Annotated in this window: 45 protein-coding genes and 1 pseudogene; 17 read left to right on the forward strand and 29 right to left on the reverse strand. The window is 42.7% G+C overall.

Annotated features, from left to right (window positions below):
* Positions 1–227: 227 nt before the first annotated feature.
* The 8 genes from I2I33_RS11540 to I2I33_RS11575 all read right to left on the reverse strand — a co-directional run bounded on the left by I2I33_RS11540 (position 228) and on the right by I2I33_RS11575 (position 13,008).
* Complete coding sequence (locus I2I33_RS11540) at positions 228–1,421, reverse strand: TlpA family protein disulfide reductase (protein ID WP_087421972.1); 1,194 nt, start codon at positions 1,419–1,421, stop codon at positions 228–230.
* A gap of 94 nt (positions 1,422–1,515) precedes the next feature.
* Positions 1,516–3,180, reverse strand: coding sequence for a metallopeptidase TldD-related protein (locus I2I33_RS11545; RefSeq protein ID WP_087421973.1), 1,665 nt, complete (start codon positions 3,178–3,180; stop codon positions 1,516–1,518).
* A gap of 37 nt (positions 3,181–3,217) precedes the next feature.
* Positions 3,218–4,900 carry a metallopeptidase TldD-related protein gene (locus tag I2I33_RS11550; RefSeq protein WP_087421974.1) on the reverse strand — a complete coding sequence of 561 codons (1,683 nt, stop codon included), beginning with the start codon at positions 4,898–4,900 and terminating at the stop codon, positions 3,218–3,220.
* A gap of 88 nt (positions 4,901–4,988) precedes the next feature.
* Positions 4,989–5,957: a hypothetical protein gene (locus I2I33_RS11555; protein ID WP_140402612.1), complete on the reverse strand. Its 969-nt coding sequence runs from the start codon at positions 5,955–5,957 to the stop codon at positions 4,989–4,991.
* A 26-nt stretch (positions 5,958–5,983) separates the two neighbouring features.
* Positions 5,984–7,444, reverse strand: a complete 1,461-nt coding sequence (locus I2I33_RS11560) for a RagB/SusD family nutrient uptake outer membrane protein (RefSeq protein ID WP_087421976.1) — start codon at positions 7,442–7,444, stop codon at positions 5,984–5,986.
* Positions 7,445–7,455: 11 nt separating this feature from the next.
* Complete coding sequence (locus tag I2I33_RS11565; protein WP_087421977.1) at positions 7,456–11,148, reverse strand: SusC/RagA family TonB-linked outer membrane protein; 3,693 nt, start codon at positions 11,146–11,148, stop codon at positions 7,456–7,458.
* 98 nt (positions 11,149–11,246) lie between these two features.
* Positions 11,247–12,356 carry a FecR family protein gene (locus tag I2I33_RS11570; protein WP_087421978.1) on the reverse strand — a complete coding sequence of 370 codons (1,110 nt, stop codon included), beginning with the start codon at positions 12,354–12,356 and terminating at the stop codon, positions 11,247–11,249.
* A gap of 73 nt (positions 12,357–12,429) precedes the next feature.
* On the reverse strand, positions 12,430–13,008 hold the full coding sequence (locus I2I33_RS11575) for an RNA polymerase sigma-70 factor (RefSeq protein ID WP_162613841.1): 579 nt from the start codon (positions 13,006–13,008) through the stop codon (positions 12,430–12,432).
* Between the two features lie 744 nt (positions 13,009–13,752).
* Between I2I33_RS11575 and I2I33_RS11580 the strand changes: the two genes are divergently transcribed.
* Entirely contained in the window at positions 13,753–14,391 is a 639-nt protein-coding gene (locus I2I33_RS11580; protein WP_087421980.1) for a copper resistance protein NlpE N-terminal domain-containing protein, read from the forward strand.
* Positions 14,392–14,468: 77 nt separating this feature from the next.
* On the opposite strand, the gene I2I33_RS11585 is transcribed toward I2I33_RS11580, so the two are convergent.
* The 7 genes from I2I33_RS11585 to I2I33_RS11615 all read right to left on the reverse strand — a co-directional run bounded on the left by I2I33_RS11585 (position 14,469) and on the right by I2I33_RS11615 (position 25,676).
* A complete protein-coding gene (locus I2I33_RS11585; protein ID WP_087421981.1) occupies positions 14,469–16,796 on the reverse strand; it encodes a Gldg family protein in 2,328 nt (775 codons plus the stop codon).
* A gap of 17 nt (positions 16,797–16,813) precedes the next feature.
* Positions 16,814–17,734, reverse strand: a complete 921-nt coding sequence (locus tag I2I33_RS11590; RefSeq protein ID WP_087421982.1) for an ABC transporter ATP-binding protein — start codon at positions 17,732–17,734, stop codon at positions 16,814–16,816.
* 22 nt (positions 17,735–17,756) lie between these two features.
* A complete protein-coding gene (locus I2I33_RS11595; protein WP_087421983.1) occupies positions 17,757–18,851 on the reverse strand; it encodes a hypothetical protein in 1,095 nt (364 codons plus the stop codon).
* Between the two features lie 27 nt (positions 18,852–18,878).
* Complete coding sequence (locus I2I33_RS11600) at positions 18,879–20,327, reverse strand: RagB/SusD family nutrient uptake outer membrane protein (protein ID WP_087421984.1); 1,449 nt, start codon at positions 20,325–20,327, stop codon at positions 18,879–18,881.
* A gap of 19 nt (positions 20,328–20,346) precedes the next feature.
* Entirely contained in the window at positions 20,347–23,850 is a 3,504-nt protein-coding gene (locus tag I2I33_RS11605) for a SusC/RagA family TonB-linked outer membrane protein (protein ID WP_162613842.1), read from the reverse strand.
* An 84-nt stretch (positions 23,851–23,934) separates the two neighbouring features.
* Positions 23,935–25,071 carry a FecR family protein gene (locus I2I33_RS11610; protein WP_162613843.1) on the reverse strand — a complete coding sequence of 379 codons (1,137 nt, stop codon included), beginning with the start codon at positions 25,069–25,071 and terminating at the stop codon, positions 23,935–23,937.
* Between the two features lie 68 nt (positions 25,072–25,139).
* Positions 25,140–25,676 (reverse strand): sigma-70 family RNA polymerase sigma factor, encoded by a 537-nt coding sequence (locus I2I33_RS11615; protein ID WP_087421987.1) that lies wholly within the window; start codon positions 25,674–25,676, stop codon positions 25,140–25,142.
* Positions 25,677–25,831: 155 nt separating this feature from the next.
* Here I2I33_RS11615 and I2I33_RS11620 point away from each other — a divergent pair, with 155 nt between their 5' ends.
* From I2I33_RS11620 to I2I33_RS11630, 3 genes are all read left to right on the forward strand, one after another.
* A complete protein-coding gene (locus tag I2I33_RS11620; RefSeq protein ID WP_087421988.1) occupies positions 25,832–26,212 on the forward strand; it encodes an MmcQ/YjbR family DNA-binding protein in 381 nt (126 codons plus the stop codon).
* 166 nt (positions 26,213–26,378) lie between these two features.
* Positions 26,379–26,918 (forward strand): flavodoxin family protein, encoded by a 540-nt coding sequence (locus I2I33_RS11625; protein WP_087421989.1) that lies wholly within the window; start codon positions 26,379–26,381, stop codon positions 26,916–26,918.
* 12 nt (positions 26,919–26,930) lie between these two features.
* Entirely contained in the window at positions 26,931–28,703 is a 1,773-nt protein-coding gene (locus I2I33_RS11630) for a 1-deoxy-D-xylulose-5-phosphate synthase (RefSeq protein WP_087421990.1), read from the forward strand.
* A gap of 66 nt (positions 28,704–28,769) precedes the next feature.
* Here I2I33_RS11630 and I2I33_RS11635 read toward each other — a convergent pair whose 3' ends face one another.
* The 6 genes from I2I33_RS11635 to I2I33_RS11660 form a co-directional block, all read right to left on the reverse strand.
* The gene (locus I2I33_RS11635; protein ID WP_087421991.1) at positions 28,770–29,543 is read right to left on the reverse strand and encodes a Cof-type HAD-IIB family hydrolase; all 774 of its coding nucleotides are present in this window, start codon (positions 29,541–29,543) and stop codon (positions 28,770–28,772) included.
* Between the two features lie 307 nt (positions 29,544–29,850).
* Positions 29,851–30,258, reverse strand: coding sequence for a DUF2721 domain-containing protein (locus I2I33_RS11640; RefSeq protein WP_027202061.1), 408 nt, complete (start codon positions 30,256–30,258; stop codon positions 29,851–29,853).
* 10 nt (positions 30,259–30,268) lie between these two features.
* Positions 30,269–31,105 carry a patatin family protein gene (locus I2I33_RS11645; RefSeq protein ID WP_087421992.1) on the reverse strand — a complete coding sequence of 279 codons (837 nt, stop codon included), beginning with the start codon at positions 31,103–31,105 and terminating at the stop codon, positions 30,269–30,271.
* Complete coding sequence (gene zwf / locus I2I33_RS11650) at positions 31,102–32,604, reverse strand: glucose-6-phosphate dehydrogenase (RefSeq protein WP_087421993.1); 1,503 nt, start codon at positions 32,602–32,604, stop codon at positions 31,102–31,104. Before zwf ends, I2I33_RS11645 begins: the two co-directional genes overlap by 4 nt.
* A gap of 2 nt (positions 32,605–32,606) precedes the next feature.
* The gene (gene gnd / locus I2I33_RS11655; protein ID WP_087421994.1) at positions 32,607–34,082 is read right to left on the reverse strand and encodes a decarboxylating NADP(+)-dependent phosphogluconate dehydrogenase; all 1,476 of its coding nucleotides are present in this window, start codon (positions 34,080–34,082) and stop codon (positions 32,607–32,609) included.
* Positions 34,083–34,223: 141 nt separating this feature from the next.
* Complete coding sequence (locus tag I2I33_RS11660) at positions 34,224–35,132, reverse strand: PLP-dependent cysteine synthase family protein (RefSeq protein WP_087422230.1); 909 nt, start codon at positions 35,130–35,132, stop codon at positions 34,224–34,226.
* 375 nt (positions 35,133–35,507) lie between these two features.
* On the opposite strand from I2I33_RS11660, the gene I2I33_RS11665 reads away from it, so the two are divergent.
* The gene (locus I2I33_RS11665) at positions 35,508–37,142 is read left to right on the forward strand and encodes an ABC-F family ATP-binding cassette domain-containing protein (protein WP_087421995.1); all 1,635 of its coding nucleotides are present in this window, start codon (positions 35,508–35,510) and stop codon (positions 37,140–37,142) included.
* Between the two features lie 114 nt (positions 37,143–37,256).
* Here I2I33_RS11665 and nagB read toward each other — a convergent pair whose 3' ends face one another.
* Together nagB and I2I33_RS11675 are read right to left on the reverse strand one after the other, a co-directional pair.
* Complete coding sequence (gene nagB, locus I2I33_RS11670; protein ID WP_195666812.1) at positions 37,257–39,179, reverse strand: glucosamine-6-phosphate deaminase; 1,923 nt, start codon at positions 39,177–39,179, stop codon at positions 37,257–37,259.
* A gap of 27 nt (positions 39,180–39,206) precedes the next feature.
* Positions 39,207–40,391 carry an ROK family transcriptional regulator gene (locus I2I33_RS11675; RefSeq protein ID WP_087421997.1) on the reverse strand — a complete coding sequence of 395 codons (1,185 nt, stop codon included), beginning with the start codon at positions 40,389–40,391 and terminating at the stop codon, positions 39,207–39,209.
* A gap of 205 nt (positions 40,392–40,596) precedes the next feature.
* Here I2I33_RS11675 and I2I33_RS11680 point away from each other — a divergent pair, with 205 nt between their 5' ends.
* On the forward strand, positions 40,597–41,544 hold the full coding sequence (locus I2I33_RS11680) for an NUDIX domain-containing protein (RefSeq protein ID WP_087421998.1): 948 nt from the start codon (positions 40,597–40,599) through the stop codon (positions 41,542–41,544).
* Here the strand turns inward: I2I33_RS11680 and I2I33_RS11685 are convergent.
* Positions 41,523–42,428, reverse strand: coding sequence for a cation diffusion facilitator family transporter (locus I2I33_RS11685; RefSeq protein WP_087421999.1), 906 nt, complete (start codon positions 42,426–42,428; stop codon positions 41,523–41,525). The two genes, I2I33_RS11680 and I2I33_RS11685, sit on opposite strands and share 22 nt — an antisense overlap.
* Before the next feature lie 308 nt (positions 42,429–42,736).
* On the opposite strand from I2I33_RS11685, the gene metK reads away from it, so the two are divergent.
* Complete coding sequence (gene metK, locus I2I33_RS11690; protein ID WP_087422000.1) at positions 42,737–44,023, forward strand: methionine adenosyltransferase; 1,287 nt, start codon at positions 42,737–42,739, stop codon at positions 44,021–44,023.
* Positions 44,024–44,451: 428 nt separating this feature from the next.
* On the opposite strand, the gene I2I33_RS11695 is transcribed toward metK, so the two are convergent.
* Complete coding sequence (locus I2I33_RS11695; protein WP_087422001.1) at positions 44,452–45,141, reverse strand: zinc metallopeptidase; 690 nt, start codon at positions 45,139–45,141, stop codon at positions 44,452–44,454.
* 217 nt (positions 45,142–45,358) lie between these two features.
* Between I2I33_RS11695 and I2I33_RS11700 the strand changes: the two genes are divergently transcribed.
* Entirely contained in the window at positions 45,359–47,518 is a 2,160-nt protein-coding gene (locus I2I33_RS11700) for an elongation factor G (RefSeq protein WP_087422002.1), read from the forward strand.
* A gap of 114 nt (positions 47,519–47,632) precedes the next feature.
* Here the strand turns inward: I2I33_RS11700 and I2I33_RS11705 are convergent, their stop codons facing one another.
* The 3 genes from I2I33_RS11705 to I2I33_RS11715 are packed head-to-tail and all read right to left on the reverse strand — an operon-like array spanning position 47,633 to position 52,561.
* Entirely contained in the window at positions 47,633–48,760 is a 1,128-nt protein-coding gene (locus I2I33_RS11705; RefSeq protein ID WP_087422003.1) for a FimB/Mfa2 family fimbrial subunit, read from the reverse strand.
* A 37-nt stretch (positions 48,761–48,797) separates the two neighbouring features.
* The gene (locus I2I33_RS11710) at positions 48,798–51,734 is read right to left on the reverse strand and encodes a FimB/Mfa2 family fimbrial subunit (protein WP_087422004.1); all 2,937 of its coding nucleotides are present in this window, start codon (positions 51,732–51,734) and stop codon (positions 48,798–48,800) included.
* A gap of 17 nt (positions 51,735–51,751) precedes the next feature.
* Positions 51,752–52,561: a FimB/Mfa2 family fimbrial subunit gene (locus I2I33_RS11715; protein WP_087422005.1), complete on the reverse strand. Its 810-nt coding sequence runs from the start codon at positions 52,559–52,561 to the stop codon at positions 51,752–51,754.
* 322 nt (positions 52,562–52,883) lie between these two features.
* On the opposite strand from I2I33_RS11715, the gene I2I33_RS11720 reads away from it, so the two are divergent.
* Entirely contained in the window at positions 52,884–53,594 is a 711-nt protein-coding gene (locus tag I2I33_RS11720; RefSeq protein WP_087422006.1) for a 16S rRNA (uracil(1498)-N(3))-methyltransferase, read from the forward strand.
* A gap of 236 nt (positions 53,595–53,830) precedes the next feature.
* Here I2I33_RS11720 and I2I33_RS20540 read toward each other — a convergent pair.
* Positions 53,831–54,020 (reverse strand): annotated as a pseudogene (locus I2I33_RS20540) (hypothetical protein).
* 125 nt (positions 54,021–54,145) lie between these two features.
* Between I2I33_RS20540 and I2I33_RS11725 the strand changes: the two are divergent.
* The 8 genes from I2I33_RS11725 (at position 54,146) to I2I33_RS11760 (ending at position 57,667) form a co-directional block, all read left to right on the forward strand.
* Positions 54,146–54,298 carry a hypothetical protein gene (locus I2I33_RS11725; protein ID WP_195666810.1) on the forward strand — a complete coding sequence of 51 codons (153 nt, stop codon included), beginning with the start codon at positions 54,146–54,148 and terminating at the stop codon, positions 54,296–54,298.
* Between the two features lie 388 nt (positions 54,299–54,686).
* A complete protein-coding gene (locus tag I2I33_RS11730) occupies positions 54,687–54,902 on the forward strand; it encodes a hypothetical protein (RefSeq protein ID WP_002560959.1) in 216 nt (71 codons plus the stop codon).
* Positions 54,903–54,913: 11 nt separating this feature from the next.
* A complete protein-coding gene (locus tag I2I33_RS11735; protein ID WP_002560960.1) occupies positions 54,914–55,135 on the forward strand; it encodes a hypothetical protein in 222 nt (73 codons plus the stop codon).
* Between the two features lie 13 nt (positions 55,136–55,148).
* Entirely contained in the window at positions 55,149–55,565 is a 417-nt protein-coding gene (locus tag I2I33_RS11740) for a PcfK-like family protein (RefSeq protein WP_002560961.1), read from the forward strand.
* Positions 55,562–56,893, forward strand: coding sequence for a PcfJ domain-containing protein (locus I2I33_RS11745; RefSeq protein ID WP_002560962.1), 1,332 nt, complete (start codon positions 55,562–55,564; stop codon positions 56,891–56,893). Before I2I33_RS11740 ends, I2I33_RS11745 begins: the two co-directional genes overlap by 4 nt.
* 24 nt (positions 56,894–56,917) lie before the next feature.
* Positions 56,918–57,175: a hypothetical protein gene (locus I2I33_RS11750; protein ID WP_002560963.1), complete on the forward strand. Its 258-nt coding sequence runs from the start codon at positions 56,918–56,920 to the stop codon at positions 57,173–57,175.
* A gap of 19 nt (positions 57,176–57,194) precedes the next feature.
* Positions 57,195–57,425, forward strand: a complete 231-nt coding sequence (locus tag I2I33_RS11755; RefSeq protein WP_002560964.1) for a DUF3873 domain-containing protein — start codon at positions 57,195–57,197, stop codon at positions 57,423–57,425.
* Entirely contained in the window at positions 57,422–57,667 is a 246-nt protein-coding gene (locus I2I33_RS11760) for a DUF6956 domain-containing protein (protein ID WP_002560965.1), read from the forward strand. Before I2I33_RS11755 ends, I2I33_RS11760 begins: the two co-directional genes overlap by 4 nt.
* The last annotated feature ends 4 nt before the right edge of the window (positions 57,668–57,671 follow it).

Here is a 57,671-nt window from a genome sequence, read left to right on the forward strand (position 1 = left end):
AGATTATTTTATTGAACTATTTATAATTTTGCATGCATGAGAAAAGAAGGAAAATACACACTTTTTGAAACACTATCGAGAGGATTCAAATATATTATCTTCGCATATTTAATCAAAATAACGACGACGAAAGAACTTCTAGATTTAATCTTACCCCGGGCGATCCTCGATTCATTCGAGGTGGTGAAGATGACGAGTACTAGCGGTCAATCACTTCAACATCCATCTCATTTCAAATTTTCACGAATTGCTTCCCGTAATTCTTGTCCATGAAGATTTTTTCCAATAATATTGTTATGTTCATCTAACAAATAAGTCGCCGGAAGAGCTGCCACCCCATAAAGATAACTTAGCAGGCTACGATTAAAAAGCCCATGATATTTAAAATCCAATTTATCCATTTTAATTGCCTCCTTCCAACTTTTTTCTATATAATCAACAGAAACAGCAAGCACTTCAAATCCCTGATCTCGAAACTCGTTATAATATTGCATCACTTCAGGCATATCCGCCCGACATTTTCCACACCAAGATGACCAGAAATCAAGAAATTTCACCTTCGCTTTTATATCATGCATCTTAAACACATTGCCATTCAAATCAGTCATTGAAAAATTAGGTGCCAAATGTCCAATATCCATCATGCGATTTACCTGCATCACTTGCATATCCGCACTCATCTTTCCCAAACGGACAAAAAAATACCTCTCTTTTAACCAATTTTTTAGCGAATCATTAAGCATATATCTATAATAACTCATCAACCATTCCCACTCTTGAAGGGAATATTTATCCCGATCCATACTTCGTTGCAAACTAAAGTGTTTCACGTGCCCCCCTGATATAAAATAATTTAATTTCCCCTGTAATACCATTGCAGAAACATAGGATGCCGCATTACGCTTCATCAGATTCTGCTCATTAGCCATATAACTTTCTATCTCCTTTACAAGTTCCTTTGCCAATGAATCATGTGTTTGCTTATTAGTTTTAGCACTAGCATTCCGTAAATTTCGAGAAATAGTATCCAACCGTAAATGATTCTGATAATAGGAATCCATATCCTCGTATAACAAATCTCCTTCTTGTTGCCAGTTCAATCGGGAATCCTGATTTAAGTATACTAAATAACTTCCTTCTCCCCTTGGAAGTTCTAGACGTCCCATATTACGTCCTGTTTTTTTTTGACATATCTCCACAGAAACAGGATGTTTCGAACCCATTTTTGCTGAAAGAGAAAAAAATCCATCCAAAACCTCCCCTTTACTCAAAGTATCTTTATTTACACCATCTCGTGCTACAAGATAGACATCCAATTGAGTACCCTTATCATATAGACCTGCCACCCGAAGAGCATCTTGCTTCACAGAACAAGCACTGAAACAAAAAAATACTAAGAATAAAAAAATAATTAATCTCATAAAAATAAACTTACATTTTTAGACAACTCATATAAAAACGGATTGCCGGCCATTATTACCGGCAAATCCCGTATAAAAATAAATAATTATACACTCACCGATCCAGCGGACGCGTCAATATCATTGGTTTCTCTTTTTCTTTTATCTCGCTAATTTTCGCTTTCTTAAAAAGAACGCCATTGGGATAAATCAGAGAAACAGGTAATTCAAATGCCGGAATATTGACTATACCTTCCTCTTCAGAAAAAGCCATAGCACTTCCCATCCATCCCCAGCTCTCCCGGGGTGTTTGGGCGGCAAAAACCAACGTTTCCTCCCCTGTTTTCAAATTCACACGATAAATCTCTTCAAAATAGGCTCCAGAATTTCCTCTTACAATATAAGCACAATTTAACTTTTGTTTTTTAGCTTCTTTAATCAACATTTTTTTCAATTCCTCTTGAGAATATCCTTTATCTGCACTCACGTGTAATGTTCCCGGGCAAACGATTGAACTACCATTACCGGTCCAACGCATACTTCCCGTCGATTTCTCTGTATAAACAGAACGCGTCCGACTACTCAACGGTTGTTTTAAAACCCCTTTCTCTATCAAAGTCATTTCCTTTTCGGGTATAATACCTTCGGCATCAACCTCGTAAGCTCCCATAAGTTTAAAACCTTTATAATCATACATGGACGAATAGTTTTTCACCGTTAATGCCGTATGAGTCACAGACTGACCGATTTTATTTTCCAACGTCGGCTTGTATTGCGAGTACAAACCAGGATCTTCCGTTTTTCTTGCTGCCACATAACGAGAAGATACCCCAAATAAATCCCCTCCCAGTAGAAAAGTTTGACAAGCATCATCCAAATATAATACCGGCCCTGTATAATCACCTTCAAATTTCGGTGCATTCTTCATTTTCACCAAAGTCTCCGCCATATCGGTTACTTTTTTCTTCATCTCATCCAATGAAGGCATATCTTGAGGACAAATAGCAGATTCTGTCAACTGATAATTACTTGATACCCCCTCGGCATCACGTATTGAAGCATTACAAAAAAGATAGACAAACCTCACTGGCTGTTTTACCTTTATCCCCTCCGTATTCATTTGGTAAATCTCCAAATCCTTCCCCATGACATAAATAGAAGAAAATATAACATCTTTATAATTTTTAAATATACCACTCAACTCCTTGATATAGTTTTCCCAATAAGCCTGATCTATACTATACTCATCACGAGGTTCTACAATACGGCTAACAGGTTCAATCTTCGGGAACGGTATAATCTTTTTCTCTTCCTCCGGTATAATGATATTATCAAAATATGCCTGCTTACGGTAAATTTGCTTTTGCGCATTTTTATATGTTGCATCCATTGCTCCCCAGATCCCACGGCGAATCTGTTCATAATCTGGAACAACAGGCAAGCTGAATAGTTGATGCCGTTCCAACTCATTCGGGTACTTGATCTGACTGGTAAAGTTATAATCCCCGGCTAATACATTCACGGAACCGTAAGACACTGGAATTATATCCGATTGAATAATTCCCCCTAAAATACCACGTACCATAAAAGTGCGACCATATACCGCATTTACTCCTATACAACAGATAGGCTTACTATCCGCCTGTTTCAACTCCTTCATTCCACGATTCATCTCATCTTCCATAGCCTTGAAGATAACCGCATCATCATCTCCTTGTGCCCACACATTTATACTGCCCATCAACAGCAGTACCAATAAACTCCAAATATATGCTTTCATAATATTTCTTTATTTTATTTATACACGTCATACCTTATCACGGTCTTTCCAAAATAGGAGGAATTGCCTTGTAATTCATTACACGCTGTACCTCAATCCGGTTCACTAAAATACATGGGGAAACTGCCGTCACGGGGATTGAGCCCGATTCAGCACCACACATACCAGTAAACACCTCTACCTGACCTCCCGCAGCCACGATATTTGAAAACATCGCCAAAGGTGTGCCAATCATATCTAATCCGCGCACTAGCTCGTCAGGACGACCGTCTGCATACACGCGATACACCTCCAACGGGGTAACATTAAACGAATTTATCGCCATCCTTCCTGTTTGAGTAAATCCTCCAGATACTTCTTTGAAATAAAAACCGAACTCCTTGTCCTGTTTTTTGATTTCTTCAATCAAAAGAGCACGTAACTCTTTCTCTGTCCTTGGATCTTTTATCGAGATAATCAGGTTCGACTGACGAGAGACCGGATCAAAACCACCCACGGCGCGACCGTGCCCATTACTTCTAGCATGTCCTTCCAAAGCAGTACGTGTCATCAAAAAATCATTCATCTTACCATCAATTACCACATCTACTCGTTCTGCTTTGACTCCCTGTTCATCATATTTATAATAACCATTCAATTCTGTTCCCGCACAATATCTCAATGTCGGATCATCTGCAACACTCATTCCTTCTGGTAACACAAGTTTTCCTATCATATCCTTGAAAGTCTGCCCGTCCACATCCTTCTTCATCCGCTGCCCTTCCGTACGATGCCCGAAAATTTCATGGAAGAAAACGCCACTAGCTGCTCCAGACATTAAAGCTGGCCCCGAAAATGGATCCACCGTCGGTGCCGTACGCAAAGCGATCAACTTCTTCGCAATAACATTCACATCCTTCATAATCGAATCATTACTCGGTAAATTATCCGGGTCATAAGCAAAATAAGAAAGATGCAAAGGCAAACGCATCCCGTCATCAGCCATCGTCGAAGCCTGTACCATAATTCGGGCATATGGCAAATTATGCACGATCTCTGCTCCTTCTGTACTGATAAAATAAGTACGCAAAACATTATACTCGATATGTGCCGACCCCTCTATAATCTCCGGGTATTTCTTAAATTCAGAGGAAATCTCATTCAAACGTTTTCCCCAAGCCTCTCGGTCTATCGTTAACTTTTCTGCCGGTAACTGAGGCTCATAATATTTTTCAATTTTTGTTTTAGAAAGACTCGGAGATTTATCACTAATCTGCAAAAACATTTGCTCGTTCCCCAACGCCTGCTGCAAAGCACTTACAGCAACCTTATAACGACTTTCTGTCTCATACCAGATAGCATTTCGATCAGCCGCCTCGCCAGACTCTCCATTCAAAGAAAGTTGAGCTACGGATGGACCTCCACGTCCAGCCCCCGATCCCATTTCACGTGTCGTAAAATTATCATATTCGGGACTTCCGATACGTACCTGGGGCACAAGATAGCGGCGATGATTTTTCACGGATTGCATAATAGCTCCAAAGGTAGACATTACAAATGTCCGCCGTTCATCCACGGCCCGAAAATTCATATAATAAGGTGCATGTTTCTCTTTTTGCAATTCTGCAAATTCCTTATTCATCTCATCCTTTATCATCTCTAAAAATTTCTCCTGGGCCCTTACCGGAGTACATAACCCGATAAGCCCAAAAACAAATACAATTAATTTAATTTTCCTCATAATTTTCTTGATTTTGATTTTTTTTACAACAATAACATCCCAAGAGACAATAAAATACTGTCTCTAAAAACGATTCCATCACTTTCAATTACAATTTCTCTACTATTTTTTTTATCACATCATACTTAGCTAGAATCACCTCATAATCTGTATACAATGCCTTGAACTCCTCCTCCGTATACTGATAATAAGCGGTCACAAACGCCCGAAGATCATCCGTCTGTAGTGGAGCTGTATATCCTTTCCGATCCGCATCTTGATTATCCGGATTATACACCTCCGAAAAATTCAAAAAACCATACAAATTCCAATGCTGGAAAGGGTAATCTCTATTACTTCGGTTCATCCGTTGGCCATATATCGTTTTCTTGCTAGATCCAGATAATACTTCTGGCACATGAACATTTTCTGATAAATCATAAAACTCCTGCAATTCAAAAGCATAATGATTCACCAGTTTCAATGTTACATCTGCAGCTAAAATCTCGCCCGCATATTTTGCCCATACGGAGGGTAACTCATTCTCCATACGTCCCACGCGTCCGATCATCGTTGTAGCCAACGCTCTCCAAGCAAAATCATCACAACCTTCTATAATTTTTCCAGCAACTCTGGTAATATACGTTTTCCGGTAAGTAATACACGAATCTGTCAAAAAATAACACCTCGGTTGTACAGATTCCGGTAGACGAGGTAATACATCAGTTTTAAGAAACTCCACTGTTTTCATCAATGCTTCGCGATCCCTACTCTCTGTATAAGAGTTCTGATCATTCTTCGTGGTAATCATGTAATTGACATCTAATACCTCGTAATGCATACGAGGTGTCCCATCAAAGCTCGTGCCTGTTTGTACACGACCAATTGTATCCTCGTAAAATATGGCAACTCCATATTCATCATAACACGTGTAAATCAAATGATCCAACGGGTCATCGGAATCCTCAATCGCATACCAATCCACATCGGCATAACTAACTTTCCCCTCCTCATTTTCATCCTTGTTGCACGCCATCAATATCAGGCAAACAAAACTCATGTATAAAAATCTTTTCATCATCTTCTTATTTTTAAGACAAACACTTACAGCTCAAAAAATGTGCGATCCTCCCGTTCATTATTTTCTAAAGCTCCGTCATTAAACTCTATTGCATAATCCGGAATAGGCAATACCCAACCGTTATCTTTATCATAGGTATCAAGAATATAATATCCCAACAAAACCTGCTCACTAGCGGAAGCACCCTCCCCATAGATATTATGACGAATCATTTTACTTTCCGGGTATTTCGGAGACACTGCATAACGTCGCAAATCAAACCAGCGATGTCCTTCAAAACAAAGTTCTCGACGACGTTCCTGCCGGATAAAATCAACCAATTCCTTTCCTGTCAACCCTTTAAAAGAATCCATAATTTCCAAACTCGTCCCTTCTACATAACGCTTGGAACGTAAGGCTCTCAAATTCTCAACAGCCTTCTCCTCTTGTCCCTCTAACATAGCATAAGCCTCCGCCCGATTTAGGAAAAGCTCTGCCACCCGCAAAGCTCCCACGGAAGGAACTGATTTTCCACATATACGATTTCCATAATATGCCGAAGAGAAGAAAAATTTTCCTCTTTGATCTTCAGGATCATACATATCGTAATATAACTCTTCGGATACCTGAAAATCAACTGACAATTTTGACACCAAACCACCATCTACCATCTGAGAGTGAATAACCTCCATCTCCATACTAGAAGAAGAAAGTGAAGCACTTGATAAATCAACTAAAGCATAAGAAGTAAAAACAGGATCCTCCAAATGTACAAGAGCCAATTCATACTCTCCCATATACAGATAGATCCGTCCTAACAGCGCATGCACGGCAGCTTCACTCGCTTGATAGATCGTCTCTTCCACCCCCCCATCCAACAATACTACAGCCTTTTCTAAATCCGACACAATCAACGAATAAACGCTATCTACCGATTGACGAGAAAAAAAGACATCCTCAATCATTGGATCGAGCTTCACGGGTACCCCGGGATCCATCGAGGCCGTTGTCTTCGAATACGGCTTAGCATAAAGATTAATCAAGTAATAATAGTTCCATGCCCGAATAAAAAGAGCCTCCCCTTCAATCCGTTCACGTAACTCAAGCGATTCATTCGAAAACTCCGGTAGCTTATCAAGCACCACATTTGCTACACTAATCGTATGATAAAAATGTTTCCAAGCTTCATCCGGAAAAGGATTACCTTTTTCATTAAAAGGTAGTCTTTCCCAACTATAAATAGCTTGAAGCTTCTCGTAATAACTATGAGCATTACCGAGTAAACACATCTCTGTATCGTCATCCATCAAGTGCAGGAAAGGCAAATTTTTCATATCCAACACATCTTGTTGATTCTCCCAATTCCAATAACCCTCTCCCACCAGTAGCTCTTCCAAATCAGCACAAGAAGTGACATAGGCCTTTCCCTCTGAACGTTCTTCCAAAAAATCACCACAACTAGAAAGCACCATAAATATCAAAAACAAATAGAAGCAATTTTTCATCTTAATACATTTTAGAATGAAACATTTAAAGTCAACGAGTAGGTAGGACGTAACGACAAATTAATACGCGGAGAAGTTCCGGACTGATTCGGATCCTGTCCCTTCAAATCCTTATGGCAAAGTGTAAAGAGATTTACTCCCGTCAAACTCACATAAGCAGACTTCATATAACATTTCTTTAACCATTGCACCGGAATATTATATCGCAAAGAAATGTTCGTCAGTTTTAAGTAATTTCCACTTACCACCCGCATATCGGAATCGTCATACATCTGCCAGATATTATCAGCAAAAGCATATGATTGTCCCTTCCACCATGGTATCATAGTTCTCGCAAACTCCGAACCACTCACGATCCCCGGCATATTCGTGTATCGCTCATCTCCCGGGTTTCGCCAGCGATTGGCAAATTCCTTACGTACATTCACGTGCGGCTGCGGGGCAATCGTACCATATCGCTTTACCACATTGTCGTAAAGACGTAACAACCGTACTTTAGACCCAATACTATAATCCAACTTAAAATTAAGCACGAACCCTTTGTACGAAAACGTATTCACAACAGATCCTTGAAGAAAAGGTTCACGCCGTCCTGACTTCACCATGATTTCGCGGAAAACCTCTTCTTTACCCATCCCCTCGAAACGTATTTTATTATCCACGCCATTGGCTGTAAACTCATCACAATTCGCAAACATTGGCAAACCGTTTTCCGGGCTCAAACCGGTAAACTTGTACGAGTAAAACGTATTTAACGGCTCTCCCGGAATCTCAACAGTTCCTTTCAAATAGTCACTATACTTGACATCATCCTTCAACACTTTCTCCCGGTTGTTTTTCAATTTATTCACTAATTTATTTACAACGGATCCCAACTGAGGATCAATACTCCAGCGGAAACCATCCGCCTGTCCATTTATTGATACCTTGGGAACAATCGGATTAAGATTAAAGCTAAACTCTAATCCCGAATTCGTCAATTCTCCTTGATTCACCGTATAAGTCGAAACACCATTCACCTCCGAGACACTCTTACTTATATAAGCATCCGTCGTATGCTTGTAAAAATAACTTACCGACCCAACCAGACGATTGCGGAAAAAGGCGAAATCCACCTGCCCATTCACAGACAACGTTTTCTCCCACTTCAAGTTGGGATTCGGATAATTGAAAACAGTAGAGCCATATTTATTATGGTTAGGATTCAATTCTCCCTTCTCAATTACTAATTCTGGACCTATCCCCAGCATATTCCCCTGATAACCGAAAGAAGCCCTCATGTTCAAATCGTTGACCCATGCAACATTCGAGAATAAATCTTCAGCAATATTCCATCTACCAGACACAGACCACACGGGCAGCATCTTGTCATTACTCTGCTCTCCGAATTTATTGGAAGCATCCATACGAGTATTGAAATTGAAAGAATACAAATTCTTATAATTATAGAAAGCCGAGAAATACACTCCTGCAGTATTCGTCAATTCATCTGTACGCACCCCCAATGCCGATGGGTCTGTCGTAAGCCAAGTTACGTAAGCCGTGTATTTTTTATAATCCACGGGATTGATCAGCAATCCACGTTCAGGCACGTATCCCCGAATAGTTCGGGAATTACCCCGTCGGTGACTGGAATTAATCTCCGCCCCAAAACTAGCGCCAATATTATGTTTCTGTTCTTTATCCAAGATTTTATTATAATCCAACTGTCCTCTCAACATATAATTATTCCCTCGTTCTCGGATCTCTTTCAATTCGCCCCCAGAAGGCAATTTACTTTTGTAAGCCACTTCCTGCCCTATTTCAGCTCCTCGTAAAGTGGAAGCATAAAATGAATTTCCACTATAATAATTTTCTTGCTCGGAATAGGAAAGTGAATAAGAGAAAGTGACATTCGCTTTTAACGAACGGGTAAAATTGTAATTCAAGTTGGCATTAAACCCCATTTGGCTTGACTCGTGATTATAATCCGAATTATTAATCTCATTCAACACATTATATCGGTAAAAATTTTTCCCGTCTTCAGAATTAACATCTGATTTTTGGTAAAAAAGTAACGACCCGTCTTCATTGTAAAGAGGTACAGCGCGGCTCATTTCGTAAGCATAATTCAACACTCCTATCTCCGAGGGAATATACTTCCGGATACCAAAATTCCCATTTAACCCAAACTGCATCGAAAAGCGTTCATGATTGATATTCAATTTAATATTAGCCGTGTAGCGCTGATTACTTTCTCCTTTAATCACTCCTCCCATATCACTATATCCCACGGAAGTATAGTAACGCATATTCTGACTTCCCCCGGAAATACTCAATGTATGATTATGAGAAAAAGTATTACGCGTAAGAATTCCGAACCAATCCGTATTCATTTTTTCATAATTACTCACCTCTTTCTGATACTCTGTGAAAGAAAGATCCCCATTATAATAATCTCGGGTAGCCGCTTCGTATCCCACCCAAGTATCAATCATCGGGTAATCCACCAAATTACGCATCAACTCCCGGGAAAACTCAATTCGTTCTGCAGAATTCATCACGTTCACATCCCGGTCGGAATAATAAGGACGACGTTGAAAAGAAGTTGTCAATGAATATCCCACAGACGGAGGTCCCACCCGTCCTTTTTTCGTCGTAATCACAATCACACCATTAGCCGCTTTCACCCCATAAAGCGCAGTAGCCGAAGCATCCTTCAACACATCAATCTGCTCAATGTCCTCCGGATTCAATCCTGAAATAGCGTTACCCAACAAATTTACGAAATCTGGGTCATTCAATTGCGAAGGATCAACAGCCACAGGGTCATACTGAACAACCCCGTCAATTACCCACAACGGTTCACGATTACCCAATACCGTGGACGAACCACGAATACGTAACTTGGGTACAGCCCCCACTTGACCGGAATTTTGCATAAAAATCATTCCCGGTACATTACCTTCCAACATCTGGTCTATCGAATTCATTCCGGAAACTTTAATATTCTCCGCTTTCAAAGAAGTTACGGCACTTGTCAAATGCCTTTTATCAATAGTTTGATAACCAGTAATAACCACCTCATCCATCTCCATAAGATCTTCACGCAAAATAACTCGCATCGTATCTTGCCCCGTGTACTTCACCTCTTGAGTCTTCATCCCGATAAAAGAAAAGATCAAAACAATATCTTTACTCTGCTTATAGATGAACAAAAACTTTCCATCCTTATCTGTAGCCGTACCCGCACTTGCTCCTTTCAAACGCACGGTAACACCCGGAATGGGAACCTTTTTTTCATCCATAACAACACCATGAATACGAACCCGTTCTGGAATTTTACTCGTGTTAATCGCTTTCTCTCGAATAACAACCACATGCCCGTCATACGTGTGATACAAATCATAAGCTGGTAACAACTCTTTTAAAATACTCCCTAGTTCCCGATTTTCTGCCTTCAAAGTCACTTTTTGCCCTTTCGACTGCACTAACTCAAATCCATAAAAGATATCACACTTCGACACCCTACTCAATGTCACCAACACTTCATTCAAAGTCTTATCTTTGAAATCTACTGAAACCTTTACAGTCTGAGCTTGCACGTTCACTTGTAACATCATGCATAAACCCAAAAGAAAAAACGGCAATAGGTTTACAAACATTAACCTTTCATGCCACAAAATACCCTTTAAAAACAAGCGTAGCTTCTCATTTTTTTTCATAATTTTGTAATAAATATTAGACACTTTATACTATTCATTCGAGGTCAACGCAATGAAAAGTATATTCTAAAACAACAGGTTGGAGATTTGCAGTATCTTCAATCTGTTTTATTTTTAACCTCTACAACATTTCCATTAATTACAAATTCCACATTTTGAGTATCTGCCATACGTTTTAACAAATAATCAATTCGTTCATAACGATGCAAACGCCCAACAAACTCGATCTTCCGCAATTCTTCATTTTGATAAGAAACCTCCACTCCATACCAATGAACTAAACGTTCCATGATATTTTCCAACGTCTCTTTATAAAACACATAATAACCATCTTTCCAAGAAGTAAACTGTTCCGTATCAACCTCACGCATTTCGATCTCATTAGTACTCTGCTTACAAATCAACTGCTTTCCCGGTGTTAATATATTTTCCGTTCCACCATAAACAACTTGCACCTTCCCCTCCTCCAGCGTGGTTGTCATCTTTTCGCTATCCGGATAAGCATTCACATTAAAAGACGTTCCTAACACGCGCACAGTTACATTACTAGCTTGAACAACAAAAGGATGTAAGCTATCCTTAGTAACCTCAAAATACGCTTCTCCTTCAAGATACACCTTTCTTTCCTCTCCATAGAAAGCGACAGGATAATGCAATCGACTTTTCGCATTCATATAAACAATTGTTCCGTCTGATAATTGTATCTGATAATCAGCCATTGCTGGAACTTCCAAGGTATTATAACGCACCACAGTATCACTAACACTTCGTTCCTTATAAACCAATCTTGTTCCCCTGTCCTGCCGTACATTCATGCGCTCATCATCAACAATCTCAAAATGTTGTCTAGCCTGTAAACTAACAACCGAGCTATCAGAAAGTATCAACCGAACTCCCTCAGGAGCATTTTCAGCTAAGCGCACAGAGGTTAATGAAGGTTCTTCATTCCTCCATAGATAAGACACAGACAACACTAATACAGGCAAAATCACGGCAGCACTCCAACGAACAAACAATTTTAATCTACGCCTTTGCTGCTCGACCTGCAACTTTTTCCACATACTCTTATAATCAGGTTCCGTGGTTGTCAAAGTTCTTTTCATCCACCTGATTATCCCTCTAATTTCAGGATCAGAACAATCAACCTGATCCTTTTTATCAGAGAAAAGTGTCTTCCATACCTTTTCAAATAATTCATCTCTATACATAGCTTAACTAACTTTTCGCTACATATACACACGATACTCCCCAAAGGGTGAAAAGATTTTTCAAAAAAAATAATTAAAATAATTTTTCATCTAAAAGAGAGAGCAATATCAATAAATTCATTGCACTCATACGATGTCCAACACCTTCTTTTATCTTACGATAAGCAATTTTAACTTGAGATTTTACCGTATTTACAGATACATCCAATGCACGTGCTGTATCAACATAGCTCATTCCCTCCACCACAGCCATCACAAAAATTTTTCGGCAATTCTCTGGTAATACCTCTATCTGACAACGAATTTCCTCCAACAGAGGCGCAAAATCCTCTTCGTCCTCATTTAAAAATTCCAATTCTCGGATAATACCCTCCTGATTCGCAACCTTTATTTTTTCATGGCGCAAATAATTCAATGCATAATGCTTCAGCCTTATATGCAGGAATCCCACTAATGACCCATTTTCATCAAGTCTCTTCCTATGTTCCCAAAGATATAAAAAAGTGTCTTGAACGGCATTCTCCGCAACTTCTTTATCCCCGACCAATCCCATTGCGGTAAAGAACATCACCTGGGAATATTCCTCGAAAACCTGCTCGAAAACTTGTTTGTTTCCAACACGCAATGCCCGTATTACATCTTTCATTTCCATTCTAAAACATACATAACCACGTACAAAAGTAAAAAAAATCAGATACCTACATATCAGATTGGACCAAATAAAAAATATCTCCTTCCTATGATTGAAATAGTTGCCCAAAATAATGCATGAATTAAATTCTTTTTTTTGAGGATAGAACATCATACATTCTAAATTCATTGAGAAATCAATTCTCTACTCTATCATTTTTCCAAGTAGCAACCAAAGTTCTTCTCCTCTCTTTGAAACAAATTATTCTAATGGAATTTTCTTCTCAAAAACAATTGTAAAATCACTTATTTTAATATCAAAGGAAAGACTATTCCTACAGTTACCCAGTTTATACCGAAATTAAGAATGAATAATTGATGAATTCCGGAGCAATAGGTAATATAGCATTTAATATACATTTTTATTATCTTGTATGAACCTTATTGTATATAAGGTTCATATAAGGTTTCTATAAGGTATCTATAAGGTTCATGATGGTATTCATCAAGTAGTAATCAACTAAAAATGATGCACTTTGGTTATTATTCTTATTATTTTCTTACAAATCTAGCCTCTATCATTTAATTCATTCGGAATTGCTATAAATCTAATTTATACGAAGTAAAACAAAATATATAAGAAACTCATAGATAAATTAAACGTATATATATCAGTGTATATAGCCATCTTCTCGGTCATACATTCTAATTGTTCACATGACATCATTGGTATAAAATTTGCTCGATTGAATCAAAAACAACATACATGAAAAATACATCCATCATTCTGGCAGCCCTGACAATGGCCTGTTGCTCTCCTGCCTCAAAAGAACACCAGACAAAAGGCATCGTGTGTGATGCCACAATGAACACGATTTCCATCGTAACAGCAAACAAGGACACCTTATCTTTCAGCACACTAGATGCCGATAAAAGTCAAGTCAACGGGTTGCTGTTAAACGACACCGCCGAGATTTTTTATAAAGGGAAATACACGACAGGAATGTCCGCAACAAAGCTCATCGTGTACAAAAATCAAGCATTGGGAGCATTACAAACAAGAACTTACGAGGGGATCTTGCCCGCAGCTTCTTGTCCAGGCATTCGTTATTCCTTAACGATACAAAATCAAGAACATAGTGGCGATGGGACATTCACGTTAACGATGACTTATATCGAAGCGGAAAACGGGAAAGATGCCATTTTTAATTACAAGGGGAAAAGATTCACACAACGTGGAGATGCTACTAATAACGATGCTATTGTATGGCAATTGGTTGCAGATAACGGGAAAGACATTTTCAACTTCTTGCGTGAAGACGAAAAGACCCTCACTCTATTAAACAACAAATTCGAAAAGAGCGAGACGGGTTTAAATTATAGCTTGAAACTTGTAGAAAAATGAGTTCGGTACAATACCGAACTCATTCATTACAATCTATCAATCAATCTAGCACCAAGGAAATTATTATTTATCCAGTTCTATTTTCCTTTTCTCCTAAACAAAACGATAACACCCAAAATGAGTAACAACGATGGGAGTATCCATTGCAACACCGTTTTTATCGTAGCTCCACCAGCCATACTTAAAGCCAATTTATTATCTATATTTCTAGGACGGGAAACATCTACCGGCAATTCCCCGTTAGACAACCAATCGAACATTGACATGACGAGATGACCATTTCCTGATTGTACTCCCCGACGGGTCGTAGCCAACTCACCCATACTGAAACAATCTGCATCTCCTAACACGATAATTCTTTGCTGATTTCCGGCTTTTTCCCGTTCCAAACCAACCATCGTCATTCGCTTTCCTGCCACCTCTCCGATAGAAGAATTCAAACGAACCGTATCATTGAGAAAATCAATCGTCTCTAATTCATTCCAACCGGAAGAGTCTCTAGTTTCCAATAACGGAATTAACTGGAATCCCTTGTCACTCTCTTGTGCAATTGCAGCGGCTCCCGGCATAACCAAGGACAAGGGGCGGAACGCACGGCTCGTGTATCCATAGAGGATCTCCCAATAACGAGATATATCTTTAGCGGATTCGGTGACCCGACTCAATACCAAATTAGACGGGTATTCTTCTATTTGCCGTTGAACTAACACTCCCGGTTCAAAACGCAATCCTAGCAAATCCATTAAAGGATCTAAATAGGTGTATGTCTTGGGCTTTCCGGCTAAAACCAAATTTTTACCCTCTTCAATGTAACGAGACAACATCTCAATTTCTTCCGTCGTAAACGGTTCCAATGGTTCTGAAACAACCAATATATCCAAACTATCCAGTACTCCTCTATCACGTCCCAAGTTCACATCCACCACATCAAACCCTTGATTAATCAATGAATTTCTAAAAGTTTTGGCCGCTACCATATAAGAGTGATCCCTATTTCGAGACCCCACGATTGAACGAGCGTCATGGTCAGACAAGAAACCCACACGAGGTAATTTCATCGCAAAGCGTTTTAATGCTGCCGATATTTCAGCTTCGCTCGGTAAACGCCACATATCATTATAAACCCGGATGAACGCTTTCTTTCCATCTTCTCGTTCCAATAAAGTCACAAAACGATATCCTTCATCACTCAAATCGATTTTAGCATCAATTTCTTCCGGAGTTAAGTACTTGCTTAATCGGGTATTTTGCAATTTAGCTTCATCCTTCGCGGCTTGTTTCAATGTTTTCCCCGGATAGCGCTTTTTGAAAATATCAGTAGTCGTGTCTACATGATAATAGAACACGTAATCCATCTTCGTTTCCGGTTTAAAACGCACATAACGATCATAACGGGCAAGATCATCCTTAATTTCTTTCGTCGTCATGTTATGAATACTACCAAACAAGTTCACATAAGTCGTCATTTTCAAACCACCATCCAATTTTGAAACGATGTCCTGACTCGCTTGGGTTAATGTATTATCTTTCGTGTATGTGGCATCATAATACCATTTCATCATCGGACGGGAAGTAATATACCCCAATAACAATGCCACGATGAAAATTCCCATGTAACGTCCCAATTTTCCCATGAAAGAACAGCTCTCCCGACACAATTGCAATTTCAATATTGCAAATCCCAAGAACATGGCACTCATGATAACAAAATAGAAGACATCCTCGCTACAAATCATACCCGCGATAAAAGTATTCGTCCGTCCACCAAGGGAAAGCCAGTAAGTTATTTCACGTACAAAAGCATATTCTTGCCATATCCCAGAAATCAACTCCAACACGGTCAACAAAGCAAACATTCCGATTGCAGCCACAATAGGATAGGCCGTTAAACTAGACATGAAGAGACCGATAGCAGCGTAAAGACCGAACAACAGGTACAGCCCTAACAATCCGGTCAGCACGGTAGCCCATTCAAAAGATTCCACCATACTCCCGGCAATGATCACATAGACCAACAAGATCCCCGTCATGATCAATCCATAGAGCATAACTCCCAAATATTTACCCAACACGATATGTCGACCCGTAATCGGTGCCGAGAATAATAATTTTATTGACCCGCGGTTAAACTCCTGGCTAACCAATCCCATGGTTAACAAAGGCATCAATAAATAGAAGAATTTCGTGACTTTAAGCCAAAGGCCCCCTGAGGTAAAATAAAATAATTTTTTGGAGATCGCATACAAACCGTTACTACTAAGTTCTTGCTGTCGGGCCAATCTTTCCAACACTTCGGCAAAGCCCATACCGGTCACAAACACGAAAAGAATAAGTAAAAGCCAAGCTACTGGCGAATAAAAAAGGTTCGATAACTCCAAACGAGCTATCTTGTATATTGCTCTCATACTATATCTGATTTAAATTACTTTCCTGACAATTTTGCAAATATCGCTTCCATTGAAGTTTTTTCTGTTTTAACTTCCGTCATCTCCCAACCTCTAGACACACTCTCCCGAATCATATTTTTAATCGTATCGCGGTCTCCATCATATGATAAACGCACCCCGTGGTCATCCGAGAACTCGGCTCTTCTTATCCCGGGAAGAGCAACTAACTCATCAATCGTCGGGGGAAGATCAAATCTCGCATAAACGGTATTAGGTTCGATATAATTATCAAACTCCTCCACGGTCCCAGAAAAAACAACATGCCCATGTTCGATCATTTTAATAGATGAACAAGCTGCTTGCACCTCGGACAGAATATGAGTCGAAAGCAACACGGTACGATCCTCTGCAATATTCTGGATTAACTGACGAACCTCTAGTATCTGATTCGGATCCAATCCATTCGTCGGTTCATCCAATACCACAAATTTCGGATCATGTAAAATGGCTTGTGCAATACCAACCCGCTGCTGGTATCCCCCGGAAAGGTTACGTAACAACCTATCTTTCATGTGGTAAACGCCACAACGTTCTTCCACTCTTTTAACAGCGGCCTTAATGCTTTTACGCTCCATCCAGTGGATTTCCGCACAAAAGTTTAAATACTCGTTCACCGTTAAGTCCGGATACAAAGGGGGTTTTTGTGGTAAGAAACCAATATACCCACGTGCTACTTCCGGATTTTTTAACGTGTCCACGCCATTAATATACACTTTACCTTTTGTCTGTTTCAACACACCACAAATAATGTTCATCGTTGTTGATTTCCCCGCTCCGTTAGATCCCAACAAACCGACAACTCCCGCACCCTCAATTTCAAGATTAATATCTTCAATCGCCCATTGTGTCGAATAACGATGATATAAATGTTCTACTTTTACAACTGGATTTTCCATACTACGTTATTTATTTACTATCTTAATTCTTTACTACCCTATTCCCGATTGCCTGTAAGTCTACACCCAACCGTTTAAATTCTTGGATTAAAATATCATACCTCTCTTTGATTTTCTCGTTCACATCTTTCTTGAGATGAAGTATCCCCGTGTAGTCATTGGCATTATAATCTCCATTCTCAGGTTCTGCCGTCAACGTTTCGTACGAATTCCCAATAATCATTTCTAAATACGCGCTCAAATCCTCATCTTGAACAATGTCAAGATTTATATAACTGCTCGGCCAAACGACAAAACCAAGTCCATAGCACTCATTTTTAGCGGGTCGATCAGAATAAGAACCTCCTACCCACGAATAATCTGCAGCCTCAAAAAATTCATCAAAAGAAAGTTTCTCCTTTAACCGTTCATTAATGAACCACATATGCAGATCAACCTTCAATTCTTTTTTCTTTTCTACCGTTAACGTCGTGATTGATTCATCCCCATGGCTCAAAATCAAATTATTAAAAACGCTTGTATAGGATAAATCTGTACCCGCAGACCTTTTCAATTCACGTCCCAAAAGCACTTTCAGCGGCATATAATTATGCAGGATGCTGTCCGGATAAAAATTCAGGAACAATTCCTCGAGTAATGCCAATTGATCCCCCACGTATGCCTCATCAGCTTCTTGCACACTAAAAGTCCCGCTATTCTTAAAGCTAGCCTCTACCTCCAGCAACTTCCCATCCACAATTGAATATTCGAACCAAGAACCATCCGTCTTAAAAGAGATTCCCAATTCATAAGCCACGCCATCCACGTAGGCCGTGTTATTTTCCACGTAATCCCCCTCTCCAAACGTATACCAAGTATACACGAGACTTGTATCCCTGTATGCTTCTGCCCATGTCTGATCTACATTAAAATAGGCATCTGCCGGATTGAATTTATAAAGGAGATACACGCCTGTACGATCAAACCAATTTACAATACGATCATCATATTCATGTTCTCCTTGAGGCAAAGTTATCTCGTATTCAGGCACATCAGACGGACTTAAATTTTCATCATCACTACATCCCATCCAGAACACTAGTCCTAGAATAATGGATATCATATATTTCATTTTCATACAAATTCTGAATTAAAATTTCACGTCTTAGTTTTGTTTCAAGTTTGGATTCTGTTTTAACACATCTTCCGGTATCGGTAGAGCAAAAAGGCTCATATCTTGCTCGAATTCCTGCAATTCACTCTCCACCAACACGTGTTTCACCGTTTTCCCGTAACGCCGCAAGTCACACCAGCGATGGTTGGTTTCCCCACACAATTCCCGACGTCTCTCGGTCAAACAATAATCCAACAACTCTTCTTTATCAACCACATCTATTTCTTTGTAAAATTCTTTATTGAAACGATTTTTCCGTAGTGTATTCAAATCAGCTAACGCAGCCTCTCGATAGGCATCATTACCCTCAATGATAAACTTTTGAGCATAAGCTTCTGCCCGGTTCAAATATAATTCTGCCGTCCGTATTCCTTGGAACCCACCAAGATCACCTTTACCTTTCGTGATCCCGATACGTTTCCAAGCTCTATTTCCCATGATATCGATCTTCCAATAAAAATAAAGAGCCCGCAAATCTTCCACCGTACGGCCCACTAAATTTGCCCATTCGCCTTTCACATACAAGCCACCCAAGTCCGAAGAAATGCTGAATGGCGGTAAAGATGCACCAGGCACTTCAAAGCCACGGTCGTATTCCCGTCCCCAAATGATTTCATCCGGAGTTTCTGTTGAATACACGCTTGCAGTCGAAGAGTTAGGTCTACTCAATGAAATGGAATTCAAATCGAATAAATCCGGTTTAACCATCAACACGGAATCAGCATAGGCCAAGGCTTTGTCCCAGTTTTCCATATACAAATACATCCGTGATAGAATTGCCTTCGCGGCTAAATGATCTATTCTGAAAAAGTTGCGTTTATACGCGTAAGTGCTTAACAAACGATTTCCTTCCAACAAATCTTTTTCAATCTGTTCGTACACTTCTTTCACCGTGTTACGAGCAAAAAAATCTCCCGTTACCGTGGCATCCAATTTCAATGGAACTCCCAAGTCCACTTCCGGATTTCCCTGATTGTAGGCTATTCCGAAAAAGTTCACTAAATGAAGATAATACCATGCCCTTAAGGTCAAGGCCTCTCCCCTTATACTTTCCCGCATATCATCGTCCCCCTTCATATCATCCAGGTAATCCAATACTAAATTACACCCCAAGATGCTGGAATAAGGCGCTTCCCAAAATCTCGCATCATATCCTCCGCCATCTTCGTCAAACATATTATCACGCCACATATACAGCCATTTTTCCCTATCATGTTGTGATTTCTCTGCCGCACTCTGTGCCCCCACACTCTCCACGTTATCGGTAAAAATCTCCGTGGCATAATAAAAATTACTCTCCTGGTACCCGTCTCCCAATAGAATCTGCTCTAAATCATTTACCATAGAAGGGCGAACCTCATCCTGGCTTCTTTCCTCCAGAAAGTCACTACATCCTGTAAGAAACAAAACTGATATTAATGAACATATTTTTCCTTTCATAACAATTTCTTTTTCAGTATTAAAAACTCAATTTCACACCAAGCGAAAAATCTTGAGAACGAGGTTGTTGTCCCAAGGCAACTTCCGGATCCCGTCCTTTAAAATCTTTACTTTTAATTTGTAGGGGATTTGTGGCTGAAAAAGATAATGTCACGCTTTTCGCAAACCCTTTAATCCATTTATCCGGCAAGTTATAGGAAAATTGAAAATCATTGAAACGAATATACCACGCGTTCACCACCCGAACATTAGAATAGGCCCACGCTTCCAAAGGATAAATCGTATCATCAGAATTTACAAACGGACGTAACGGACGACAGTTATCTCCCACGGGAATCGACGGGATATCCGTGTGTTTCTCGTCTCCCGGTTTCCGCCAACGATCCTTTAATTGAGTAGAGGCATTCTGATATTCACTTAACATCATATACCCGTTTTCGTAAGGGGAATCCAAGAATTCATAATTTCCTCTACTGATATAGAAATTCAAGGGGAATGAGAAACGTTTCCAACGGAAAACCATGTTAATCCCCAAGGTAAATGTCGGTTCGCGTGTCCCCATGTAAACCATGTATTCCGAAGCATCCTTTTCAGCCGTCGTTGTATTTGCCCGAGAGAAATCAAACTGGGGAGCTCCATTGTTCGGGTTCAGACCCGTAAATTTAAACGCCCAGAAACTTCCCACCGGATAACCTTCTTTGTTCAAAGCCCCGGATACGGCATTCTCCCAAGAGCCATTGGTTTCCAAATTAGAGTTTACCTTATTATTATTTCCGGAAAAACTGGTTCCCAAACTCCACATAAAATCTTTCGTACGAACAGGCACCACGCTCAACGTCAAATCCCATCCCTCATTCTTCACGTGACCATCATTCAAATTCATACTCGTCGTTCCGTTTTCATAAGGAACTTTCGCTTGCGTGATGACATCTGTCGTTTTCTTATAATACCAGTTAAATGTACCATTCAATTTACTCTTAAACAAAGCGAAATTAGCACCCAAATTCACGGATAACGTTTTCTCAGGCTTTAAATCAGGATTAGGAAGCTGACTCCAACTCATGACATATTCTCCCGTATTTGAGTCGATGGCTTCGATTTTAGCTATAAAGTCCGGACTAATGTTCTCAATCACGTTTCCTTGATAACCGAAACTTGCCGTGAATGAAAGATTATTCACTAAATTCTGATTTTGCATCCAAGGTTCATCTGTCACGTTCCAACGAAGTCCAGCTGACCACACCGTCTGGAATTTTCCGGAGTCTCCAAAACGATTGGAAGCATCCCCACGGAGTGAAAGGTTTATTGAATAACGGTTATCATACATATAGCTACCCGTGACATAATACGACACGTAGTTCGCTATTTGATTCGTCACTTTAGGAACGGTCCGGGCATACTTTTTATTCTCTATATTAGAATTAATCCCGTAGTTTAAAGGTACATCCGTGAAACTCTCTCCACGATCAGGCATATATCCCCAGTTCGTTTGCGAAAATCCGTCATATTTATTACTCCGAGTCTCCAAACCGGCCACGAAATTAACGGAATGAACTCCATTGAATAATTTCACGTACTCGGCTTGCAATCTGGCGGTATAATTAAAATTACGACTTTCCGTAACCGTCAGCATACCTCCGTAAGGAAGGGGTGATTGTTTATACTCATCATCCAATACACTATATTCTCCATATTCATACCCACGAATAGATGAAATATTATGAGACTGCTCAGCGAACCAAGTTTTCCCAAAAGAGGAACTCGTAGCCCCTCCTAAAGTAGCTGATAAGGTTAAACTCTCGGTCAGCAACCATCGGGCACTCAAATTCAAGTTCAAACTTTTTGCCGTATTCTCGTTTCCTGAATTTGACAATTCGTTCAATATATTGTAATTGTACCCATTCTTGTCATAGTAAAATAAATCATCCCCATCATAACAGGCTATCACCCGACTCGTGTTAATCGCATAAGAATACGGATCCACCCCAGAAGCAAAAGCCTCTGTTTCCGTATGACTACCGGACAAAGAACCATTGATGGTGAGTTTATTCCAAAATATAGCACTCAAATTTAAATTTCCCGTATATCCAACTTGTCCATTTCCTTTGGCTGTATTCTGTTGATTACGATACCCGAAAGAAGCCCGGTAAGTCGTCCGATCATCTCCACCCGAAAAACTTACAGAATGGGATTGAGAAAAAGGCGTCCGGTAAAGAATATCAAACCAATCCGTATTTACGGTTTCCAACTTTTTTACTCCCGCATGAAATTCATCCAGGCTAATTTCCCGACGTGCATACGCCAAAGCCAGCCCCGTATATCCAACAGTTTCATCCGAAATTCTTGCTCCCCGCTCAAAAGCCTCACGGGAAAGTTCCACCCGCTCTTTTGAATTCATGATCTCCATCTTATCATAGTTCAAACGAGAACTCAAAGAAAAATTTCCGGAATAATTCACCGACATCCGTCCTCTTTCTCCCTTCTTCGTGGTAATCAAAATAACACCATTCGCAGCCTTTACTCCATAGATCGCAGTTGCAGAAGCATCTTTCAGCACGGTAATATCCTCAATATCATTGGGATTCAACCACGAAATCGCACCCCCGATAAAATCTTTCATCATATCCAAATTATCATCGCTAATCGCAGCCAAAGCACTCGCCTCAAAAGGTAGGTTATCTTCCTGAATAATACCATCCACTACCCATACCGGATCGGCATTACCCACCAATGTAGAAGTTCCACGCACTCGTACTTTCTGACGGGTTCCTGTCAACCCACTCGTGTTGGTAACCATTACACCCGGTAACTTTCCCTGCAACATCTGCTCCACCGTTTCATTCCCCGTCATGATTAAATCCTCCGCTTTCACCTTCGCGTAAGCCCCGGCCATCCCTTTTTCCTTTATTACCTGATAACCGGTTACCACAACTTCTTCCAAAGCCTCGATATCTTCTTCCAATACCACATGGAGTGTATCCGTTTTTTCCGTGAAGTGAACCTGTTTGCTCTTGTATCCTACAAAGGAAAATTCTAATGTTCCTTTCAATACCGGCAATTCGATTGCAAACCATCCATTCACATCAGAAGCCATTCCCACGGTTGTTCCAACCAACTGGATCGTTGCCCCGATAATCGGATTCTTCTCCTTATCCCGAATAAATCCCTTGATAACGACAGAACTCATACCAGACTTAGTCGCTTGTTTATAGATAATAATCGTATCATCTACTCGACGCCAAGCTAAATCTGTCTTTTTCAAACATTCATTCAGAATCTCCGTGATCGTTTTTTGCTTCAAGTCAAAACTCATCCCAACATACGGCTTCAAATCATCAAGATGAAAGGCAAAAGTCTGATCACTTATTTCACGTAACCTCTCAATAACCTGACTCAATTCCGCATCTTGCATCTTCAAGTCAAATCGCCGTTCCTGCTCCTGTGCGCTCACCGTCATTCCTGACCAGACAATAAGGCAAGAAAATAGGTAGAAAAACCTTTGAACAAATCGCGTTTTTTTCATAATTTTGAATTGTAATAAATTAAAACATTTTTCTCGTACCATGAGAAAGGTTGCAAATGGGAAGTTTAACGGACTTCCCGTTTTTTATAAATTACTTTTTATTTCTATTAGCTGATTTTTTCGTTTAAAGCTTACTTTTCTAGTACTCTCAAGAATTCTCAAGACACTGTCTATGTCTTCATAACGTTTAGTCTCAATCGAAAACAGCATATCACCTGTACTTTTTTGGTCAAATTGAACTTCCAGATCATACCAATCACATAACGTCTCCATGATCTCGGACAGAGGAAGACCTTTAAAGTAAAAACGATTATTAAGCCAAGCCGTTGTCACCTTCACGTCTGCATCTTGTACCATAATCTGCTTTTGAGTTGAAGAAATAATTCCCTCTTGGCCAGGCCGGAGTATAACGGAATCATGTAAATTACTCAACCGAACGGAACCACTTAACAATGTTGCACAACTCGGTCTCTCTTTGTAACAGGAGATATTAAACTTTGTTCCTAATACCGTTACGTTATTATCTTCAAAATGAACAACGAAAGGCTTTTTCTTATCCGGAGCGACCTCAAAAAATGCCTCTCCCTCGATCCAAACCTCACGAGTTGTATCGGAAAAAGGAACCGGATAACGCAAGACAGTATTGGTATTCAAATGAACACGACTACCATCGGCTAACGCAAGAGTAAATTCGCCCTGTCTCGGTACCCGAATCGTATGCCACTCTTGCTCGACCGGAACAAGACTGTCAACCACATAAGCCAATTCTTTATCAACTTGTTGTACCCCGACATGATTTTGTTGTAAGAACTGCCCAATTCCGGTAGAATCCAAAGTATAAACTTTATCATTTACAGAAATGGTGGGAAGATTCGTTACAGAAGAAATCTGCACAGGTACATTCTCCTGCCGAGAGCGATATATCAGTAATACAGTCAGCACCGCAATACATACAGAGGCAACTGCCGCATAGCGTACTATCAAGTTCCGACGATGACTAGGCCGAGATAAAAATTTGTTTTGAAAATCTATCCATTCCTGCCGATCAGTCCGTTCGTAATTAACAGAATGAAGATTCGTCGCAATATCATCGTACAACTCTTTTAACTTCGGATTTTCCTCCAATTCTGGCTCAAGATCTTTACAATCTGCTTCCGAGTCCATCAGACGTTTAGCAAATTGTCTGGCTAAATCCATTCGTTCTTCAATTTGATGCTTCATCGTAATTTTCATTAAAATCGTCTATCATACGAAGAAGTCAAAAAAACGGGTGAATGGTCTGATAAAATTTAGATAAAATATTTTAGCAACAATAGGATTACATACTGATTTTTAATGATTTCCCTCAATTTTGCATAAACATTTTTTTTCAATGTCTTTATGGTATTGATCGTAACTTCTAGCTGATCGGCAATTTCTTGAGTAGAATAACCTTGAAGAGTCAGTAATGCAATCTGACGAGATCGATCCGGTAATTTATTTATTGATTCTCGAATAATACGATACGTTTCATTTCGGGTAATTTCATCCAAAAAGAACGTGTCGGAATAAATAGTATCCTTTAAATCTCTAATTTTATTTTCCACCACTTTCTGAAACCGTAATTGGTCGAAGCATTTATTACGGGCTGTCGTATAGAGAAAAGAGAGAATTTCTTTTTCAGTATAAGCTGGATTAAAATTATTCCAAAGGGCAAAAAAAGTATCTTGTGCAAGATCACGCGCTAATTCCCCATTCTTCAAAAAAGAATTACAAAAATCATGTATAGCTTGAAAATAATCAAGATATACAGACTCAAATTGCTTTCTTTCTTCTGACGATGGCATTAATTTCACACCCAGTTACCTCTGATTAAACGATACAAAGATAAAATTAATTTATTCATATGATCGTGAATTAGAAAAGATTCAGATTAAAAAACATCTCTTTTTGACAATAAAGAAGGAATATGTAACTTTGTATTATTCTAAAAATTGCCAACATGAACATCGAAGAATTCAGAGAATATTGCTTGTCATTGAAAGGGGTACACGAGAAGATGCCCTTCCCGAATGTTCCCGATAAATACAGCCAAGACGTTCTATGTTTTTACGTGGCAAGCAAATGGTTCTGCTTTGTAAATATCGAAGTATTTGATTTTTGCTGTATCAAATGCAATCCAGATGAAATGGAAGAATTACGAGCCACGTACATAGGCATAAAACCCGGATGGCACATGAATAAAAAACACTGGATCAGCGTTTATTTTAACCAAGACGTACCAGACAAGGAAATCAAAGAGCTGGTCAAAAAATCTTACGACATTATAGTCAAAAGCCTGACAAAGAAAGAACGGGAGGCATTAGCAAATTCTGAGGAATAAAATCTTTCTATTCCTCCCCTTATTCTCTATCACAAATAGCAAAATCTGTAATTTTGGTATGCATCTCTGTAATTTATATACAAATGAAATGACAGAGGCAATGTAATTTTGTAGCATAAAATTATGAACACAACATACTAGAATAATCATTATAAAAAATCATATTATGGCAAAAAGAATTTTAATCCTTTCTTCCAGTCCTCGAAAAGGCGGAAACTCCGACACCTTGTGCGACGAATTTCTGCGGGGAGCTAAAGAAGCGGGAAATGACGTTGAAAAGATTTTCTTACGAGATAAAAAGATTAATTACTGCACGGGATGCAGCACGTGTAGCCTGCATCATAAACCTTGCCCGCAAAAGGATGATGCCGCGGAGATCATTGACAAGATGGTGGCTGCAGATGTTATCGTCATGGCAACACCCGTCTATTTCTACACGATGAGTGCCCAGATGAAAACCTTGATTGACCGGTGCTGTGGTCTCTACACGGAAATGAACGACAAAGAGTTCTATTTTATCGTCACGGCGGCAGAAGATGATAAAGAAAAAATGATGCGCACCGTGGACACGTTCCAAGGATTTCTTGATTGCCTAGAGAATCCTACCATCAAAGGGGTGGTCTTCGGACTAGGCGTATGGCACGTCGGAGAAATCAAAGGAAACCCGGCTATGCAGGAAGCATACGAAACAGGAAAACGAGTATAAATTTATAAAACTATGTATCTAGAAAACATTAACTCTCCGGAAGACGTGAAACGTCTTTCCATTGAAAATTTAAATATACTGGCGGATGAGATTCGCCACGCTTTACTAACCAAACTAAGCGCTCATGGCGGACATATCGGTCCTAACCTGGGAATGGTTGAGGCCACGATAGCCCTACACTACGTGTTCAACTCGCCAGTGGACAAAATCGTGTATGATGTGTCGCATCAAAGTTATGCCCACAAGATGTTAACCGGACGTAAGGATGCCTTTCTTCACGCGGAAGAGTACGACGAGGTAACCGGTTATACCAACCCACGGGAAAGCAAGCACGATTTCTTTACGATCGGTCACACGTCAACTTCCGTGAGTCTTGCCTGCGGGTTAGCCAAAGCCAGAGACCTGAAGGGAGATCGTGAAAATATTATCGCCGTGATCGGTGACGGTTCTCTAAGTGGTGGAGAGGCCTATGAAGGATTAAGTAATGCGGGAGAAACAGGTACCAATTTGATCGTGGTAGTCAACGACAATGAAATGTCTATTGCCGAAAATCATGGTGGTTTGTACCAAAACTTGAAAGTCTTGAGAGACTCTGACGGGCAAGCGCCTTGCAATTTTTTCAAGTCTCTCGGGCTTGATTACATCTACGTGAAAGAGGGTAACGACATTACCGCTTTGATACACGCCTTCACACGGGTAAAAGACGTTTATCATCCCGTGGTCGTGCATATCCACACGCTAAAAGGGAAGGGATACACTCCTGCGGAAACCTACAAAGAAAGATTCCACTGGGGTATGCCGTTCAACCTAGAGACCGGGCAACCGTTATCTAACGGGGGAAACACGGAAGATTATTGCAATCTGACAGGAAAATTCCTGCTAGAACAAATGCAGAAAGACCCTACGGTGGTAGCTATTTCCTCGGGAACACCCGCAGTAATCGGTTTAAATTCCGAACGCAGACAACAAGCCGGAAAACAATTCGTTGATGTGGGGATCGCCGAGGAACATGCCGTAGCTCTCGCATCCGGAATCGCTGCTAATGGCGGGAGACCCGTGTACGGTGTTTACAGCACGTTTATCCAGCGGTGCTATGACCAATTGTCACAAGATTTGTGTATCAACCGGAACCCGGCAGTTATTTCGGTGTTCCTTGGCGGCTCTGCCGGGATGAATGATGAAACACACCTCGGATTCTTTGATATTCCACTTATCAGCAATATTCCAAATATCGTGTACTTGGCCCCGACTTGCAAAGAGGAATATTTCGCCATGTTGGAATGGGGTATCAAACAAACGACACATCCCGTAGCCGTTCGTGTTCCGGGGCCAGTTGTCATCGAAAGCGGTGAGACCTTTGACACGGATTACAGCGAATTAAACCGTTATAAAATTACCTGTCAAGGGGAACGGGTGGCCATCATCGCACTTGGAAATTTCTACCCGCTGGGAGAGTCCGTGCGTCGAAAGTTGCAAGAGGCAACCGGAGTCCAAGCCACACTGATCAATCCTCGTTATATCACGGGACTTGACAAACAGATGCTGGAAGATTTAAAGGTTAATCACCAGCTGGTGATCACGCTGGAAGACGGCGTACTGGATGGCGGTTTCGGGGAAAAGATTGCCCGCTATTACGGGGATTCCGAGATGAAGGTCAAGAACTACGGTCTGAAGAAAGAATTTGCCGATCGCTTTGTTCTGGAAGAACTATTAAAAGAAAATCATCTGACAGACACGCAGATCACGAATGAGATTCGGGAAATCATAGATAAAAAACAAGACTAAATCAATACTACCCCCTCCAACTCCCCCTTACACAGGGGGAGTTAGTAGGGGTAGTTATTTAAACAGCTAAATCACCCCGAAATGCCGTAAAGCCTTTTCAATTCCATCCTCATCCACGGAATCGGTAACATAATCCGCTGCCAGCTTTACTTCATCTTCCGCATTTCCCATAGCCACCCCGATCCCGACATGTTTCAACATAAGGACATCATTTCCTCCATCCCCGAAAGCCATTGATTCCTCCAACGATATTCCAAAATAATCCAACATTTTATCTACCCCCACTTGCTTACTACTTCCTTTCGGAATAACATCCGAGAACAATGGATTCCAGCGGGTAGCCTCGCAATGAGGCATGGCAGCCATAATCGCTTTCTCCTGTTCTTTCGTGAAAAATGCCACCAACTGGAAAACCTCTCCTTCGACAGCCTCCCGTAAAGGCAGACTAGGCGGTTGCGGGAAATTCAGTAAACGAAAAATCTCGTTCGTCCGTTCGTTCGTGTAATTGATATAAAATGTATTTTCATGCACAAAAATACAGGGAAAACTCTCTTGTTCTTCCATGTATCGCACTAAAGAAACCATATCTTCCGACGGCATACTATGTTTATAAATCACTTTCTCCCCCACGATACAATAGCCCCCGTTTAAAGTAACATAACCGTCAAATTGCAAGTCTTCTAAATTATTAATAGCCAACAATTGCCTCCCACTCGCAATGAATACCCGAATACCTTTGGCACGCAAAATAGCAATTGCTCTCTTCGTAGAATCCGGAACCCGATGTGTCTTAAAGCTAACCAACGTCCCGTCAATATCAAAAAATACAGCTTTTATCATATCATCCTAATTTCAACGCGAAAATACAGATTTACACAACAATTCTCATTGACCTAAATCAAAATTATAGGAAGAAGAAAACAGTCGGGAATGATATGGTATCGAAAAGAAGGCAGTATTTCTAGTTTTGGTGTGATGATCTCTGCCGGAAGCCGACTGTTTTCTAAAGTTCTAATTTGTCTTCTTGACAAAGTTAAAGCATTTATTCCAATATTGCAATAATTTGAATCTTTTTTTTCAACGAAATTATCACAGTACAGCAACATCATGACAAATTCATCATACATACAACAATAGATTACTCCTTTTATTTCTTCTCTTCCTCCGGGGTCACGTTATCTAACCTAAATTCCAACGCCTTCACCGAAATCAATATCTCTTTCACGGAAATTCCCAATGAAATCACCAACAGCAACAAGGCCACACCGAACGTGTAAACAGCCAAGGTTTGTAGACCGATATAGATAAAAAAGGTACAAACCACGCAAAGCAATAAACTGATCACTCCGTAAATTTGCATCGATCTAGCCATGTAAAGCCGCTTCCGTAAATTATCCAGTTGCAATTTGGTCATCGCACTCGGCCGATTCTCATGTTCTCCCTTCAAATTCCGGATCACTTGGGCATACGCCAGAAAACGATTCGTATAAGCCAGCATGATCAACGATATAGCCGAGAATAAAATAGAAGGTGTTGTCAATGTAAGCTCTTCCATAACCGCAATATTAAATACTAAATACTTTACGGGCACATTCGTACCCCTGATTATACAAGTCCGTTAATTTCGTCACGTCTTGTTCGATCCGATCCACCTCCAACGGTTTCTCCGGACGAATCAAGATTACTTTTTTCTCCCGTTCCAACTGTTCCAAAAAATCAAGCGTCTCGTTATAACGTTTATTCTTTATCCTCAAGCTCTCCCGTAATGCCGGATATTTACGATACATAAACCAAGGCAATGATTTCTCTTTTTCATCTTTCCGGTAACCTTTATTACGAGTTAGGATCACCACGTTACGATCGAATCCGTCAGCTATTGCTTTCCGGATCGGGATGGCATCACAGATTCCCCCGTCCAGCATGGGCTCCTCGTCCACGTAAGAGATCGGACAAACAAAAGGCAGACTGCAAGAGGCCCGACAAATATTCAGCAAACGTACCGGATCATGCTTTTCCTCGAAATAATTCGCCTCTCCCGTCCTACAATTACTCGTCACCATCACGAAACGCTCCGGAGAAGCAAAGTAAGTATCATAATCGTACGGGATAATCCGGGTCGGGAATTCATCAAAAATAAGGTCAAAATCCATGATACTCCGTTTCGTGAAAAAATAACGGAAACCGATATAATGGTACTTATCCAACAAATCAATATTACACGTCTTCGCCCGCCCCCGCTGACGGGAGGCATAGGAAAGCCCGTTACACGCCCCGGCAGAAACTCCGATCGTGTAAGGGAAATAAACCTTTTTATCCATCAAGAAATCTAACGCCCCGGCAGTAAATACGCCTCTCATTCCACCACCTTCAAGTACTAATCCCGTATGTGCATCTAATATCATAACCAACAAACATTTTTATCTTCTTTCGAAACAGGTGGAGCCACGTCCCACACATCACTCAAATCCGGCCCTTCACTTCCGGCGGTATACGTTCGCAAATGTTCTCCCGGATGTTCCCGCCAATAGTTCACGATCGGATCGATAAACTTCCAACTGGCCTCCAAGGCATCATCCCGCGTGTAAAGCATCGAATCTCCCTGCATGGCATCCAGCAACAAACGCTCGTAGGCTCCCGGCAGATAATTGTTACAAAGCGAGGCATACAGGAAATCCATCCCCACTTGTTTCACCGTAAAGCCGCCACCCGGCATTTTCAACCCAAACTTCAACATCACCCCTTCATCCGGTGTCATACGAATAATCAACTGATTACAAGACGAACCCTCACATTGTCCCTGAAATAACTTATGCGGCGTGGATTTGAAATGAATTACCACCCCGGAACGCTTGTTTTTCAAACGCTTGCCCGTGTATATATAAAACGGCACATGACTCCACCGCCAGTTGTCAATAAAAACTTTCAACGCCACGTAAGTCTCCATATCGGAATTCGGGGCAACATCTTTTTCCTGCAAATATCCAACCACGGGCTGCCCTTTCGATTCTCCGGCCACGTATTGCGCCCGGACAACATTACGAGGAATATCCTCCCCTTTCCATTGGCGAAGTGAACGTAACACCTTTACCGTCTCGTCCCGAATCACCTCCGGTTCCATCGTCGCCGGGGATTCCATAGCCACGAAAGCCAACAACTGCATCAGATGGTTCTGCACCATATCCCGCAAAGCCCCCGTTGTCTCGTAATATTTCCCCCGGTTCTCGATTCCAAGCGATTCCAAGGCGTATATCTCCACGTAATCCACGTAGTTCCGGTTCCACAAGGACTCGAATATCTCGTTCGCGAAACGCAAAACCAATATATTCTGTACCGTCTCCTTCCCCAAAAAGTGGTCTATTCGATAAATCTCCTGTTCACAGAATACCTGCAACAAGGATTGATCCAATTCTTTCGCAGTCTCCAAACTCGTCCCGAAAGGTTTTTCCACCACAATCCTGTGCCACCCGCCCCGTTCCTTAACACCAAACAAGCAACTTCTCCCGATATATTTCGTGATTGCCTGTTGCGAATTCGGAGGGGTTGCCAGATAATATACCACCCGCATCGGGATGGCATTTTCCTCCATCAAAAACATCACCCGCTCTCCCAACTCATCGGCTCCTTCCACGGGATCAAAAGGTTGGTAGTACACTTTCTGTAAAAAACGATCCACCTCTTCCCCGTTCAATCCCTTATCCCCTTTCAACTCCTGCAACATCGAACGGATAGACAAACGGAACTCGTCATCACTCATGGATTTCCTCGAAGTTCCCAAAATAACAAAACGTTCCGGCAACATCTGCCGCACGTGTAACTCGTATAAAGAGGGCATCAACATTCGTTTGGTTAAATCACCCGATGCCCCGAATATGACTAATACCTGATCCTCCGGTCTATTCATAATTACACATTATAAGTTCCTGAAACCGTCTTTCCACCTTTTCCCGTCCAGTCGGTATGGAAAAACTTACCCCTTTCGGCATCCGTACGTTCGTAAGTATGGGCCCCGAAATAATCCCGTTGCGCCTGTATCAGATTCGCCGCGGAAGTAAAATTACGTAACCCGTCAAAATAACTCAATGCCGAGAAGAAACAAGGTGCCGCAATACCATTAAACACGCAATCCACGACCACCCCCCGCAAAGCCGGCAAGGCATTTTCCATTCTCTCGTGGAAAAAAGCATCGAATAACAGGTTCTGCAATCCCGGACTCTTCGTAAATGCTTGGGTAATCCTCTCCAAAAATACAGAGCGAATGATACATCCCTTTCTCCATATTTTAGCGATTGTCCCGTAATCCAGATTCCAACCATTTCGCTCGGAGGCCCTGCGCATCAAGGAAAATCCCTGCGCGTAAGAGATCAGTTTCGCCGCGTACAAGGCATCCCTCACCGCCTCGATTCCGGAAGTGTTCAAGGTAATGCAAGCCTCCATATCCCCCACCTTACCCGAGGGGTACTGCACGGACGCTCTCTCTCTTTCGTTCACCAAGGACGACATGAAACGGGCAAACACCGCCTCCGACACCAGCGTCAACGGGTCCCCCTCATCCAAGGCCGCCATCACACTCCATTTTCCCGTTCCCTTCTGCCCGGCCACATCCAGAATATGATCCAACAAATAGTCTCCGTTCTCTTCCTTGTAATGCAGAATATGTGAAGTAATCTCGATCAAAAAGCTATTCAGTTCTCCCCGGTTCCACAACTCAAAAATATCTCCCAAGCCGTCGTTATCCAACCCGGTTCTTTTCTTCAACATGGAATACGCCTCCGCGATCAGTTCCATATCCCCGTACTCGATCCCGTTATGTACCATCTTCACGTAATGCCCTGCCCCGCCGGGACCGATCCATTCGCAACAAGGAGAACCGTCTTCCAATTTTGCCGCAATCGACTGTAATATATCTTTCACTAGTGGCCAAGCCGTCACGGAACCTCCCGGCATGATAGAAGGCCCGTTCAACGCACCCTCCTCTCCCCCGGAAATTCCGGCTCCAATAAAATAGAGGCCCTTCTCTTCCAACATTTTCACCCGACGTTCCGTGTCGTGGTAATCCGAATTTCCCCCGTCAATAATAACGTCCCCCGGAGAAAGCCACGGGAGTAACTGCCCGATCAACTCGTCAACCGGATCCCCGGCCTTCACCATTAACATGATCTTCCGCGGCAAGCGTATGGACTCCACGAACTCTTCAATCGTATAGGTCCCGTGGAAACGCTTTCCCTTCCCTCGCCCTTCCACGAAACGGGTTACCACACTTTCTCGGTCCGGGTGAACCCGGTTGTAAACAGAGACCGTGTACCCTTTACTTTCCAAGTTCAAAGCCAAATTCTCTCCCATTACCGCCAATCCGATCAATCCTATATCTGATATTTCCATCATAACAATAATTTATTCGTAACTCTATTGTACGACTATTCCTTTTAATTTGTTCTTAAATATTATAACAAAATTTACACTCGCAGAACATCCTACAAAAAGAGAGCCAAAATTGATCGGTAAACAGAAAATCCCTGACTCTTAATAATCTACCAAATTCCCGAACATCGAAGTACTCAGATACTTTTCTGCCCTATCGGGGAAAATAACTACAATATTGCCCGCATCTATCTGTTCTGCGGTCTTCAGAGCTGCCACCATGGCAGCCCCGCTACTCATCCCGGCAAAAATACCTTCCCAGACAATAATCTCACGAGCCATGGCAATAGCCTCCTCGCTCTCCACCATCACCTGTATATCTATCCGGGAGGGATCGTAAATAGCCGGAACAATCGCCTCCTCCATATTCTTTAGACCTTGAATGTAATGCCCCTTCACGGGATGCGCAGACACGACTTTTATATCCGGCTTACATCTTTTCAAGAAACGGGATATTCCCATGATTGTCCCCGACGTTCCCAAGGCACTCACCAAGTAATCTATCTCCCCCTCCATCTGTTGCCAGATCTCGATGGCCGTGTTCTCGTAATGTGCCTGATAATTCCCGGCATTACTGAACTGGTCGGGCATGAAATATTTTCCGGGGTTTTCTTCCACAAGTTGATGCGCCTTCCGAATAGCACCATCCGTCCCCTCCGCCGCAGGAGTCAGAATGACCTTGCCCCCATACGAACGGATAATCTTTCTTCGCTCCACGGACACCGCCTCACTCATCACAATCTCCACGGGATAACCTTTCACGATACCGATAATAGCCAAACCGATCCCCGTGTTCCCGGAAGTCGGTTCGATAATGGTTTTACCGGGTATCAAACGCCCCTCCCGCTCAGCCTGTTCGATCATCTGCAAGGCGATACGATCTTTAATACTACCCGTGGGATTAAATCCCTCCAACTTGGCGAAAATATTCACGTTCGGGTTCTGACCGAGACGATTAATACGCACCATAGGTGTATGCCCTATGGTTTCAAGAATGTTCTTCTTTACCAACATGATCATTTTTGATTTATGATTTACGATTTTAGATTACACTCCCCACCCGCCGGTCTGAACACACCAAACCTACCGGAGAGACAATCACTGCCTACCGAAAAACGTTTATAGAAATATAAATGGCAGGATTAAAGACAACAACAACAGCAACAACAAGCACGGCCCATTCCTTTGAAAGATTCAAAGTTCGTTCCCCTCACTTGAAATTGACGATTAGAAATAAATGTTGTCTTCATAAACTTCAGATTTATAATTTATCAAACGACTTGTAATCGTTCATATCGCAAATATAAACAAATTATCTTATCTTCGCACCGCTATTTGAAAATGTAAATTCATTTTCAATTTTCAACTTTCAATTTTCAATTAAATATGATTTCAGTAGACGGATTAACAGTAGAATTTGGAGACAGAGCGCTTTTTAAAGATATTTCATTTGTTATTAACGACAAAGACAGGATTGCCCTCATGGGAAAGAATGGGGCAGGTAAATCCACGTTATTAAAAATTCTAGCGGGAGAACGCCAAGCCTCCCGGGGAAATATCTCCTACCCAAAGGAAACTGTTATTGCTTACCTACCGCAACATTTAATGACCCATAACGAAAGAACCGTTTTCGACGAAACGGCACAGGCATTCGCCCACCTTTTCGAGATGGAGAAAGAGATTGAACGGTTGAATCAACAACTCACCGAAAGAACGGACTACGATTCTCCAGAGTATTACAAACTCATTGAAGACGTATCCGCACTCAGCGAGAAGTTTTACAGTATTGATTCCACGCATTACGAGGCGGATGTTGAAAAGGTATTGCTGGGACTCGGATTCCAACGGGAAGATTTCAACCGCCCGACAGCCGATTTCAGTGGAGGTTGGCGTATGCGTATCGAGTTGGCTAAAATGTTGCTTAAAAACCCGGACGTGTTACTACTTGACGAGCCTACCAACCACCTTGACATTGATTCGATTCAATGGCTGGAAGACTTCCTCGTGAATAACGGAAAAGCTGTCGTCGTGATCTCCCACGACCGGACATTTGTTGACAACATCACCACCCGAACGATCGAGGTCACCATGGGCCGCATTTACGATTACAAGGTAAATTACTCCCAATACCTCGTACTACGCCAAGAACGACGCATACAGCAACAAAAGGCCTATGACGAACAGCAAAAGATGATTGCCGAGACGAAAGAATTTATCGAGCGTTTTAAGGGGACCTATTCCAAGACCTTACAGGTACAATCCCGCGTGAAGATGTTGGAGAAACTGGAAATATTGGAAGTTGACGAGGAAGACACGTCCGCACTGAGACTGAAATTCCCGCCCGCCCCGAACTCCGGTAAATACCCGGTGATCGCAGAAGAGCTTACGAAAGACTATGACGGACACATCGTGTTCCAAGATGCCCACTTCACGATTGAGAAGGGAGAGAAAGTCGCTTTCGTCGGTCGTAACGGGGAAGGAAAGTCCACGCTAGTAAAATGTATCATGGGTGAAATCCCCTATACCGGAAAACTGACATTGGGATACAACGTGAAGATCGGCTATTTCGCCCAAAACCAAGCCTCTCTCATGGACGAAAGTCTTACCGTTTTCCAGACCATCGATGACGTAACTCCCATGGATCTGAAACACAAAATCAAGGATATGCTGGGAGCTTTCATGTTCAGCGGTGACGACATCGACAAAAAGGTGAAAGTTCTGTCCGGTGGAGAGCGTACCCGATTGGCCATGATCAAGTTGTTGCTCTCTCCCGTGAACCTGTTGATTCTCGACGAGCCGACCAACCATCTCGACCTCCGTACCAAGGACATCCTGAAAAATGCCTTGAAAGAGTTCGATGGCACCTTGATCGTCGTGTCCCACGACCGTGATTTCCTCACCGGACTCGTCCACAAGGTCTACGAATTCGGTAACAAGAAAGTAAAGGAACACTTAGAAGACATCCAAGGTTTCTTGCGGAAAAAGAAAATGGAAAACCTCCGGGAAATCGAACGTAAATAGCATCCACAAACCTGTAACTTATCAACTTGAAACTCGCAACTCGCCATAGGCGAAAAAAGAAACGGGGTCTAAAAACAGACCCCGCTCCAGCAAAAAAAATATAAAACACAACATTTATTTCCTATGCTTGTAGCGCACGAAGACCTCCATCGCCTCGTACTCCGCCATTCCCAACTTGTTATACAAGTCGGCCGTGTTACGATTACGGTCTTCGGCTCGCTGCCAGAACTCGCGAGGATCATCTCCCGGGTAAGCCGGTCCGTTATTCTGTGAACCGTGTCGGTAAATCGCTTGTCGTTTGATAGATAACTCCGACGGGCTTACCGGCACCGCCATATCCACCTTCTCGATCTCCCATTCCAACCAAGCCCCGCGATACAACCACACGTAACAATCCTTGAACCAGTCATCCTCACACACGACGTCAAAAGCCTGCATGATCGCATCCAGACAAACACTATGCGTTCCGTGCGGATCGGCCAAGTCTCCGGCAGCATAAATCTGGTGAGGTTTCACCTCCCGCAACAGATTCACGATAATATCAATATCTTCTTTTCCCAACGGGTTCTTTTTCACGGAACCCGTTTCATAGAAAGGCAAATTCAAAAAATGTACTCTCTCTGAAGGAATACCCATAAACCGACAAGCGGCCAAAGCCTCTGCCGCCCGCAAGGCTGTCTTGAACTTCAACACCTCTTTAGGTTCACTTCCCTCCGGTTTCAGATTCCGAATCGTCTCCTTCACCTGCTTATATCCCTCACCGGACACTCCCATATTTTGGGCGAACAAATCGGCAATATCCATCATCTCGTACAGGTAATCATCAAACACGGCGATATTCCCGGACGTTTGGTAAACCGCATGCACCTCATGTCCCTGTTCCACCAAACGGGCCTCCGTTCCTCCCATCGAGATCACGTCATCATCCGGATGCGGACTGAAAATCAACACTCGTTTCGGGTAAGGATTCGCTCTTTCCGGACGGGTTGAATCATCCGCGTTAGGTTTCCCTCCCGGCCACCCGGAAATGGTGTGCTGCATATCGTTAAACACGGCAATATTCACCTTATTTGCGGAACCGAACTTCTCTATCAGATCGCTCAAACCGTTATCTTGATAATCTTTATCTTCGACTTTCAAAATGGGCTTTTTCAACTTCTGGCACAACCGAATCACCGCTTTACGAATCAGCTTATCATCCCAATCCACCTTGCTCACCAACCACGGGTAATCCGCCCGGGTCAACTCGCTAGCCGCACTCTCATCAATAATAAATTGCACGTTAGAATGCATCTGCAAGAAAGTTGCCGGAACCGAATCTGACACCCGTCCTTCCACGGTAGCCTTGATAATCGGGGCCTTTTTCTCTCCCCACGCCATCAGAATCACTCTCCGGGCCTGCATAATCGTCCCGACTCCCATCGTGATCGCTTTCGTGGGTACCAGATTCCTACTTCCGAAATCCTTTATCGCATCTTTTATCGTCAAGTCATTCAAGAACACCTTCCGGGTCTGGGACGTGATAAAAGACCCCGGCTCGTTAAAACCGATATGTCCCGTACGTCCGATGCCCAATATCTGGAGGTCAATTCCCCCGGCAGCCTTGATTGCCTTCTCGTAATCCCGACAGAATTTATCTATTTCATCCCCTTCCAGCGTTCCGTCCGGGATATGAATATTCTTCGGGTCAATATCTATATGATCAAACAAATGGTGGTGCATGAAATAATGGTAGCTCTGCTCCGACTCTTTCGGCATCGGCAGATACTCGTCCAAATTGAACGTAACCACATTACGGAAAGAAACGCCTTCTTCCCGGTGCATCCTCACCAGCTCTTGATACAACTTGATCGGGGAAACCCCGGTCGCCAAACCTAAAACGCACTTTTCACTGCTAGCCGCTTTCGTTTGTACCAAATCCACAATCTCACGGGCAACGGCCTTCACAGCCTCGTCCGCTGTTTCATAAATCTGAACAGGAATCTTCTCGAACCTGTTGGCTCCCTCGCCCTTAGCGATGTAGTTTTTAGTAATCATCATATCTTTATCTTTAATTTTTCCTTGTTAATAAAGCGAGTACCCACATTCAGAATCATCATACAAATGTTCCATGACCATCATCAACGTACCCAATATCGCCGAATAAACACCCAGATTACTCATCTTCAACTCGCAATGTCCTCGCATACGAGCCAAAGCGTACTTATTTATCGCCTGTTGAACCGGAACCAGCATCAAATCGCCCGCTTGCACGATCTCCCCGCCGATGACTACCATGTCCGGGTTAAACAAATGTACCATCGTGGCTATTCCCTCTCCCAACTTCTCTCCCGCACGATGCAAGAGGTCGATAGCCGAAATATCATCTTTCCGGGCCGCCTCGATAATATCCTGTAACGGCTTACCGGCCACCTTCTCGATAGCCCGTCCCGAAGACACGGTTTCCAAGCAACCGATCTTTCCGCAATGACATGGAGCCTCCAGCCCTGAAATACGGATATGCCCGAACTCACCCGCCATGCCAATTCCCCCGCGATATAATTTCGAGTTCAGGATCATCCCCAAACCGATACACTCGTTCACGCTAATACACAAAACGTTATTCACGTCTTTGGCTACCCCGAACGTGTGTTCCGCCATGGCCATCACGTTAGAATCGTTATCAATAAATACCGGGATTTTCAGCATTTCCTCCAAAATACTCTTTATCCCCGGTTGTTCATACGTCAAATAAGTATATGAAGTTCCCTCCCGATCTATCAACCCCGGAAGAGCGAAACCCGCCATCTTAATCTTTGCCCGATCTACATTCAAACGCCCGATCGTCTCGTCAATCTTCTCTCGCACGTAACGGAGAGTCGCCTCATCATCCTGCTCTTCCAAAATCGAAGGATATTCCAGAATACCCTCAATCGGCTCATTCTTCAAATTAAAGATAGCCACCCGCAGGTACTCCCGACCAATATCCACTCCTAATATATACGCAGCATCCGGATTTAATGAAAACACGTGAGGACGTTTACCCCCGATCGAATTTCCGCATCCCCGGTCAATCACCCATCCCTCTTCGATCAACTCTTCGATCATGCGACTAACCGTCGGCGTGGTCACGTTTGTCAGGCGACAAATCTCAGGCTTGGACAACTCTCCCATCCGGTAAAGAAAACCGATAATTGCTTTCTTCTGCAAGTACCGTTTCTCTTTCAATCCCGGTAGTGAACCTTTATTTATGGTATTCGAGTCATTCATAGCTCTCCGTTTTTCAAAAAGAATCGTGTTTATTTCATCACAAATATACGAATACTTTCTAAAATATTTACGTAAGTCATACTAAAAATGAAAAATATTTTCATTACAAACTCTATTTTATAAAATCACATTCCCCAAACGAGTACTTGAAAATAAAAAAAAGTGTATTTTTACAAATCAACCATTAAAAGGGGATTTAGCGACTATGGTAACGAAATTGGAAATACAAAAACACTTGAAATACCTGAAAAACGGGGCAAGTAAAAAGTTCATCGAACTATTCAACAACTTCGACGAAGAAGATTTGTGTGACCGTAAAAATTTCACCGGACACATCACGGCAAGCGGAACGATCATCCACATTCCCACTCGTGAAGTCCTGTTACTACATCACAAGACCCTTGATAAATGGCATATTCCCGGTGGCCACGTGGACCTCGACGATGATTCTCTCTTCGAAGCTGCATTACGGGAAGTGGAAGAAGAAACCGGACTGACAGCCGAACAACTGATTCCCATCAACCTCATTAAAAACAAACCCTATTGCATCGAGATTAATTCCCACCCGATCCCACGTAACGAGAAGAAAAACGAAGATCAGCACTATCATCACGATTTTCGTTTCGTGTTCGCGTATACCGGGAATAAACGTATACACATAGACTTGAACGAAAGCCTGGATTACAAATGGCTTTCTATTGACGATCCCTACCTGCAAGAGATCATGACAACTCCCGAAACACTCGATTCTATTTTACTGGAAGGACTGGAAAGTTACGAACAATCCATTAAACTGGTTCGCCATAACGATTACCTCGTAACACCCCTAGCCAGCTATTTGTTTCGATTAGGTCAACACCATTACGACCAAGGCAACTGGGAATCCGCGGAACAGATGTTCCGTCGCTCTGTTTCCGCTTACGAGGACACGTACGACGACGAGTACGAGACGCCGCCATCCATTCTGGCCGCTTGCTGGAACTTGGCTACCGTCTACGAAAAAACAAATCGTCATTCTCAGAAATTACAAGCACTTGAAAAAGGTCTAAACTTTGCCAAGGAATTCGCCCGTCTCGACGAGAACTTCCTTTCCGAAATCTCCGAGTTCACGGAACGGATTGATGCCTCCCGTCATTCCACGGGACAACTATAACATCCCTCCCCTTCAAACTCGATTTCCACGGTCAGGTGATCTATGCCCGCCTCCTTCAACCGATCCACGGCATCATGTTTCACCCGGATGGCATCCGCCCGGGAAATATCATCTGCCACAATCAGGTGGGCCGAAGCGATATTCCTTTCCCCGTCCAGCGTCCACACGTGCAGGTCATGCACGTCCTTCACGTTCGGCACCTCCAGCAAAATGACCTTTATCTTATCCTCCGGCATGTGTTCCGGCGTAGCTTGCAAAAGGATTCTGAAAATTGCGTACAAATTCCGGCACACGTTCGTCAGAATAAACACCCCGATACCAACCGAAAGTAGCGGATCGATAAAATACCATCCCGTGTAACGAATAATCACGCTACCGATCAACACGGCCACCCATCCCAGCACGTCCTCCAACAAATGCAACATCACGGCCCGCTGGCTGATCGAATTTCCTTTCATCAACCGCAAGGCAGCGAACCCGTTCACGACAAGTCCCGCCACCGCCAACCACATCATCCCGGAGTAATTCACCTCTGCGGGATGAAATAGACGGGGAATCGTCTCCATGAACACGAAGATCGACCCTACCAGCAACACGATCGAATTGATTAACGCCCCCAGCGTCGAAAATCGTTTATACCCGTAAGTAAATGTCACGGTCCTCTTCTTTCTCGAATAACGTTCCAGAAAATAAGAAACCCCGATAGAAAAAGCATCCCCGAAATCATGTACCGCATCGGAAATAATAGCCACCGAATTGGTCCATATTCCCCCAACAATCTCGATAACGGCAAATCCCAGATTCAGGAAAAAAGCGATACCCAAATTCTTTGTACTCTCTCCATGAGCGTGTTGATGCCCGGCATGTGAATGATCGTGTCCCATAATTACATTCTTTAATAACAAAAATACTCATTTTACGAAAGAAAGTTTCATTCCTATCTAATAAAAATCTATCTTTGCCCCTCGAAAAAGTGGAAAGATTTGGCTGATTGCAACCACGGAAAAAAAGCGCTAAAATGCATATTTAATTCTGAATTCAACCATCCATGTACTTTCCTATAGTTTAATTTACGATAAAGAGATTGAGAGATTAAATGATTTTCGATTAAGTGATTCGTTTGTTACAACATCATTAAATCATCAAATCATTAAATCACCAAATCACTGAATCACTAAATCTAAAATGAATTATGGGATATTTATTTACATCTGAATCTGTATCGGAAGGTCACCCCGACAAAGTGGCAGACCAGATTTCCGATGCTGTACTTGACAAAATCATCGCCTTTGACCCGGATGCCAAAGTAGCTTGCGAGACATTGGTAACCACCGGTCAAACCATTGTTGCCGGGGAAATCAAAACCGAAGCGTATGTAGACGTACAACGTATCGCCCGGGAAGTGATCAACCGTATCGGTTACACGAAAAGCGAATACATGTTCGACGGGAACAGTTGTGGTGTACTGAGTGCCATTCACGAACAATCCCCCGACATCAACCGCGGCGTTGTTCGGGAAGACCCCATGGAACAAGGAGCCGGAGATCAAGGTATGATGTTCGGTTACGCTTGTAACGAAACGGACAATTATATGCCGTTATCTCTCGAACTATCACATTTATTATTGTACGAACTGGCACAAATCCGCAAAGAAGGCCAGGAAATGACCTATCTGCGTCCGGACTCCAAATCACAGGTAACCATCGAATACGGGGACGACAATAAACCTGCCCGGATTCATACCATCGTGATCTCCACCCAACACGACGAATTTGTCAAGGCCACGGCTCCCACCCCGGAAGCTCAGCTGGAAGCCGATGCACAAATGGTGGATCAAATACGCTGGGACATCATTAATATTTTGTTACCGAGAGTGAAACGCCAATTGCCGGAACGGGTACAGGCCCTTTTCGATGAAGATTTGATTCTTCACGTGAACCCTACCGGAAAATTCGTGATCGGTGGTCCTCACGGGGACACGGGATTAACCGGAAGAAAAATTATCGTTGACACCTACGGGGGCAAGGGAGCCCACGGGGGAGGTGCTTTCTCCGGGAAAGACCCATCTAAAGTGGACCGTTCTGCCGCTTACGCCGCACGGCACATCGCAAAAAACATGGTAGCTGCAGGAATTGCCGATGAAATACTGATACAAATTTCATACGCCATCGGTATTGCCCGCCCCGTCGGAGTTTTCGTGAATACTTACGGAACGGCCAAGGTGAACTTGAGTGATGCCGCCATTGCCGAAAAAATCACTTCAATCTTTGACTTGCGTCCGAAAGCCATCGAGGAACGCCTGAAACTCCGTAACCCGATTTATCAGGAAACGGCAAGTTACGGCCACATGGGACGTACTCCCAGAATCGTGAAAAAAGTGTTCTCCTCGAATTACTGGCCAACCATCGAAAAAGAAGTAGAACTCTTCACGTGGGAAAAACTGGACTATATCGAGAAAATCAAAGAGGCGTTTAAATAATTTAGGCATCATAAAATAAAAATAGAAGAAGGCTAAAAAGTCTTCTTCTATTTTTATTGGGTCACTTCAAAGCCAGAATAGATAGTTATTACAAGCTCTACCCATCCAAGCGGGTTAAACATCAAAAAAGGATCCTGATTACTCCCCTATTCACGTATCATTACTTTCCCTTCCCAGAATCCGATATATATTATTTTTCCTTATATCCTGTTAAAATGGCGGCTATAAGCGGGCGACAAGGCGGCGAGTAGGCGGCGAGAGCGCCTAATTGTCACCCAACAACCACTCAACAGCCAAACTCTTCCCATACCCAACCCTTGATATACACATTCAAAACCTATACGACACCGCACAAAAAGAAAAGGAGTGTTCCCACTCCTTCCCAAAGAATTATTTCTGAAAATCTTCTTCGAAAAAATATTGCAATCTTAATCTCTTCTTCCCAAATAAATCATGATATAGTACAATAAGGTCGCCAAAGAAGAAAGAGCGGCAATCACGTAAGTATAAGCGGCCCATTTCAGCGCATCCTTAGCACTCTCCTGCGATTCGTAAGTCGTGATACCGGAGTTACGCAACCAAGCCAAAGCCCGGTGACTGGCATCAATCTCCACGGGCAGGGTGACAATACTGAACAAAGTCATCAATGCAAACAAACAAATCCCAATCAGCATCAATTGTGGAAATTGCTGTAACAACAGAATCCCTGCCAACAAAATCCATTGCACCCAATGTGACGCAAAACTCACCACCGGAACCAGAGCCGAACGTAATTGTAACATGCTATACGCTTGAGCATGCTGTAAAGCATGTCCACATTCATGGGCAGCGACAGCAGCGGCTGCCACATTGGCACCATAATATACTTCGTGACTTAAATTAATAGTTTTGTTCGTGGGGTTGTAGTGATCCGTCAATTGTCCTTCCACGCTACCGATTTTCACGCCCTGCACCCCGTTATCCCGCAACATTTTCTCCACCACGTCACGCCCCGTCATCCCGTTAGCGGTGGGTATCTTAGAGTATTTCTTAAAACGACTTTGTAATTGATGGCTCACCAGCCAGCTCAACAAAGTAAACCCGATAAATATAATCCAAATTAAAGGTAATCCTGCCATAAAATATTATCATTAAAATTCTTCTCAAAGATATACAAAAAGTACGCCATCGCCCTAGGGCTCGATATATAAAAAATACTAACACGGGCTTTCTGCATTTATTTTCGTCAAGAATGACATTCTCTATTGTTTTTTTAGAAAATCTTCACTAATTTGTAACCCTCGAATTATTCGAAGAGTTATATACGTTTACAATATTAATCTAAACCGTATTATAATGAAAACCTATAAACCTAACGAAATTAAAAACATCGCGCTCGTGGGTAGTGCCGGGTCCGGCAAAACCACGTTAGCGGAAGCTATGATGTATGAGGGCGGGGTCATCCCGCGCAGAGGTAGCATTAGTGCAAAAAACACTTCATCCGACTACCGTCCGGTAGAACAGGAATACGGATCATCAGTATTCCCGGCTGTATTGTATACAGAATGGAAGGAGCACAAGCTCAATTTCATTGACACGCCGGGAGCAGACGATTTCGTCGGAGGAGTTATCTCTGCGCTGAACGTTGTTGATACCGGAGTAATGGTTATTAACGCCGTCAGAGGTATTGAAGTCGGTACCGAAATCATCAGCCGCCATACCAAAAGACTAAACAAACCGCTCATTTTCGTTATAAATCAGGTTGATCACGAGAAAGCAAACTTTGATCACGCAGTGGAACAGGCCAAGGCAGCTTTCGGCTCGAAAGTCGTGCTAGTTCAATACCCAGTGAACCCGGGAATCGGCTTTAACCGCGTCATCGACGTCTTGAAAATGGAGATGTATCAATGGAAACCGGAAGGTGGTAAACCCGACGTACTCCCCATTCCCAAGGAAGAAGAAGAAAAAGCGAACGAATTACATAACGCACTAATCGAAGCGGCCGCCGAAAACGACGAGGGATTGATGGAATTGTTCTTTGACAAGGGTAGTCTTACGGAAGATGAAATGCGTGCCGGAATCCGCAAAGGACTTATCGCACGGGATATGTTCCCCGTTTTCTGCGTGTCGGCAGAAAAAGATATGTGCGTACGCCGTTTCATGGAGTTCGTGATCAACGTGGCTCCCAGTGCCGGCTCCATGCCACCTTCCATTACGGAAGACGGGGACGAAGTTCCGTACGACGAGAAAGGCCCGACTTCCTTATATATGTTCAACACGACGGTCGAACCTCACTTGGGTGAAGTGATCTACTTCAAAGTGGCATCCGGGACTGTCCACGAGGGGGATGACCTGTACAATGCCACCAATGACGCGAAAGAACGTATCTCAACACTATATGCCGTGGCCGGGAAGAACCGGACAAAAGTGACCGAAATGATGGCCGGAGACATCGGGGCTACCGTGAAATTGAAAAACACGAATAACGGCGATACCTTGAACGAGAAAGACGTTCATTACAAGTTCGGCAAGATTCAATACCCGAATCCTCGTTTCAGAACAGCCGTCAAGGCCGTGAACACGAGCGACGAAGAAAAACTGGCGGAAGTCCTGCAACGGATTCACCAAGAAGACCCGACCTTCCTCGTGGAATATTCCAAAGAATTGAAACAAATGATTATTTCCGGCCAGGGAGAATTCCACTTGAACACTATGAAATGGCGTATAGAGCATAACGATAAACTGGAAATCGAATTCTACCCGCCACGTATCCCGTACCGTGAAACCATCACGAAATATGCTTACGCGGACTATCGCCACAAGAAACAATCGGGTGGTGCCGGACAATTCGGCGAGGTTCATCTCGTGATCGAACCCTACACGGAAGGAATGCCCGCCCCGACCATGTACAAGATCAATGGCGTGGATAGTAAAATTTCCGTGAAAGACACCGAAGTCGTTGAACTTCCGTGGGGCGGTAAACTGGTATTCTACAACTGTATCGTGGGAGGTGTGATCGACGCTCGTTTCATGCCCGCTATCCTGAAAGGGATCATGGAAAAGATGGAAGAAGGACCGCTTACCGGATCATATGCGCGGGATATACGTGTCAGCGTGTACGACGGAAAAATGCACCCCGTGGATTCAAACGAAATCTCGTTCAAACTTGCCGGACGTCACGCTTTCAGTACGGCGTTCAAACAAGCATCCCCAAAGATTTTGGAGCCGATCTATGACGTGGAAGTTCTCGTTCCGGATGAATACATGGGTGACGTCATGGGCGACCTGCAAACCCGTAGAGCAATCATCATGGGTATGGAAGCCGATTCCGGATTCCAGAAATTGATGGCTAAAGTACCGTTGAAAGAGATGCAACGCTACTCCACGGCATTGAGTTCTATCACGGGAGGACGAGCCTCTTTCACCATGAATTTTTCCGGATATGAAAAAGTACCGGCTGAGGTTCAAGACGAATTGTTGAAAGCTTACCAAGAGGAGAAGGATGAGGATGAATAAATAAAATGAGGGTTCACTTCAATTTTGGGACAACCTCATTGTTCATCATAAAAAAGCACCATTTTTTACCTCTGATTCAGGTAAAAATGGTGCTTTTATTCATGACCTCACTTTTTAATCTTTTACCACGACGTCTTCTACGTTACCTTTTTCCCAATCTTTTTCTGTCCCTTCCGGCTGAACCACACTCTCCGGTTTTCCAACCTCCACATCTTCCGTGTTTCCAATTTGCCAGTCTCCCGGCAACACATTCACATTCACGTCGTTTTTCTTAATATCAATTTTATCATCCGGTAAAACTTCCGTGTTTCCAGTTTCATCCGTCGTCTCCACTTTATTCACGGCAGATTCCAGTTGTCCATCGCCCGCATCACTCTCGTTCACCTCCATATTCGTAACCACCTGCATATCTGGTTTCGTTTTCACGTCCAGAGTCAAAGCTTGAGTCAAAACGATCTCTCGAGTATCATCCCTTGCAATAATATTACACTCAATATTATTGCTCGCACCAGTACTCGTACCTTCATCAAGCACAACAATATTCATCGTGGCAGAATAATGGTTTTCTTCTTCCGCACGCGAGAATCCTCGTATATTCCCACCTTTAGTCATCGTCACGAATACAGTTCCTGGATTCTTCCATTCGGTCTCCCCGAAGGCAAGTGTCGTCCCCACGTTAGGCACGAGTATTCCCACTTCCGCAATCTTTCCTGAATAATCAGTCACTTGCATCTTTGTCGTCGCCAACGTTCGCTTCGCTGTCAGTTCCACGCTAGTATCATCATCTCCTACAGCTAGCGAACTTTTCGCAAAAAGCACATCCCCTAATGGCGTGAAATTTGCTGCACCTTCCTTCTTCGTCAACTGGATTTTCATATCAGAAAGAGCGGTTCCAACCACATCACCCGCAATATTGGCATCCTCCAACACGTTACCAACAAACACAATCGTGTAGTTTCCTTTGTTCAATTCCAATTTTTCAATTCCATCCACAGAGTTATATTTAAAACTCTCCTGAAGTTTTCCTGCCTGATCAAACACGTATAATCGCACGTGAGAAATGATCCCTTTCAACCCGGTATCGTCCAAACTGCTAACACCACTTTTCAATACGCATTCGACTTTAACAACTTTCTCTCCCGGAATAGGTTCCGGTTCATCCTCCCCGCCACCAGAACCTCCACAACCCCAAAATCCTACAATCAAGGAGAATGTCATCAATGTATAGATAATTCTTTTCATTTATTCCATTTTTAATGGTTATTATTTGTACATTCGGTTAATTTATTCTTGTCGAATCTCGCGGGATCTCTCCGGAATCCGGTTCCACGTTTACCGTGACTTCCGCTGATTTAAACTGGTTGTAATCAGTAATAATAATCTTATATACACTTGACTGATTAGCATGTACCGTACATTCCAGCCGTTGATTTCCTTCTCCATAGCACATGTTCATATCCATCCACCCGTCACCTGAAATTGTCATCACATCTACATTCCATCCCATATTGGAGGTTACGTCAAACACGATCGTATCTCCCGAACGGACAGTAAATACGCTCTGGGAAACATCGAGCACGGGATCCAGCATTTCCTTCTGCACCACGTTAATATATGCCACATGCCGCCCCGAATGAATCGTAATATCTCCATTTCTTTCTGGCCAATAATTATTCGGGTTATTCGGGTCCACGGTTACCCGCAATCTGGCATTTCCTCGCCCAGTCAACACGCCATTTCCCCCGACAATCGAATCTGTTACATTCTCGTTCCCATCAAGTAAAGCGACATGAACATACTCCGCCCATAAGACTTCACAAGTCCATTCTGCATTTGACCGGACTTCTACAAAATATATTCCACCTTCCGCAGGCGCCATTATTAAATTATTATCCACGCTCAACATGATCCCATCCGGACTAAAATTAGGAGAATCGGAAGCACTAACATACAAATTACCCGAATTATACACCTCCAGCAAACCTGCAGGTAATATACCTGTCAATTCCGGATTCCTCGGCAAATATAAATCCTCCAAATTATTTAAATTATTGAAAGATTCCGGGATTGAAGTAATTCCACAACTATCCAGTGTAATACTCTTCAACGAGTTCATTTGTCCCATCCAATCCGGCAATCCATTTTTCCCGAAAACAGGAGAATACAACCTTAAACGAGTCACCTGAAAACTCTTTATTCTCTCAATATCCGCTGGTAACATATTTTCATTAGCCACGGAAAATTCCCGAATAGACGAGAAATCAGCAGAAGAAGGAATTTGTACATTACGAAATCCGGCAATTGCAAATTCAATCACGTTTCTCGTCACATTCCAAACCGAAGCAGGCAATTCGCAGGAAGGCGTCGCAACAAGATACAAATATTTCAAGTTCGTTAATCCTGAAAAATCCAAATCCGCAGAAGTAATTCGAGACTTCGAAAGCATCGGAAAATAATCACCGATTTCCTCATCATCATTCTCGTAAGGAACGCTGAATACCAAACCTTCCAATTTTGTCAAATTACCGATATGTGTCGGTATCGCAGTTAAAGTCAAGCTACTAACGTTCAAATAAATCAAATTAGCGGGTAATTCCGGAAGAGAAGTTGCATCCGTGTTCACACTCAATTCTTCCAGCGCAGTCATTTCTTTCATATAAGAGGGAATTTCTGCCAAACTACCATATGACTCTCCCATATTGAACCACTTCAAAGCAGTTAAATTTTTAAATGACTCCGGTAAACTCCAAACAGGATACTCCTCGCTACTTCGGGTCAATATATTCGCTTTCATGGATGCCTTCTTTGTCATGTCAACCTGGTCATAATCTTCCAAGAAGTCTTCCCATTCTTGATAACCAATACCGATCACACGTCCATTTTCATCCAAATGGACATTATGCCACAAATTCAAATTATCTGATTCCCAATTATCTACCATACTGACGTTTGCCGCTCTCAAAGCTTCCCGAATTTCCAACATCGCCTGCAAGTCACCCGCTGCAATATCTTTCATTTTAGGTAGCACGATCACCACACTTCCGGTTGAATCAATAATTACATTTTCGACTTCAGACTGTAATACATACATATTCATTCCGGATGAATCCCTTAATGAAATTGCAACTAGGGAATAATTCCCTTGAAGCACCTGATTAAAATGCGTCACGATAAGCGTGTCTTCACTCCAAACCATTAAACTTTCCGCATTCCAACTGTCAACATTGATGGAAAACTCATTGGCGTCACCATCATTTTTCAAGAAATGCATATTCAAGGTTCTCACCTGTCGCAAATCCTCGGGAGAACCAGTTTCCATCAATAATTTAACGGTCAATGTATCCACGAATTTCCTTTGATCCACGGAAAGATCTTCCGACACCGTTTCTCCCCAAGGTTCCACATCCATCTCGATCGTCACGTTCACGAGTCCCCCTGACACGTTTATTTTCGCATTAATCGTGTGAATTTTATTCGCTTCCACCCGATTCTTTAATCCAACCACGTAATTCTGTATTTCTCCGTTTACTTCTATCTGAAATGCTAAACGGGCAAGAGTATCCTGACAAGTAGGAAAAGCTATCGCTTCACCCTTTAGTTGTTGCCCTTGTTCTTTCATCGGGACTTTCAACCGCACGGGATCACCCACGGCACTACCATCAAAACGAATTTTTTCCGGTGATCCCAATAAAGTTACACTTTTAACTTCCACACCACTTTTCACACCCTCTACGTTTATATCTAATTTCCCGACCAAACGACTCAACTCAGCATTACTTGTCTTGTCCTCCCCAACCACGACCTCGCTCTTACCGGCAAAGATGCTACCGGGCAACACATTCTCTCCATCAGTATCTTTTTCCAATGAAAGGGTCACATCCTCCAGCGTTTTTCCTTCCTCAATTCCACTAATTTGAGCCTCATCAATATTAGATAAATAAGCAAAAGTATATTTTCCTAAAACTAATTTAACCGGTTTAACATCCTTCAAACCAGCATATTGTTTATGTTGACTTAAAGTCCCATCCTCGTTAAAAATCAACAAATGCAAAGCATTCACCTCCTGGGATAAAGCTTCTAAAGACAAATTGGACGACCGACCGCTAAAAGTCAAGGGAATCTCCTGCCCCGGGATCTCCCCGTCAAGCTGGTCTTTCTGACAACCTGTAAACCAAACGGTTGACAATATAATAAATGTATATAGTATTCTTTTCATCTCACTATCTTATTAAATTATAATTCCGTTACTTTTTCCACACAAGTCACCGCTCCATTGACAACATTTGCGGAACGACCAAGAGAAGAAGCCTTGTTCAATGTTAAATTCAATTCTAATCTCTTATTTCGTTGAATACGATTCTTAGCGACAAAATCAAAATAATATATTCCGCTCTCATCCGAAGCGATAATAGTCCCTCTCAATGGTCCCTCCGTGGGAAAAAACGAAATATCTTTATCCACCATTAGATTTCCAAAACCGTAATCCGTGCGAATTCGAAGAACGTAATCCTCGATTTGAATCGTATCACTATATGTATCACACTGTAACGCCAATTCGACAGTCTGAAATTCAGATGAATTTGTCACATGAACGTTTACCTTACCAATCAGACGTTTCATTTCGATCGTCTTTGTCTCTTCTGAGCCATCCACATAGGCAATCCCCCCAAAAAGTTCAGGAATTGAATCCCACATCCAACGTAAATTTACATCTTTCATTTCCCGTCCCGTGAGATAGAGAGACGCCATCTCCTTAACCGGCACATTTCCTAAAACAAAAAACGTGTATTTTCCCGGTAATAAATCTTGATACGAAATTTTTTCTTCAGCCGTAAAATAGTCCGGCTCACAGACTTGATTCGAGGATAATCCATTAAAATTATACACATTCACCGGCATCGTCACTGGTGTCATGCCAGCAGAACCGGAGCGTACGGACAATTCCAAATAATTTTCAGAATTCCCCGTTTGATCTCTTCCATCTTTCTGGGTACAAGCTCCCAAAAAGATTAAACACAGAATTGCAACTAGGATTTTTTTCATAATTTTACAATTAAAATTTATTTTCACTCCACACTCTTATCAATTACTTATTATACAATTGAATAAAACAAATACACACCTAAAAATATCATGTCAAAAAACGATCGTTTAAAGACATTGATAATGTAAGAATAAAGTTTCGTTTCTCGACACTAGCTAACTATCTGTTTACGAGAAATGACAATAAATGACTAAATTTTTTACGATTACCGAATTTATTTATATATTGCAATGTTTTTAAACGATCATTAAATGATTCTCAAACCTATACTCAAATCCATTGTATTTTCTTACTTTTGTATCGAAATCAAAATACTTATTTATGCACCTGTTTTACACGCCTGACATCACAACAAACGAGTACACGCTACCCGAGGAAGAATCAAAACATTGTGTCAAAGTTCTTCGTCTCGAAATAGGCGACGAGATTTTCCTTGTTGACGGGAAAGGTGGCTTTTACCGTTGCGAGATTATTCAAGCGCACCCTAAACGCTGTGAAGTCAGATGCGTTGAAAAAACAGAAAATTACGGAAAACGGGATTACCATATTCACATTGCCATTGCCCCGACAAAAAATATTGAACGCATCGAATGGTTCTTGGAAAAATGCACGGAGATCGGGATTGACGAAATTACACCTCTACTTTGCGATCACTCGGAACGCAAAGTAATCAAAGAAGAACGGCTGGAAAAAGTGATTATTTCTGCCATGAAACAATCCTTGAAAGCCTACCTGCCACGACTCAATCCCATGATCGAATTTTCTTGTTTTGTAAAAAACAATCAAAACTCATTGAAGTGTATCGCCCATTGCGATGAAGGAAATAAAAAGTCACTCCAAGAGATTTATACCCCCGGTCAAAACGCCACGATTCTTATCGGCCCGGAGGGAGATTTCTCGGGAAACGAAATCACGTTGGCTTTAGCAAACAATTTCATTCCCGTCACCCTGGGCGAAAGTCGCCTGCGAACAGAGACCGCAGGAATCGTCGCTTGTCATAGTATCAATTTTATCAACGAGATAAATCACTAAAACATAAAACATTCATACCTGAGGTTATAAAACATAAACCTAAAATGTCACGATTCTGCCATATTATTTGTATTTTTGCAGACAGAAGTTACGAAAAGAGTGTAATTTATTGAAAATGAGCGTAGGTTAATTGCTCTTGATAGTAATAGGTTACGATTTAGTTAGTTATCTACTGCATTATCCTTCTGCGCGTCGCGTAACCTTCAAAGAACTCTTTGTATGCAAAAGTAGCTATTTTATCCGAGATTTTGATATAAACTCCCGGATTTTTTATCACCTCATTCATTAGTTTTTCCGTAAAAGCGGTATTGTTCGTCGGAACACCATTGCCCAAAACGAGTTTAGAACAAACGTGTGCCGACTACCGCATAGCCAGAGAAAAGGGCATTGCCTCACGCCTAAACGATGTTTAGACTGATGAAGCAATGCCCCTTTCTTTTGCGTCTATGCCAAGAGGTGCTTTTACGGGCTACCAGATGATTTTTCTTTTTTAGCTGTTTTTTGTGCCGGAAGCGGAAAGTGAATGCAGAGAGTGTCAGCCTGCCCCATAAATGAAACAAGCGGCCACACACAGCGGGCAATCCGGGAAGAATGATTGTTGCCACCCGGCTGGACAAGTCCCGTCGGATCGGAAAACAATCATACTCCCTTTGTTGTGGTTTGCCCTTTTCACGCTTCCGGTGATGTCTTTTTCCTTTTGGTGATTCCTTTTTTACGGATTTTCCCCTGAAGTTTTTTCTACCCAATCTGCCTCTGGTTTCGTTTACCTCCATTTTGCGCCTTTCAGTGAGCCGCATCAGTCAGTCATTTTCGTTCAGGGCGCAAAGGTAATTCCGGGATTGGACGGGAAAGCAAGGTCAAGCCTCCTGTTTTCTGCGGAAATCTCCAGCCCTTCGGGTAGTATTTCCCCGAAAAACCTTGCATTCCCTAATCCCTACCTTTTCAAGCACCCGAAACGAAAACGACCGATGCGACAGAAAGACGCATAAAAAAAATGTCGGATAAACGAGAGGCAGATAAGATAGTTTGAAACTCAACTCCCTCAGCTCTTGAATCCGCATAAAAAACAAAAAAATCAAAAACAGCGAAGATATGACGGCAACGGCAAATTTCAGACAAGTGGCGCAATACATCGGGTTGGCGATATGCGGCTTGATGATGCGCACCGCCTTCGGGGTGTTCGGCATCCTTTGGGACATCATCAGAGAGATTATAAACGGAGTGTTCCGAGTGGCGATAGGTGTAATCGTGGCTATCCTTTCCACCATTGCCTACTTCGGCTTCATCCTTTGGTTATTCACCCTTTAACCCTTACCGACATGGCAAAGAGAAACAGCAAGACGGTAGCGCAGCAGTGCAGATATTACGAGGTGGACAACATCTTCGTGTATATGGTGGAAACGTACATCAACGGTAATTTTGAAACTTTCCGAAGATTGTACCACGAACTGAACAAGGACACACGGAGGGACTTCATGGACTTCCTTCTCAGCGAGGTAGAGCCGACCTATTGGAGAGAGAGACTTAAACAGACAATCTAAAAACGACAGCGATATGAAAGGAACAGACCATTTCAAAAGAACGATACAAATGTATCTGGAACAGCGGGCGGAGGAAGATACGCTCTTTGCGAAGAAGTACCGCAACCCTGCCAAAAACATAGACGAGTGCGTGACCCACATTCTGAACTATGTGCAGAAAAGCGGTTGCAGCGGCTTCACGGACGGAGAGATATTCGGGCAAGCCATCCACTACTATGAGGAAAACGAGATAGAGGTGGGCAAACCTATGAACTGCCAAGTGGTGGTGAACCATGTTGTGGAACTCACGGAAGAGGAAAAGGCGGAGGCACGTCAGAACGCAGCTCGCAGATACCAAGAGGAGGAACTCCGCAAGTTGCAAAACCGCAACAGACCGCCAGCGAGAAAAGTAACCCAATCCCAACCCTCATTATTTGATTTAGGCTTATGAAACCGAAGACCAAGATACAGAAAAAGGTGGCAAGACTTTCAGCCAACCTTCGCCCCATATCAGCGACACAAATAGATTGGGCATACCGCCACTGTATTGAACATATCGGCTACCGCACCAAGAAAGGGAACATTACCTGCTCCGACTGCGGTCACGAGTGGTACAGCAACAGCGTACTGTGCGACACCCTTGAAGGCTGTACCTGCCCCAAATGCTATGCCAAACTCAAAGTGCAGGACACACGCAAACGTATCTACAAGGAAACGCAGTATTTCAGCGTGATAACCACCTGCAAAGGCTATCAGGTAATCCGTGTGGCGCAGGTCAGATGCGAGAGCAGGAAAGGCGAGCCGATGCACTTCTATTGCCACGAGGTTGTGCAGCGTTGGATTTCACCCGACGGTAAGGTTACGGACATGGCGTTGCTCCGTGGCTTCACATTCTATTACTGCGATGTATGGGCATTGTGCAGCGCGATGGAGATAAGACCGCACAACAGCCTATACGATGATGTTGTGGCAAGAAGCTGTGCATATCCTAAGATGAGGGTATTACCCCAACTCAGACGCAACGGCTTCAAGGGCGATTTCCACGGCATTTCCCCCGTGCGTCTTTTCAAAGCCTTGCTTTCAGACCCAAGAATTGAAACCCTTATGAAAGGCGATGAGATTGAGGTCATGAAACACTTTCTTTTCAATGCCCGTACTGCCGATGAATGCTGGGCATCATATCTGATTGCCAAGCGTCACAAGTATCGGATAGACAACTTCTCCATGTGGTGCGACTATCTGCGTATGCTCAACAAACTCGGTCAAGACCTCCGCAACCCGAAGAACATCTGCCCCGAAGATTTCATGGCGGCACACGACAACGCAACTCGAAAGATTGAAGCCATACACGAGAAGGAACGGGCCGAACAACGCCGCCGCTGGGAGATTGAAAGGCGTGAGCGTGAACAACAGCGGCAACTGCAAAGGGAAAAAGATGCGGAGGATTTCATTGCCAACAAATCCAAATTCTTCGGATTGGTAATCACTGACGAGGAAATAATCGTCAAGGTACTTGAAAGCATAGACGAGTATTACAGCGAGGGCAAGGCACAGAACATCTGCGTGTTCGGCAGTGAATACTACAAGAAAGCCGACACCCTCATACTCTCGGCAAGGATTGGCGGTGAGATAATTGAAACCGTAGAGGTGGATTTGCGGACACTCAAGGTGGTGCAGTGCCACGGCAAGTACAACCAAGACACCGAATACCACGAGCGCATCATAGACCTTGTGAACAAGAACGCCAACCTTATCCGTGAGCGGATGAAAGCGGCATAGCATAAACCCTAAAACAACATTGATATGGAAGTAAGAATCGAAAGCATGATTTGTGTGTGGGACGATAAAATCCCCACCTTGTTCCTTGAATTTGTAAATCTCCTCACTCTCTCAACAAGTGAGGAGGGATTAAGAAAGAGCGTAAAGGAGTTTGCCGAGAAGCACGAACTTGACAAGTTTTTCCTTTACGGCTTCGGCTCTCACCATTTCTACCTGCACCAACGCTACACGAGCAACCCCGAAATAGTGATGAAGAACAGAGTTCTGTCAGTACATTTTTAATCATCTAAAAAGCAACATTATGGCAACACGAATGACCATCAACGGAGTAAGCACCTGTACGGAAGCAGGGACGGAGAAATATGAGCGTTTCCAATCGGGTATCGGCAGACGCAAGCGGACACTTGTGCAGTACGACTACCGCCATACGGACGGAGAACTGTTCACTTGTGTCAAACCCACATTGGACGAGTGCCGAACCGCAAGGAACAAGTGGCTGAACGCAAAGCAGGGAAAGGAGGGCAACCGATGAACACGACCTATCAAACGCTGATAGTCAAATTCAGCGAACCTATCGCGGCATTGGACGGTATCTTTGACGATGCCCAAGCGTGGGGAACGGACACCCTCAAAGGGTGGATAGATGATTACGAAAGCACACGTTTCACCGCCACCGACAGCCATACGGCAGTCATCACGAGCGAGTACAATATGGAGTGTGTGAAGGAGTGGCTGCAACGGCAGACACCCATTGCCGAGATGCGAGAATTTTGAACAA

Source organism: Butyricimonas sp. BSD2780061689_150309_C8, assembly GCF_015560935.1.
GTDB lineage: Bacteria > Bacteroidota > Bacteroidia > Bacteroidales > Marinifilaceae > Butyricimonas > Butyricimonas paravirosa.

Excerpts from the sequence above, each read along its gene's own strand:
- I2I33_RS11540 (WP_087421972.1), bottom strand. The coding sequence starts at position 1,421 with ATGAGATTAATTATTTTTTTATTCTTAGTATTTTTTTGTTTCAGTGCT.
- I2I33_RS11545 (WP_087421973.1), bottom strand. The coding sequence starts at position 3,180 with ATGAAAGCATATATTTGGAGTTTATTGGTACTGCTGTTGATGGGCAGT.
- I2I33_RS11550 (WP_087421974.1), bottom strand. The coding sequence starts at position 4,900 with ATGAGGAAAATTAAATTAATTGTATTTGTTTTTGGGCTTATCGGGTTA.
- I2I33_RS11555 (WP_140402612.1), bottom strand. The coding sequence starts at position 5,957 with ATGAAAAGATTTTTATACATGAGTTTTGTTTGCCTGATATTGATGGCG.
- I2I33_RS11560 (WP_087421976.1), bottom strand. The coding sequence starts at position 7,444 with ATGAAAAATTGCTTCTATTTGTTTTTGATATTTATGGTGCTTTCTAGT.
- I2I33_RS11565 (WP_087421977.1), bottom strand. The coding sequence starts at position 11,148 with ATGAAAAAAAATGAGAAGCTACGCTTGTTTTTAAAGGGTATTTTGTGG.
- I2I33_RS11570 (WP_087421978.1), bottom strand. The coding sequence starts at position 12,356 with ATGTATAGAGATGAATTATTTGAAAAGGTATGGAAGACACTTTTCTCT.
- I2I33_RS11575 (WP_162613841.1), bottom strand. The coding sequence starts at position 13,008 with ATGGAAATGAAAGATGTAATACGGGCATTGCGTGTTGGAAACAAACAA.
- I2I33_RS11580 (WP_087421980.1), top strand. The coding sequence starts at position 13,753 with ATGAAAAATACATCCATCATTCTGGCAGCCCTGACAATGGCCTGTTGC.
- I2I33_RS11585 (WP_087421981.1), bottom strand. The coding sequence starts at position 16,796 with ATGAGAGCAATATACAAGATAGCTCGTTTGGAGTTATCGAACCTTTTT.
- I2I33_RS11590 (WP_087421982.1), bottom strand. The coding sequence starts at position 17,734 with ATGGAAAATCCAGTTGTAAAAGTAGAACATTTATATCATCGTTATTCG.
- I2I33_RS11595 (WP_087421983.1), bottom strand. The coding sequence starts at position 18,851 with ATGAAAATGAAATATATGATATCCATTATTCTAGGACTAGTGTTCTGG.
- I2I33_RS11600 (WP_087421984.1), bottom strand. The coding sequence starts at position 20,327 with ATGAAAGGAAAAATATGTTCATTAATATCAGTTTTGTTTCTTACAGGA.
- I2I33_RS11605 (WP_162613842.1), bottom strand. The coding sequence starts at position 23,850 with ATGAAAAAAACGCGATTTGTTCAAAGGTTTTTCTACCTATTTTCTTGC.
- I2I33_RS11610 (WP_162613843.1), bottom strand. The coding sequence starts at position 25,071 with ATGAAGCATCAAATTGAAGAACGAATGGATTTAGCCAGACAATTTGCT.
- I2I33_RS11615 (WP_087421987.1), bottom strand. The coding sequence starts at position 25,676 with ATGCCATCGTCAGAAGAAAGAAAGCAATTTGAGTCTGTATATCTTGAT.
- I2I33_RS11620 (WP_087421988.1), top strand. The coding sequence starts at position 25,832 with ATGAACATCGAAGAATTCAGAGAATATTGCTTGTCATTGAAAGGGGTA.
- I2I33_RS11625 (WP_087421989.1), top strand. The coding sequence starts at position 26,379 with ATGGCAAAAAGAATTTTAATCCTTTCTTCCAGTCCTCGAAAAGGCGGA.
- I2I33_RS11630 (WP_087421990.1), top strand. The coding sequence starts at position 26,931 with ATGTATCTAGAAAACATTAACTCTCCGGAAGACGTGAAACGTCTTTCC.
- I2I33_RS11635 (WP_087421991.1), bottom strand. The coding sequence starts at position 29,543 with ATGATAAAAGCTGTATTTTTTGATATTGACGGGACGTTGGTTAGCTTT.
- I2I33_RS11640 (WP_027202061.1), bottom strand. The coding sequence starts at position 30,258 with ATGGAAGAGCTTACATTGACAACACCTTCTATTTTATTCTCGGCTATA.
- I2I33_RS11645 (WP_087421992.1), bottom strand. The coding sequence starts at position 31,105 with ATGATATTAGATGCACATACGGGATTAGTACTTGAAGGTGGTGGAATG.
- zwf (WP_087421993.1), bottom strand. The coding sequence starts at position 32,604 with ATGAATAGACCGGAGGATCAGGTATTAGTCATATTCGGGGCATCGGGT.
- gnd (WP_087421994.1), bottom strand. The coding sequence starts at position 34,082 with ATGGAAATATCAGATATAGGATTGATCGGATTGGCGGTAATGGGAGAG.
- I2I33_RS11665 (WP_087421995.1), top strand. The coding sequence starts at position 35,508 with ATGATTTCAGTAGACGGATTAACAGTAGAATTTGGAGACAGAGCGCTT.
- nagB (WP_195666812.1), bottom strand. The coding sequence starts at position 39,179 with ATGATTACTAAAAACTACATCGCTAAGGGCGAGGGAGCCAACAGGTTC.
- I2I33_RS11675 (WP_087421997.1), bottom strand. The coding sequence starts at position 40,391 with ATGAATGACTCGAATACCATAAATAAAGGTTCACTACCGGGATTGAAA.
- I2I33_RS11680 (WP_087421998.1), top strand. The coding sequence starts at position 40,597 with ATGGTAACGAAATTGGAAATACAAAAACACTTGAAATACCTGAAAAAC.
- I2I33_RS11685 (WP_087421999.1), bottom strand. The coding sequence starts at position 42,428 with ATGGGACACGATCATTCACATGCCGGGCATCAACACGCTCATGGAGAG.
- metK (WP_087422000.1), top strand. The coding sequence starts at position 42,737 with ATGGGATATTTATTTACATCTGAATCTGTATCGGAAGGTCACCCCGAC.
- I2I33_RS11695 (WP_087422001.1), bottom strand. The coding sequence starts at position 45,141 with ATGGCAGGATTACCTTTAATTTGGATTATATTTATCGGGTTTACTTTG.
- I2I33_RS11700 (WP_087422002.1), top strand. The coding sequence starts at position 45,359 with ATGAAAACCTATAAACCTAACGAAATTAAAAACATCGCGCTCGTGGGT.
- I2I33_RS11705 (WP_087422003.1), bottom strand. The coding sequence starts at position 48,760 with ATGAAAAGAATTATCTATACATTGATGACATTCTCCTTGATTGTAGGA.
- I2I33_RS11710 (WP_087422004.1), bottom strand. The coding sequence starts at position 51,734 with ATGAAAAGAATACTATATACATTTATTATATTGTCAACCGTTTGGTTT.
- I2I33_RS11715 (WP_087422005.1), bottom strand. The coding sequence starts at position 52,561 with ATGAAAAAAATCCTAGTTGCAATTCTGTGTTTAATCTTTTTGGGAGCT.
- I2I33_RS11720 (WP_087422006.1), top strand. The coding sequence starts at position 52,884 with ATGCACCTGTTTTACACGCCTGACATCACAACAAACGAGTACACGCTA.
- I2I33_RS11725 (WP_195666810.1), top strand. The coding sequence starts at position 54,146 with ATGAAACAAGCGGCCACACACAGCGGGCAATCCGGGAAGAATGATTGT.
- I2I33_RS11730 (WP_002560959.1), top strand. The coding sequence starts at position 54,687 with ATGACGGCAACGGCAAATTTCAGACAAGTGGCGCAATACATCGGGTTG.
- I2I33_RS11735 (WP_002560960.1), top strand. The coding sequence starts at position 54,914 with ATGGCAAAGAGAAACAGCAAGACGGTAGCGCAGCAGTGCAGATATTAC.
- I2I33_RS11740 (WP_002560961.1), top strand. The coding sequence starts at position 55,149 with ATGAAAGGAACAGACCATTTCAAAAGAACGATACAAATGTATCTGGAA.
- I2I33_RS11745 (WP_002560962.1), top strand. The coding sequence starts at position 55,562 with ATGAAACCGAAGACCAAGATACAGAAAAAGGTGGCAAGACTTTCAGCC.
- I2I33_RS11750 (WP_002560963.1), top strand. The coding sequence starts at position 56,918 with ATGGAAGTAAGAATCGAAAGCATGATTTGTGTGTGGGACGATAAAATC.
- I2I33_RS11755 (WP_002560964.1), top strand. The coding sequence starts at position 57,195 with ATGGCAACACGAATGACCATCAACGGAGTAAGCACCTGTACGGAAGCA.
- I2I33_RS11760 (WP_002560965.1), top strand. The coding sequence starts at position 57,422 with ATGAACACGACCTATCAAACGCTGATAGTCAAATTCAGCGAACCTATC.